At 57.9% G+C, this 54,671-nt stretch carries 57 protein-coding genes, 1 tRNA gene and 1 riboswitch (1 of these 59 only partly in view); of the genes, 31 read left to right on the top strand and 27 right to left on the bottom strand.

Annotated features, from left to right (window positions below; translation table 11 throughout):
- Positions 1-78 precede the first annotated feature (78 nt).
- The 9 genes from AC27FC_RS18310 (at position 79) to AC27FC_RS18270 (ending at position 7,132) form a co-directional block, all read left to right on the top strand.
- The gene (locus AC27FC_RS18310; protein WP_094934438.1) at positions 79-672 is read left to right on the top strand and encodes a recombinase family protein; all 594 of its coding nucleotides are present in this window, start codon (positions 79-81) and stop codon (positions 670-672) included.
- A gap of 58 nt (positions 673-730) precedes the next feature.
- Positions 731-1,918 carry a phage tail sheath protein gene (locus AC27FC_RS18305; RefSeq protein ID WP_033146683.1) on the top strand — a complete coding sequence of 396 codons (1,188 nt, stop codon included), beginning with the start codon at positions 731-733 and terminating at the stop codon, positions 1,916-1,918.
- A gap of 11 nt (positions 1,919-1,929) precedes the next feature.
- Positions 1,930-2,448, top strand: coding sequence for a phage major tail tube protein (locus tag AC27FC_RS18300; protein WP_023309235.1), 519 nt, complete (start codon positions 1,930-1,932; stop codon positions 2,446-2,448).
- A 56-nt stretch (positions 2,449-2,504) separates the two neighbouring features.
- On the top strand, positions 2,505-2,813 hold the full coding sequence (locus tag AC27FC_RS18295; protein WP_033146681.1) for a phage tail assembly protein: 309 nt from the start codon (positions 2,505-2,507) through the stop codon (positions 2,811-2,813).
- A 32-nt stretch (positions 2,814-2,845) separates the two neighbouring features.
- Positions 2,846-2,965: a GpE family phage tail protein gene (locus AC27FC_RS18290; protein WP_023616176.1), complete on the top strand. Its 120-nt coding sequence runs from the start codon at positions 2,846-2,848 to the stop codon at positions 2,963-2,965.
- A complete protein-coding gene (locus AC27FC_RS18285; protein ID WP_487160255.1) occupies positions 2,958-5,237 on the top strand; it encodes a phage tail tape measure protein in 2,280 nt (759 codons plus the stop codon). The genes AC27FC_RS18290 and AC27FC_RS18285 overlap by 8 nt, the downstream gene beginning before the upstream one ends.
- An 11-nt stretch (positions 5,238-5,248) precedes the next feature.
- Positions 5,249-5,713, top strand: a complete 465-nt coding sequence (locus AC27FC_RS18280) for a phage tail protein (RefSeq protein ID WP_023309232.1) — start codon at positions 5,249-5,251, stop codon at positions 5,711-5,713.
- Complete coding sequence (locus AC27FC_RS18275) at positions 5,710-6,864, top strand: phage late control D family protein (protein ID WP_094934435.1); 1,155 nt, start codon at positions 5,710-5,712, stop codon at positions 6,862-6,864. The genes AC27FC_RS18280 and AC27FC_RS18275 overlap by 4 nt, the downstream gene beginning before the upstream one ends.
- 67 nt (positions 6,865-6,931) lie before the next feature.
- Positions 6,932-7,132 (top strand): ogr/Delta-like zinc finger family protein, encoded by a 201-nt coding sequence (locus AC27FC_RS18270; protein WP_029741756.1) that lies wholly within the window; start codon positions 6,932-6,934, stop codon positions 7,130-7,132.
- Positions 7,133-7,213: 81 nt separating this feature from the next.
- Here the strand turns inward: AC27FC_RS18270 and AC27FC_RS18265 are convergent.
- A tRNA-Ile gene (locus AC27FC_RS18265) sits at positions 7,214-7,289 on the bottom strand.
- 125 nt (positions 7,290-7,414) lie between these two features.
- On the opposite strand from AC27FC_RS18265, the gene mug reads away from it, so the two are divergent.
- Positions 7,415-7,921 (top strand): G/U mismatch-specific DNA glycosylase, encoded by a 507-nt coding sequence (mug, locus tag AC27FC_RS18260; RefSeq protein ID WP_029741755.1) that lies wholly within the window; start codon positions 7,415-7,417, stop codon positions 7,919-7,921.
- A 107-nt stretch (positions 7,922-8,028) separates the two neighbouring features.
- Here the strand turns inward: mug and rpoD are convergent, their stop codons facing one another.
- The 3 genes from rpoD to rpsU all read right to left on the bottom strand — a co-directional run bounded on the left by rpoD (position 8,029) and on the right by rpsU (position 12,106).
- Positions 8,029-9,876 carry an RNA polymerase sigma factor RpoD gene (gene rpoD / locus AC27FC_RS18255; RefSeq protein WP_023309228.1) on the bottom strand — a complete coding sequence of 616 codons (1,848 nt, stop codon included), beginning with the start codon at positions 9,874-9,876 and terminating at the stop codon, positions 8,029-8,031.
- A 153-nt stretch (positions 9,877-10,029) separates the two neighbouring features.
- Positions 10,030-11,775 carry a DNA primase gene (gene dnaG, locus AC27FC_RS18250; RefSeq protein ID WP_023333458.1) on the bottom strand — a complete coding sequence of 582 codons (1,746 nt, stop codon included), beginning with the start codon at positions 11,773-11,775 and terminating at the stop codon, positions 10,030-10,032.
- Positions 11,776-11,890: 115 nt separating this feature from the next.
- Positions 11,891-12,106 carry a 30S ribosomal protein S21 gene (gene rpsU / locus AC27FC_RS18245; RefSeq protein ID WP_487160254.1) on the bottom strand — a complete coding sequence of 72 codons (216 nt, stop codon included), beginning with the start codon at positions 12,104-12,106 and terminating at the stop codon, positions 11,891-11,893.
- A 236-nt stretch (positions 12,107-12,342) separates the two neighbouring features.
- Here rpsU and tsaD point away from each other — a divergent pair, with 236 nt between their 5' ends.
- Positions 12,343-13,356: a tRNA (adenosine(37)-N6)-threonylcarbamoyltransferase complex transferase subunit TsaD gene (gene tsaD / locus AC27FC_RS18240; RefSeq protein ID WP_029741753.1), complete on the top strand. Its 1,014-nt coding sequence runs from the start codon at positions 12,343-12,345 to the stop codon at positions 13,354-13,356.
- Between the two features lie 44 nt (positions 13,357-13,400).
- Here the strand turns inward: tsaD and ureG are convergent, their stop codons facing one another.
- From ureG to AC27FC_RS18195, 9 genes are all read right to left on the bottom strand, one after another.
- Positions 13,401-14,018 carry an urease accessory protein UreG gene (gene ureG / locus AC27FC_RS18235; protein WP_014071813.1) on the bottom strand — a complete coding sequence of 206 codons (618 nt, stop codon included), beginning with the start codon at positions 14,016-14,018 and terminating at the stop codon, positions 13,401-13,403.
- Positions 14,019-14,027: 9 nt separating this feature from the next.
- On the bottom strand, positions 14,028-14,702 hold the full coding sequence (locus AC27FC_RS18230) for an urease accessory protein UreF (RefSeq protein ID WP_196355086.1): 675 nt from the start codon (positions 14,700-14,702) through the stop codon (positions 14,028-14,030).
- Positions 14,702-15,241 carry a HupE/UreJ family protein gene (locus tag AC27FC_RS18225; protein ID WP_029741751.1) on the bottom strand — a complete coding sequence of 180 codons (540 nt, stop codon included), beginning with the start codon at positions 15,239-15,241 and terminating at the stop codon, positions 14,702-14,704. The genes AC27FC_RS18230 and AC27FC_RS18225 overlap by 1 nt, the downstream gene beginning before the upstream one ends.
- Positions 15,242-15,250: 9 nt before the next feature.
- Complete coding sequence (ureE, locus tag AC27FC_RS18220; RefSeq protein WP_196355099.1) at positions 15,251-15,715, bottom strand: urease accessory protein UreE; 465 nt, start codon at positions 15,713-15,715, stop codon at positions 15,251-15,253.
- Between the two features lie 9 nt (positions 15,716-15,724).
- On the bottom strand, positions 15,725-17,428 hold the full coding sequence (ureC, locus tag AC27FC_RS18215; protein ID WP_094935300.1) for an urease subunit alpha: 1,704 nt from the start codon (positions 17,426-17,428) through the stop codon (positions 15,725-15,727).
- A complete protein-coding gene (locus AC27FC_RS18210; RefSeq protein ID WP_143346475.1) occupies positions 17,421-17,735 on the bottom strand; it encodes an urease subunit beta in 315 nt (104 codons plus the stop codon). The genes ureC and AC27FC_RS18210 overlap by 8 nt, the downstream gene beginning before the upstream one ends.
- Before the next feature lie 10 nt (positions 17,736-17,745).
- A complete protein-coding gene (locus AC27FC_RS18205; RefSeq protein WP_006811999.1) occupies positions 17,746-18,048 on the bottom strand; it encodes an urease subunit gamma in 303 nt (100 codons plus the stop codon).
- Positions 18,049-18,058: 10 nt separating this feature from the next.
- Complete coding sequence (locus tag AC27FC_RS18200; protein ID WP_196355085.1) at positions 18,059-18,886, bottom strand: urease accessory protein UreD; 828 nt, start codon at positions 18,884-18,886, stop codon at positions 18,059-18,061.
- A gap of 144 nt (positions 18,887-19,030) precedes the next feature.
- Positions 19,031-20,044: an alpha/beta hydrolase gene (locus AC27FC_RS18195; RefSeq protein WP_033146672.1), complete on the bottom strand. Its 1,014-nt coding sequence runs from the start codon at positions 20,042-20,044 to the stop codon at positions 19,031-19,033.
- A gap of 147 nt (positions 20,045-20,191) precedes the next feature.
- Between AC27FC_RS18195 and AC27FC_RS18190 the strand changes: the two genes are divergently transcribed.
- Positions 20,192-20,614, top strand: coding sequence for a MarR family winged helix-turn-helix transcriptional regulator (locus tag AC27FC_RS18190; RefSeq protein WP_033146671.1), 423 nt, complete (start codon positions 20,192-20,194; stop codon positions 20,612-20,614).
- 40 nt (positions 20,615-20,654) lie between these two features.
- On the opposite strand, the gene AC27FC_RS18185 is transcribed toward AC27FC_RS18190, so the two are convergent.
- The gene (locus AC27FC_RS18185) at positions 20,655-22,121 is read right to left on the bottom strand and encodes an MFS transporter (RefSeq protein ID WP_048979127.1); all 1,467 of its coding nucleotides are present in this window, start codon (positions 22,119-22,121) and stop codon (positions 20,655-20,657) included.
- An 85-nt stretch (positions 22,122-22,206) separates the two neighbouring features.
- Complete coding sequence (gene plsY / locus AC27FC_RS18180; protein ID WP_048974922.1) at positions 22,207-22,827, bottom strand: glycerol-3-phosphate 1-O-acyltransferase PlsY; 621 nt, start codon at positions 22,825-22,827, stop codon at positions 22,207-22,209.
- A gap of 107 nt (positions 22,828-22,934) precedes the next feature.
- Between plsY and folB the strand changes: the two genes are divergently transcribed.
- Together folB and bacA are read left to right on the top strand one after the other, a co-directional pair.
- On the top strand, positions 22,935-23,303 hold the full coding sequence (gene folB, locus AC27FC_RS18175) for a bifunctional dihydroneopterin aldolase/7,8-dihydroneopterin epimerase (protein ID WP_094935302.1): 369 nt from the start codon (positions 22,935-22,937) through the stop codon (positions 23,301-23,303).
- 105 nt (positions 23,304-23,408) lie between these two features.
- Entirely contained in the window at positions 23,409-24,230 is an 822-nt protein-coding gene (gene bacA / locus AC27FC_RS18170) for an undecaprenyl-diphosphate phosphatase (RefSeq protein ID WP_033146670.1), read from the top strand.
- Between the two features lie 10 nt (positions 24,231-24,240).
- Here the strand turns inward: bacA and AC27FC_RS18165 are convergent, their stop codons facing one another.
- Together AC27FC_RS18165 and AC27FC_RS18160 are read right to left on the bottom strand one after the other, a co-directional pair.
- The gene (locus tag AC27FC_RS18165) at positions 24,241-25,482 is read right to left on the bottom strand and encodes a multifunctional CCA addition/repair protein (RefSeq protein WP_039263025.1); all 1,242 of its coding nucleotides are present in this window, start codon (positions 25,480-25,482) and stop codon (positions 24,241-24,243) included.
- Between the two features lie 60 nt (positions 25,483-25,542).
- Complete coding sequence (locus tag AC27FC_RS18160) at positions 25,543-26,163, bottom strand: TIGR04211 family SH3 domain-containing protein (RefSeq protein WP_024906484.1); 621 nt, start codon at positions 26,161-26,163, stop codon at positions 25,543-25,545.
- 229 nt (positions 26,164-26,392) lie between these two features.
- Between AC27FC_RS18160 and AC27FC_RS18155 the strand changes: the two genes are divergently transcribed.
- From AC27FC_RS18155 to hldE, 3 genes are read left to right on the top strand one after another with little or no spacing between them, the layout of a single operon-like run.
- Positions 26,393-27,694, top strand: a complete 1,302-nt coding sequence (locus AC27FC_RS18155) for a CYTH domain-containing protein (RefSeq protein WP_094935303.1) — start codon at positions 26,393-26,395, stop codon at positions 27,692-27,694.
- A 21-nt stretch (positions 27,695-27,715) separates the two neighbouring features.
- Complete coding sequence (gene glnE / locus AC27FC_RS18150) at positions 27,716-30,571, top strand: bifunctional [glutamate--ammonia ligase]-adenylyl-L-tyrosine phosphorylase/[glutamate--ammonia-ligase] adenylyltransferase (protein WP_094935304.1); 2,856 nt, start codon at positions 27,716-27,718, stop codon at positions 30,569-30,571.
- A gap of 40 nt (positions 30,572-30,611) precedes the next feature.
- On the top strand, positions 30,612-32,042 hold the full coding sequence (hldE, locus tag AC27FC_RS18145; protein WP_048979123.1) for a bifunctional D-glycero-beta-D-manno-heptose-7-phosphate kinase/D-glycero-beta-D-manno-heptose 1-phosphate adenylyltransferase HldE: 1,431 nt from the start codon (positions 30,612-30,614) through the stop codon (positions 32,040-32,042).
- Positions 32,043-32,117: 75 nt separating this feature from the next.
- Here hldE and ubiK read toward each other — a convergent pair whose 3' ends face one another.
- Positions 32,118-32,414: a ubiquinone biosynthesis accessory factor UbiK gene (ubiK, locus tag AC27FC_RS18140; RefSeq protein WP_064673321.1), complete on the bottom strand. Its 297-nt coding sequence runs from the start codon at positions 32,412-32,414 to the stop codon at positions 32,118-32,120.
- Positions 32,415-32,533: 119 nt separating this feature from the next.
- A riboswitch (FMN riboswitch) is annotated at positions 32,534-32,684 on the top strand.
- A 106-nt stretch (positions 32,685-32,790) separates the two neighbouring features.
- Here ubiK and ribB point away from each other — a divergent pair.
- Positions 32,791-33,444 carry a 3,4-dihydroxy-2-butanone-4-phosphate synthase gene (gene ribB, locus AC27FC_RS18135; RefSeq protein WP_023309208.1) on the top strand — a complete coding sequence of 218 codons (654 nt, stop codon included), beginning with the start codon at positions 32,791-32,793 and terminating at the stop codon, positions 33,442-33,444.
- A 32-nt stretch (positions 33,445-33,476) separates the two neighbouring features.
- Here the strand turns inward: ribB and zupT are convergent, their stop codons facing one another.
- Positions 33,477-34,250, bottom strand: a complete 774-nt coding sequence (zupT, locus tag AC27FC_RS18130) for a zinc transporter ZupT (RefSeq protein WP_033146665.1) — start codon at positions 34,248-34,250, stop codon at positions 33,477-33,479.
- A 196-nt stretch (positions 34,251-34,446) separates the two neighbouring features.
- On the opposite strand from zupT, the gene ygiD reads away from it, so the two are divergent.
- Positions 34,447-35,235 carry a 4,5-DOPA-extradiol-dioxygenase gene (gene ygiD, locus AC27FC_RS18125; protein WP_094935306.1) on the top strand — a complete coding sequence of 263 codons (789 nt, stop codon included), beginning with the start codon at positions 34,447-34,449 and terminating at the stop codon, positions 35,233-35,235.
- Positions 35,236-35,327: 92 nt separating this feature from the next.
- Here the strand turns inward: ygiD and AC27FC_RS18120 are convergent, their stop codons facing one another.
- The 3 genes from AC27FC_RS18120 to tolC form a co-directional block, all read right to left on the bottom strand.
- Positions 35,328-36,488 (bottom strand): glutathionylspermidine synthase family protein, encoded by a 1,161-nt coding sequence (locus tag AC27FC_RS18120; RefSeq protein WP_029740694.1) that lies wholly within the window; start codon positions 36,486-36,488, stop codon positions 35,328-35,330.
- Between the two features lie 2 nt (positions 36,489-36,490).
- Positions 36,491-37,159, bottom strand: a complete 669-nt coding sequence (locus tag AC27FC_RS18115; RefSeq protein ID WP_029740695.1) for a DUF1190 family protein — start codon at positions 37,157-37,159, stop codon at positions 36,491-36,493.
- 192 nt (positions 37,160-37,351) lie between these two features.
- On the bottom strand, positions 37,352-38,830 hold the full coding sequence (tolC, locus tag AC27FC_RS18110; RefSeq protein ID WP_033146662.1) for an outer membrane channel protein TolC: 1,479 nt from the start codon (positions 38,828-38,830) through the stop codon (positions 37,352-37,354).
- Positions 38,831-39,034: 204 nt separating this feature from the next.
- On the opposite strand from tolC, the gene nudF reads away from it, so the two are divergent.
- Genes nudF through parE form a run of 5 tightly spaced genes read left to right on the top strand, consistent with a single transcriptional unit; the run spans position 39,035 to position 43,443 of the window.
- A complete protein-coding gene (nudF, locus tag AC27FC_RS18105; protein ID WP_023333429.1) occupies positions 39,035-39,667 on the top strand; it encodes an ADP-ribose diphosphatase in 633 nt (210 codons plus the stop codon).
- Positions 39,664-40,086: a DUF1249 family protein gene (locus AC27FC_RS18100; RefSeq protein ID WP_003862516.1), complete on the top strand. Its 423-nt coding sequence runs from the start codon at positions 39,664-39,666 to the stop codon at positions 40,084-40,086. The genes nudF and AC27FC_RS18100 overlap by 4 nt, the downstream gene beginning before the upstream one ends.
- Positions 40,087-40,113: 27 nt before the next feature.
- Positions 40,114-40,941: a 3',5'-cyclic-AMP phosphodiesterase gene (gene cpdA, locus AC27FC_RS18095; protein WP_024906493.1), complete on the top strand. Its 828-nt coding sequence runs from the start codon at positions 40,114-40,116 to the stop codon at positions 40,939-40,941.
- Positions 40,941-41,522 carry an esterase YqiA gene (gene yqiA, locus AC27FC_RS18090; RefSeq protein WP_008502976.1) on the top strand — a complete coding sequence of 194 codons (582 nt, stop codon included), beginning with the start codon at positions 40,941-40,943 and terminating at the stop codon, positions 41,520-41,522. The genes cpdA and yqiA overlap by 1 nt, the downstream gene beginning before the upstream one ends.
- A gap of 28 nt (positions 41,523-41,550) precedes the next feature.
- Entirely contained in the window at positions 41,551-43,443 is a 1,893-nt protein-coding gene (parE, locus tag AC27FC_RS18085) for a DNA topoisomerase IV subunit B (protein WP_029740698.1), read from the top strand.
- 83 nt (positions 43,444-43,526) lie between these two features.
- On the opposite strand, the gene AC27FC_RS18080 is transcribed toward parE, so the two are convergent.
- Positions 43,527-45,668: a TonB-dependent siderophore receptor gene (locus AC27FC_RS18080; protein WP_094935307.1), complete on the bottom strand. Its 2,142-nt coding sequence runs from the start codon at positions 45,666-45,668 to the stop codon at positions 43,527-43,529.
- Between the two features lie 386 nt (positions 45,669-46,054).
- Here AC27FC_RS18080 and AC27FC_RS18075 point away from each other — a divergent pair, with 386 nt between their 5' ends.
- Genes AC27FC_RS18075 through AC27FC_RS18055 form a run of 5 tightly spaced genes read left to right on the top strand, consistent with a single transcriptional unit; the run spans position 46,055 to position 50,728 of the window.
- The gene (locus AC27FC_RS18075) at positions 46,055-46,867 is read left to right on the top strand and encodes an ABC transporter ATP-binding protein (RefSeq protein WP_094935308.1); all 813 of its coding nucleotides are present in this window, start codon (positions 46,055-46,057) and stop codon (positions 46,865-46,867) included.
- Entirely contained in the window at positions 46,864-47,847 is a 984-nt protein-coding gene (locus AC27FC_RS18070; RefSeq protein ID WP_196355084.1) for a FecCD family ABC transporter permease, read from the top strand. Before AC27FC_RS18075 ends, AC27FC_RS18070 begins: the two co-directional genes overlap by 4 nt.
- Positions 47,844-48,884 carry a FecCD family ABC transporter permease gene (locus AC27FC_RS18065; protein WP_094935309.1) on the top strand — a complete coding sequence of 347 codons (1,041 nt, stop codon included), beginning with the start codon at positions 47,844-47,846 and terminating at the stop codon, positions 48,882-48,884. The genes AC27FC_RS18070 and AC27FC_RS18065 overlap by 4 nt, the downstream gene beginning before the upstream one ends.
- A 9-nt stretch (positions 48,885-48,893) precedes the next feature.
- Entirely contained in the window at positions 48,894-49,844 is a 951-nt protein-coding gene (locus tag AC27FC_RS18060; RefSeq protein ID WP_094935310.1) for an iron-siderophore ABC transporter substrate-binding protein, read from the top strand.
- Positions 49,841-50,728, top strand: coding sequence for a MurR/RpiR family transcriptional regulator (locus AC27FC_RS18055; protein ID WP_033146656.1), 888 nt, complete (start codon positions 49,841-49,843; stop codon positions 50,726-50,728). Before AC27FC_RS18060 ends, AC27FC_RS18055 begins: the two co-directional genes overlap by 4 nt.
- A gap of 83 nt (positions 50,729-50,811) precedes the next feature.
- On the opposite strand, the gene AC27FC_RS18050 is transcribed toward AC27FC_RS18055, so the two are convergent.
- The 4 genes from AC27FC_RS18050 to qseB all read right to left on the bottom strand — a co-directional run bounded on the left by AC27FC_RS18050 (position 50,812) and on the right by qseB (position 53,838).
- Positions 50,812-51,126: a putative quinol monooxygenase gene (locus tag AC27FC_RS18050; protein WP_008502984.1), complete on the bottom strand. Its 315-nt coding sequence runs from the start codon at positions 51,124-51,126 to the stop codon at positions 50,812-50,814.
- 31 nt (positions 51,127-51,157) lie between these two features.
- The gene (locus tag AC27FC_RS18045; protein WP_094935311.1) at positions 51,158-51,739 is read right to left on the bottom strand and encodes an NAD(P)H-dependent oxidoreductase; all 582 of its coding nucleotides are present in this window, start codon (positions 51,737-51,739) and stop codon (positions 51,158-51,160) included.
- Positions 51,740-51,844: 105 nt separating this feature from the next.
- Entirely contained in the window at positions 51,845-53,182 is a 1,338-nt protein-coding gene (qseC, locus tag AC27FC_RS18040; protein WP_487160253.1) for a quorum sensing histidine kinase QseC, read from the bottom strand.
- Positions 53,179-53,838 (bottom strand): quorum sensing response regulator transcription factor QseB, encoded by a 660-nt coding sequence (qseB, locus tag AC27FC_RS18035; protein ID WP_094935313.1) that lies wholly within the window; start codon positions 53,836-53,838, stop codon positions 53,179-53,181. Before qseB ends, qseC begins: the two co-directional genes overlap by 4 nt.
- Before the next feature lie 139 nt (positions 53,839-53,977).
- Between qseB and AC27FC_RS18030 the strand changes: the two genes are divergently transcribed.
- Both AC27FC_RS18030 and parC read left to right on the top strand, forming a co-directional pair.
- On the top strand, positions 53,978-54,379 hold the full coding sequence (locus AC27FC_RS18030; RefSeq protein ID WP_023309189.1) for a YgiW/YdeI family stress tolerance OB fold protein: 402 nt from the start codon (positions 53,978-53,980) through the stop codon (positions 54,377-54,379).
- A gap of 118 nt (positions 54,380-54,497) precedes the next feature.
- Positions 54,498-54,671, top strand: the 5' portion of a protein-coding gene (parC, locus tag AC27FC_RS18025; protein WP_047650119.1) for a DNA topoisomerase IV subunit A. It continues 2,085 nt past the right edge of the window; the window shows 174 of its 2,259 coding nt (coding positions 1-174); its start codon is at positions 54,498-54,500; its stop codon lies beyond the right edge, outside the window.

The following is a 54,671-nucleotide window of genomic DNA, read 5'->3' as shown; positions in this document are numbered from 1 at the left end:
CTCCCAAACCAAGGTTTTAGAAAATGCGTGTTTATCCATTAAATGGCATGATTTCCGGTTTTGACGGAGAGAAATACCATGCTTATTGGATACGTACGCGTGTCAACAAATGAACAAAACACCGCCTTACAGCGTGACGCACTACAGCGTTCAGGATGTGAGCTCATTTTTGAAGATAAAATCAGCGGTAAATCGACAAACAGACCGGGACTCAATCGAGCCCTCAGACAACTTAATGCGGGCGATACTCTCGTTGTATGGAAACTTGATCGGCTCGGGCGCAGTATGCGCCACCTCGTTTCAATGACCGAGGAACTACGCCATCGAAGCATTAACTTCCGCAGTTTGACTGATAGCATTGATACCTCAACGCCAATGGGTCGTTTCTTCTTCCATATCATGGGGGCGCTTGCTGAAATGGAGCGTGAACTCATTGTTGAGAGGACGTGCGCCGGGCTAGCCGCAGCGCGGGAACAGGGACGAATTGGTGGCAGACGCCCTAAATTGACGCAGGATGAATGGGCTCAGGCTGGCAGGCTGATTGCTGCCGGGGAATCCCGACAGCGCGTTGCGTTAATTTTTGATGTGGGTATTTCCACGCTTTATAAAAAATTCCCCGCCACGATAGTCGGACAATCGTTGTGCCAGCGGCCGCTGGACAGGGATGGTTAGCTCATAGCAAGCCCAGCCGCGACAATATCACTCACCAACTAACCAAGGAGTTAAACGGATGAGTGATTTTCACCACGGCGTGGAAGTTATCGAAATCAACGATGGCACCCGCACCATTTCCACCGTCTCGACGGCAATCATCGGCATGGTCTGTACGGCCAGCGATGCTGACGACAAGACATTTCCTTTAAACGAGCCCGTGCTCATTACCAACGTGCAAAACGCGATTGCGAAAGCCGGCAAGGCGGGGACGCTGTCCGCTTCTCTGCAAGCGATCGCCGACCAGTGCAAACCGGTTGTCGTTGTTGTTCGCGTGGCCGAAGGTACCGCTGAAACCCCGGAAGAGGCGCGCAAGCAGACCGTTTCCAACATCATCGGTACTACCGATGAAAACGGTAAATATACCGGTCTGAAGGCGCTTCTCACAGCGAAAACGGTAACCGGCGTTAAGCCACGTATTCTCGGCGTGCCGGGGCTGGACTCTCAGGAAGTGGCGACCGCACTGGCCGCCATGTGCCAGAGCCTGCGCGCGTTCGGCTATGTCAGCGCATGGGGATGTAAAACCATTTCTGAAGCGATTAATTATCGCAAAAACTTCAGCCAGCGCGAGCTGATGGTTATCCATCCTGATTTTCTGGCATGGGATACCACCACGAACGCAACGACGACGGCCTGGGCGACCGCCCGCGCGCTTGGCCTGCGCGCCAAAATCGACCAGACCATGGGCTGGCATAAAACCCTGTCAAACGTTGGCGTCAACGGCGTTACTGGCGTAAGCGCCTCTGTCTCCTGGGATCTGCAGGAACAGGCTACCGATGCGAACCTGCTTAACCAGGCTGGCGTCACCACGCTGATTCGCAACGACGGCTTTAAATTCTGGGGTAACCGTACCTGCTCAGACGACCCGTTATTCGTCTTTGAAAACTACACCCGTACCGCGCAGGTGCTGGCCGATACCATGGCGGAAGCGCACGCGTGGGCGATGGATAAACCCATCACGCCAACGCTTATTCGCGACATCGTTTCCGGTATTAACGCCAAGTTCCGCGAGCTGAAAACCAACGGCTATATCGTCGACGGCTCCTGCTGGTATGACCCTGAGTCGAACGATGCATCCACCCTGAAAGCGGGGAAACTGTATATCGATTACGACTACACCCCCGTCCCGCCGCTGGAAAATCTGACCCTGCGCCAGCGCATCACCGATACCTATCTGGCAGACCTGTCAGATTCGGTTAACAGCTAAGGAGCTGAAGCATGGCGTTACCACGCAAACTTAAGTACCTGAATATGTTCAATGATGGCCTGAGCTACATGGGCGTTGTCGAGTCTGTCACCTTACCGAAGCTGACCCGCAAGCTGGAAAAGTATCGCGGCGGCGGTATGCCGGGCTCGGTTTCTGTCGACCTCGGCCTGGACGATGATGCCCTGGCGCTGGAGTGGACCGTTGGCGGCCTGCCGGACGCCGCGCTGTGGGCGCAGTATGCCTCTCCGGGCGCGGACAGCGTGCCGCTGCGCTTTACCGGCTCTTATCAGCGCGATGATACCGGCGAAATCTCCGCCGTCGAAATCGTCATGCGCGGCCGTCATAAAGAGTTTGATGGCGGTGAAAACAAGCAGGGCGAGAGCGGCACCACCAAGATGTCCACCGAGTGCGCTTACTACCAGCTGACCATTGATGGCAAAGAGATCATCGAAATCGACATCATCAACATGGTGCTCAAAGTCGACGGGGTCGATCGCCTGGCAGAACACCGTAAGGCCATCGGCCTGTAACCCTTTAACCGGCCGGGATTACCGGCCGGTGAGTTAACTTTCTGAAGAGTAACGAAATGGAACATATCAACGAGACCGCCATGAACGAAAGTGAAAACCCACACATCGTCACGCTTGATAGCCCCGTTCAGCGCGGCGAGCAAAAAATCGAAAAGGTGACCGTCGCAAAACCCAATGCGGGGACCCTGCGCGGCGTATCGCTGGCGTCGCTGGCGCAATCTGACGTGGATGCGCTGATTAAGGTGCTGCCGCGAATGACCTCGCCGGCGCTGACCGAGCATGAGGTTGCACGCCTGGATGCCTGCGATCTGCTCTCTTTTGCAGGTAAGGTGATCGGTTTTTTGTCACCGGCTTCGGCTCGCTAAAATTTCCCGAAAATGTGTCGGTCGACGATCTGATGGCGGATATCGCGGTGATTTTTCACTGGCCGCCGTCAGAACTGTACTCCCTTAGCGTGACCGAACTCCTCTTATGGCGCGAAAAAGCGCTGCAGCGAAGCGGAAACCACCATGAGTAATAATGTCAGTCTTCAGGAGCTGCTTAAGGCAGTCGACCGGGCAACCCGACCGCTTAACGCTCTCCAGAACGCCAGCCTCACTCTCGCGAGCGATATCCGCGATGCGCAGACGGCGCTGGGGGCGCTCGATGAGCAGGCGGGGCGCATTAACGGCTTCAGAAAAGCAAATGCCCGGCTCGCCACGACGGAGCAGTCGCTTGCTCAGGCGAAACAGCAGGCCGCGGCGCTGGCGGTACAGTTTAAAAACACGCAAAACCCCACCCAGGCGCAGGCTGATGCGCTGACTGCAGCCCGAAAATCGGCAGTCGACCTGAAGCATGAGTACAACAGCTTACGCTACTCGGTACAGCGTCAGCGTACTGAACTCGCTCAGGCGGGAGTGAACACGCGCACGCTCTCGTCGGATGAACGTCGTTTAAAAAGTCACATCAGCGAAAAAACGCAGCAGCTTAACCGACAGCGGGATGCGCTGGCCCGCGTCAATCAGCAGCAGGAGCGGCTGAGTGTCGTTCAGAATCGCTACGAGTCAGGCAAACGCGTTACCGCGCGGGTGCGTCAGCTTGCGAATACGGGCGTGGGCATCGCAAAAGCGGGCTTTGACCAGACGTCCCGGTTTATCGCCCCTGGCATCAGCTTTGAAAAGCAGATGTCGGCCATTCAGGCAAACCTTGGCCTGGCGAAGGGGGATTCCCGGCTTGAGGCCATTCGCCAGCAGGCGCGGGAGGTCAGCGCCAGGACCGGAGTACCTGCAGATACGGTCCTCCGGGCACAAACCGAACTGGCTCGTTCAGGCTATGACGCCGATGGGCTACTTGCGGCCACCGCGCCAACGGTCAACCTCAGCCTGGCGGGGAGTGTCGACGCGGCTAAAGCGGCCGATATGATCGCCAGCACGCAGGCCGCGTATAGCCTGGCCGATGCGGACGCGGGACGCATCGCAGATGTGCTTACGCGCGGTTCTGCCTCTTCGAATACCAGCCTCGCTGCGATGGTGGCGGCCGTCACCTCTGCTGCGCCCGCTGCGGGTGCCGCCGGTATGGGGCTTGAAGAGACCACCGCGCTGCTTGGCGTTCTGGCAGAAAAAGGAATGAAAGGCGCTGCCGCGGGGGACGCGCTCAGCGCGATGTTGCGCCATGTTCAGACTCCGGATGCCATAAAAGCCGCGGGGGCGCTGGCTTCCGCTGCGGGTGATGGATCGCTTGATGAAAAACGCCAGCAGTTGCAGGGGGCAAAGGGCAGTACCGCGCTCGCGGCTTCCGTGCAGACCGATAATCTTGACGGCGATATCAACCGATTCCAGGCCGCGTGGAACGGGTTGAAGATTGATGTATTTGATAAAGCGGATGGCGCTCTGCGCAACCTGATAACAACCGCAACCGGCTGGCTTGGCACGGCCTCCCTTTGGGTGAATGCCAACCCTGAGCTGACGCAGACCCTCGCCAGCATCGTTGTCGGCGCGCAGGCGTTTGCTGGCGTACTGGGCGGCGTAGGCACGGTTCTCGGCCCGGTTCTGACGGGCGTCAATATGGTTATTACCGCGGCCGGGATGTTGGGAACGGTATTCAGCGTGGTGGGCGGCGCCATCATGACGGTGCTGGGGGCCCTTAGCTGGCCGGTGATTGCCCTTGGCGCGGCGATTGCTGCCGGTGCCTTACTGATTTTTAAATACTGGGAGCCCATCAGCGCCTTCTTTGGCGGGGTGATGGAAGGACTTTCGACGGCTTTCGCACCGCTGGGTGCGCTGTTCTCACCGGTAATGGCGGTGTTTGACGCTATCTCGGAGAAGCTGGGCGGTATCTGGCAATGGTTCACCGACTTGATTACGCCGATCAAGGCGACGCAGGAAACGCTGGATGGCTGTAAAAACGCTGGCGTGATTTTTGGTCAGGCGCTGGGCGATGCGTTAATGGCACCGCTCGATCTCTTTAATAGCCTGAGCGGCAAGGCCAGCTGGCTGCTGGAGAAGCTCGGTATTATCAAAAACGAGTCGGGCGATCTCGACGCCGCTGCGGCAAAAGCAGAAGCGGCATCCTCACCGGCGGGCAGCGCTTATATTCCGGGCGCGGGGATCTCTGGCGGCAGCCTGGGGTATCAGCCGACCATCGCTACTGGAGGACGCTCTTACGTCGATCAGAGTAAAAGCGAATATAACATCACGCTGCAGGGGAGCACGGCCTCCGGAACGGATCTGACGCGTCAAATCCGGGAGACGATAGATAGCATTGAACAGGATAAAGCGAGACGGCAGCAATCCAGCTTTATGTATGGTTGAGGAGAGAAAAAATGTTAATGGTGCTGGGTCTGTTTGTCTTTGAACGACGAACCTTACCGTATCAGTCAATGATATTCACAAAAGACTACCGCTGGGCATCCAGCGCTCGCATCGGGAAACCCAAAGCCTGGCAGTACCTTGGCGAAGGTGAGACATCCTTTAGCCTCTCCGGCTTACTTTACCCGGAACTCACGGGAGGGCGGCTTTCCCTCAAGGCGGTTGAGCTGATGGCAAATGAGGGGCGGGCATGGCCGTTGATAGACGGTACCGGCATCATTCACGGCATGTTTGTCATTGAGAAAGTCACGCACACGCATTCGGATTTTTACAGTGACGGTACCGCCCGAAAAATTGAGTTTACCCTGTCGCTAAAACGCGTGGACGAATCGCTGATGACGACGTTTGGCGACCTGCGAACGCAGGCCTCAGAGCTGGTGGAAAGCGCACGGAATAGCATTGGAGGGCTGGTGGGATGATCACCGAAATGAATATCCGGGCGGGTGGAAAAATCGCCCCTGATTTTATGCTTAAGCTTGACGATCGTGATATCACGCAAAATTTCAGCCATCGTCTTATCAGCCTGACCATGACCGACAAACGGGGGCTGGAAGCCGATCAGCTGGATATTCTGCTGGATGATTCCGACGGGCTGCTGGACTTGCCTGCCCGGGGGGCAAGGCTGTCCTTATGGCTGGGATGGGAGGGAACCCCGCTCGAGGAGAAAGGGGACTTTACGATTGATGCGATTCATTTCCGGGGCGCGCCGGACACGCTGACCATCCAGGGATTCAGCGCAGATTTTCGTGGAAAGCTAAACGTGCGGCGCGAACAGTCGTGGCATGACACGACGATTGGCGCGATAGTCGATACCATCGCTCAGCGTAACCAGTTGACCGCCAGCGTCGCGTCGGGGCTTGCATCCATCGCCATCTCTCATATTGACCAGTCTCAGGAGACAGACGCGGCCTTCCTCTCCCGCCTTGCTGAACGTAATGGAGCATTTGTTTCAATCAAAGCCGGGAAGATTATCTTTATGAAAGCGGGCCAGGCCGTGACGGCCAGCGGCACTCCGCTTTCCTTAATGATGATTGAACGTGGGGATGGAGATAAGCACCTTTTTTCCATAGCTGACCGTGAAAATTATTCCGGCGTAACGGCCAAATGGCTGCAAACGCGTGACCCCAAACAACAAAATCCTCAATTGAGTATTGCTCGTCAGTCCGGAGGGCAGCAGACAGAAGCACTGCAGCACCCGGATGCCGCCGCACCGGTAGCGGGAGCAGCAGGCAAGGAGCAGAAACCGCAAGAGAGGCTGGTGGGATCGGCGGAAAACGTATTTGAGCTCACCACGGTTTATGCCTCTGAAGAGCAGGCGCTCAGGGCCGCAGAGGCTAAGTGGCGCGCGCTTCAGCGGGGAACCGTAGAGTTTTCCATCCAGCTTGCCCTGGGACGCGCCGATCTGTTCCCCGAAACGCCGGTGCTGGTAAACGGTTTTAAACGCGTCATCGACGAGCAGGCGTGGATCATCAGCGAGGTGGTGCATACCCTCAACGATAGCGGATTTACCACGCAGCTTAAGCTTGAGCTGAACGTCAGCGACGAAAAATTTACTGTTGATAGTGAGTAATGTAGTTGCTATTGGTTTTATTTTGGGTATTATTGATTCACAAAATGTGAATCAAGTGGAGGGGTACATGTTTCATTGTCCTAAGTGCAAGCACTCTGCGCATGCGCGTACCAGTCGCTATCTAAGTGAAAATACCAAAGAGCGCTATCACCAGTGCACCAATGTAGACTGCAGCTGTACGTTCGTGACGATGGAGTCCGTGGAGCGCCTGATTGCGACCCCGGGCGCCTCTGAGCGTGTCCGAACGGCTTCGCTAAACCACGGTTAGCGGCTGCGTTGCCGGCTCAAAAAATCAATAAAAAAGCCACTCAATTGAGTGGCTTAATCATATGATTCTAAAACTAAAATTTGGTGGCCCCTGCTGGACTTGAACCAGCGACCAAGCGATTATGAGTCGCCTGCTCTAACCACTGAGCTAAGGGGCCGTGGCGGTGAATTATAAAGTAACTCCCCGCAGCAATCCAGCCATTCACACCTGCCTGCTGTTTTTATAAACAACGCATAATCAATCCTTTATACTTCCCTGACGATGTATCGATCGGGAGTAAAGATGATCAACGATATTCTGGCCCCTGGCCTGCGGGTGGTGTTCTGCGGAATCAACCCGGGTAAGTCCTCGGCGCACACCGGTTTTCACTTTGCCCATCCGGGTAATCGCTTCTGGAAGGTGATCTACCAGGCCGGGTTTACCGACAGGCTACTCAAGCCCGAAGAGGAGCAGCATCTGCTGGATACGCGCTGCGGGATCACCATGCTGGTCGAGCGGCCTACGGTGCAGGCAAGCGAGGTCAACCTGCATGAGCTGCGCAGCGGCGGGCGGGAGCTGATCAAGAAGATAGAGGATTATCAGCCCGCCGCGCTGGCGATCCTCGGCAAGCAGGCCTACGAGCAGGCGTTTAGCCAGCGTGGAACGCAGTGGGGCAAGCAGAGCATCATGATTGGCGTGACGCAGGTGTGGGTGCTGCCGAACCCGAGCGGGCTCAACAGGGCGACGCTGGATAAGCTGGTGGAGGCGTATCGGGAGCTGGATGAGGCGCTGATGGTGCGGGGGCTGTAATCCTTTGAGGCCTGATGCCCTCACCCTCACCCTTACTCTTTCCCACAGGGAGAGGGAATAAACAAAAAAAAGCTCCCCGAAGGGAGCTTTTTCACTGTCAGGACCGATTAGTCGTCCAGGAAGCTACGCAGCACTTCAGAGCGGCTTGGATGACGCAGCTTACGCAGCGCCTTCGCTTCGATCTGACGGATACGTTCACGGGTAACGTCGAACTGTTTACCCACTTCTTCCAGCGTGTGGTCGGTGTTCATATCAATACCGAAACGCATACGCAGGACTTTTGCTTCACGGGCGGTCAGGCCAGCCAGAACGTCGTGCGTCGCAGCGCGCAGGCTCTCGGTGGTGGCAGAATCCAGCGGCAGCTCGAGGGTGGTATCCTCGATGAAATCACCCAGATGCGAATCTTCATCATCACCGATTGGTGTTTCCATGGAGATTGGCTCTTTGGCGATCTTCAGCACTTTACGGATCTTGTCTTCCGGCATCAGCATGCGCTCGGCCAACTCTTCCGGCGTCGGCTCGCGGCCCATCTCCTGCAGCATCTGGCGAGAGATACGGTTGAGCTTGTTGATGGTCTCAATCATATGCACCGGGATACGGATGGTGCGCGCCTGATCCGCGATAGAGCGGGTGATAGCCTGACGGATCCACCAGGTTGCGTAGGTGGAGAACTTGTAACCACGACGGTATTCAAACTTATCTACCGCTTTCATCAGACCGATGTTACCTTCCTGAATCAGATCCAGGAACTGCAGACCACGGTTGGTGTATTTCTTGGCGATAGAGATAACCAGACGCAAGTTCGCTTCAACCATCTCTTTCTTCGCTCGGCGGGCTTTCGCTTCACCGATGGACATACGACGGTTGATGTCTTTAACCTGCTCGATGGTCAGGCCGGTCTCTTCTTCAATCTGATGCAGTTTCTGCAGGCCGCGATGCACATCGTCCTTCACGTCGTGCAGTTTTTCAGACCACGGCTTGTTCATCGCGATAGCCGCGTTGAACCAGGTTTCGCTGGTTTCGTTGCCGGTGAAGAGGGTGATGAAGTTCTTCTTCGGCATTTTGCACTGCTCAACGCACAGCTTCATGATGATGCGTTCCTGGGTACGTACGCGATCCATCATCACGCGCATGCTGTTCACCAGGTAGTCGAACTGTTTTGGCACCAGGCGGAACTGTTTGAAGACTTCAGACAGCTTCAGGATCTCTTCCTGAGCGGCGGCATGGCTGCGGCCTTTCGCTTTGATGGTGTCACGCGTCACTTCGTACTGGGTACGCAGCTCGGCAAATTTCTCACGCGCCAGCTCCGGGTCGATGCTGTTGTCATCGTCCGCGGTGTCGTCGTCGCTCTCTTCCTCATCTTCGTCTTCGTCATCATCCATCTCTTCCTGAGACAGTTCTGAACCGACGTGAGTGGCGGTTGGCGCCATATCTTCTTCAGCGTTCGGGTCGACAAAACCGGTGATCAGGTCAGACAGGCGCGCTTCTTCCGCTTCAACGCGATCGTACTGCTCCAGCAGATAGGTGATCGCTTCCGGGTACTCGGCAACAGAGCACTGAACCTGGTTGATCCCGTCTTCGATGCGTTTTGCGATGTCAATTTCGCCTTCGCGGGTCAACAGTTCAACGGTACCCATTTCGCGCATGTACATGCGGACCGGGTCAGTGGTACGCCCGATTTCAGATTCCACGCTGGACAGTACCTGTGCAGCAGCTTCTTCCGCATCTTCGTCAGTGTTGTTGGAGGTTTCAGCCAGCAACAGATCATCGGCATCCGGTGCTTCTTCCATCACCTGAATGCCCATGTCATTGATCATTTGGATGATATCTTCGATTTGATCTGAATCGACGATATCTTCCGGCAGATGGTCATTGACCTCGGCATAGGTCAGATAGCCTTGCTCCTTACCACGTTGGACAAGAAGTTTCAGCTGTGACTGCGGGTTTTGCTCCATAAGACGGTATCCACACTTAATTCGTTTGATTGGTGTCGGCGATGGGGCTGCCAACCTTTAAAGCGAGGGCGTACTTATATTTTTGCCGCTGCCTCTCAGTGCGGCTGCCGGGGGCTTCCCGATCGATATTCGGCACTTAAGCCGTTAAATTTTTTATTTCTTCGCCAGTTCCTGGTTAATCATCCAGAGCTCCCGGCGTTCTTCGCTGCTTAAACCGTGTGTGCGCTCGCGAGCAATCAACTCTTCCTGGCGCAGCTCAAGCATCGAATCAAACATATGGTTGAGTGAGTCGGTGAACGTTTTTTCTGCAATGTCCTTATCTGCTATATCGTCCCACATCGACAATTTTTCAAGGGTAGCGGCCTCTTTTGTGCCGCGATAGTGCTCTAAAAGTTGTCCGGTGGTCAGACCTGGCTGAGACAAACACGTATTGACCAGTTCTGAAAATAAGCCAAGTCCGGGCAATTTTTCGTGGTTTAAACCCGCCAGAGATGGCACCTGCGGCGCAAGCTCGGGGTTTTGGACCAGCAACCCTATCAGTATACGCATGGTTGTGCGTTTTAGCTGAGGCGCGGGGCGAACCGCACCGTTTTCAGCCTGTTTTGGCATTAAACGTTCAAGCTGGCTGTCATCCAGAATGCCGAGCTTGTTGCCTAACTCCTGACGCAGATAGATGCGAAGCGTTTCGCCGGGCACCTGGCTGATTAACGGCAACGCCAGCGTACTGAGCTGCGCGCGCCCGTCAGGGGTACTCAAATCGACCTGCGGCATCAGGCTGTTAAACAAAAACGTGGAGAGCGGCTGAGCCTGCTCCATCCGCGCTTCAAACGCCGCTTTGCCCTCTTTACGCACCAGCGTATCCGGGTCTTCACCGTCGGGCAGAAACATAAAGCGTAGCTGACGCCCGTCGGTCATATAGGGTAGCGCGGTTTCCAGCGCGCGCCAGGCGGCGTCGCGCCCTGCGCGGTCACCGTCGTAACAGCAGATGACGTTGTTGGTCACCCTGAACAGCAGTTGAATATGATCGGCGGTGGTGGACGTTCCTAACGACGCAACCGCGTAGTTGATGTCGTACTGCGCCAGGGCCACGACGTCCATATAGCCTTCGACGACCAGAAGACGCGGAGGTTCCGCATTATTCTGCTGCGCCTCATAAAGGCCGTACAGCTGGCGGCCCTTATGGAAAATATCGGTTTCCGGGGAGTTGAGGTATTTCGGCAGGGCATCACCCAGCACGCGACCACCAAAACCAATTACCCGGCCACGCTTGTCGCGGATCGGGAACATCACCCGTTCGCGGAAGCGGTCGTAGCTTCGTCCCTGGTCGTTGGTGACCAGCATGCCTGCATCGATGAGAGACTTACGATCTTCGCTATTGCCGCCAAAACGCTTTAACACGTTGTCCCAGCCGGGCGGGGCGTAACCAATAGCGAAACGCGCAATGACATCGTCGCTCAGTCCGCGCTTGTTCAGATACTGACGCGCAGGCTCAGCCGCAGAGTGCTTAAGAGACTGTTGGTAAAACGAATTCAGGCCATCCATCAGTTGATACAGCGTTTGCCGTTGATGGCGCTCGATCTGACTTGGCCCACTGCCTGCTTCATACGGCACTTCAAGGTTATGCATCGCCGCCAGCTCTTCGACGGTTTCAACGAACTCGAGCTTGTCGTAGTTCATCAAAAAATCGACGGCATTACCGTGTGCGCCACAGCCGAAGCAATGGTAGAACTGCTTTTCACCGTTTACGGTGAAGGAGGGGGTTTTTTCGTTATGGAACGGACAGCACGCATGGTAGTTCTTGCCCTGCTTTTTTAGCTTTACCCGCGCGTCGATGAGATCGACGATGTCGGTTCTGGCAAGCAGGTCATTGATGAAAACGCGTGGGATTCTTCCGGCCATATGCCCCGTTATTTTTAGTGACTCATAAACGAAAACAAGCCGCGCATTCCTTCCGGAAGCACGGCCTTACGACTATTACTCTGTCTGTCAATTGAGGGCTGAGGCCCTCAACCAATTAGTACAGACGAGTACGGCGTGCGTTTTCGCGAGCCAGTTTCTTCGCGTGACGTTTCACAGCGGAAGCTTTAGCGCGCTTACGTTCGGTCGTTGGTTTTTCATAAAACTCACGACGACGAACTTCAGCCAGAACACCTGCTTTCTCGCATGAACGTTTGAAGCGACGCAGTGCTACGTCGAACGACTCGTTTTCACGTACTTTAATTACCGGCATGTAACTCTCACCTTTAATAAATTCGGTTTGCCGCTGGCATCAACGCCAGCTTATTTCAAAATGGTGCGGAATTTTACTGCAAATGCTGCTGCTTTGTAAAGCACCGATGCGATTTTGAAAGGGACTTTAATAAGGGTGAGGAGTATACACGAGCCTTCTTCCTGGGGCGAACAAAGTTTTACATCAACCCGCCCAGGCTCTACACTGCGCGGTATTGAAACGAGGTAAAACAAGTCATGCGTGTACTGGGTATTGAAACATCCTGCGATGAAACCGGCATCGCCATTTACGACGACGAAAAAGGGCTTCTGGCCAACCAGCTGTATAGTCAGGTGAAATTGCACGCTGACTACGGCGGCGTCGTACCTGAACTGGCCTCTCGTGACCACGTGCGTAAAACGGTTCCCCTGATTCAGGCGGCGCTGAAAGAGGCCGGGTTGAGTTCAAACGATATCGACGCTGTGGCCTATACCGCAGGCCCGGGCCTGGTCGGCGCGCTGCTGGTCGGCGCGACGGTTGGCCGTTCGCTGGCGTTTGCGTGGGATGTGCCGGCGATCCCGGTTCACCATATGGAAGGGCATCTTCTGGCGCCGATGCTGGAAGAGAATCCACCTGAGTTCCCGTTTGTGGCGCTGCTGGTCTCCGGCGGTCATACGCAGCTGATTAGCGTAACGGGGATTGGCAAGTACGAGCTGCTGGGCGAGTCGATCGACGACGCCGCCGGTGAAGCGTTCGATAAAACCGCCAAGCTGCTGGGTCTGGATTATCCGGGCGGCCCGATGCTGTCGAAAATGGCGTCGCAGGGAACGGAAGGGCGCTTTGTCTTCCCGCGTCCGATGACCGACCGTCCAGGGCTGGATTTCAGCTTCTCCGGGCTGAAAACCTTCGCGGCGAATACGATTCGCAATAACGATGACAGCGAGCAGACCCGCGCCGATATCGCCCGCGCGTTCGAAGATGCGGTGGTGGACACGCTGATGATCAAGTGCAAGCGCGCGCTGGATCAGACCGGCTTTAAGCGTCTGGTGATGGCTGGTGGCGTGAGCGCTAACCGCACGCTGCGCGCGAAGCTCGCCGAGATGATGCAAAAGCGTCGCGGGGAAGTGTTCTATGCCCGTCCGGAATTCTGCACCGACAACGGCGCGATGATCGCTTACGCCGGAATGGTGCGCCTGAACGCGGGCGCAACGTCCGACCTGAGCGTGTCCGTGCGTCCGCGCTGGCCGCTGGCGGAACTGCCGGAGGCGTAATCCCTCACCCTAACCCTCTCCCACAGGGAGAGGGTATTATGGCCCTACACCCGCAACATCCCTTTCTCTTCCAGAAACGCAATAATCGTCGCCAGACCGTCGCCCGCTTTCAGGTTGGTAAAGGTCCACGGGCGCTCGCCGCGCATGCGGTTGGTGTCGCGCTCCATCACCTCCAGCGACGCACCGACGTACGGCGCGAGGTCGGTTTTATTGATCACCAGAAAATCGGATTTGGTGATCCCCGGCCCGCCCTTGCGCGGGATTTTTTCCCCTTCGGCCACGTCGATCACGTAGATGGTCAGATCCGCCAGCTCCGGGCTGAACGTCGCGCTCAGGTTGTCTCCGCCGCTTTCCACGAAGATCAGATCCAGATTGCCGAACTTCTCGCTTAACGCCTCCACCGCCGCCAGGTTCATCGACGCATCTTCACGAATGGCGGTATGCGGGCAGCCGCCCGTTTCCACGCCCACGATGCGCTCCGGCTCCAGCGCGCCTGCCTCGGTGAGGATGCGCTGATCCTCTTTGGTGTAGATATCGTTCGTGACCACCGCCAGGTGATACGTGTCGCGCATCGCCTTGCAGAGCGCTTCCAGCAGCGCGGTTTTGCCCGATCCTACCGGGCCGCCCACGCCTACGCGCAGGGGATGTTTGTAATCAGCCATGTTGACTCCTCAGGAACGGAATAGTCGTGAATATTGGGTTTCGTGGCGCGCGGAGGCGATGGCGGACAGCGGCGTTGCTGCCCCCAGCGCGTCGTCGCTGCGTAAAAATGCCTGTTCAAGCCCGGCGGCGTAATGGTCGCCCAGTTCGATAATCAGCTGCTGCGCGGCCTGTTGCCCAAACGGCACCAGCTTGACGCCCGCCATCACCGCGCTCTCCATCCAGCTGTAGCCGAGGCTCAGCGCCAGCTCGTGCGCGCTAATGCCCCAGCGCACGCCGAGCCAGGCCATGCCGCAGAGCTGGCTTTGCATAAACAGCGGCAGCCATTCGGGCGGACAGTCAGGTTCCCAGCTTTTAATCAGCCGCGTAAACGCCGCCCCACGGTTGCGCTCCTCTTCGCGCAGCTCGCGCGTTTCCCGGCAGGCGAGAAGGTATGCCGTCCAGCGTTTTGCTTTTGTAAGAGAGCGTTGCTCACAGGCCTGATAAAGACGGATAAACAGCGGCAGATCGACGCAGAAAAAGCTCTGCTCCATCTGGTGGATTTGCCAGCGTTTGAACGCGTCGGCGTCGGTGACCCAGCCTGCCTCAACGGCCCACTCCAGCCCCTGCGACCAGGTAAACGACCCGACCGGCAGGCTGCTGCTTGAGAGCTGCATCAGGCGTAGCCTCTGGCGGGCGTGTTCCATCAGCTCATCAGCGCCAGCAGGGCGGAGACAATCAGCCCGCCGCCGAAGGTTTTACGCAGGCCGTCGTGACGGCGCAGCAGCAGCCCCGCAGCAAAGCTGGCGCACAGCACCGTGGCGCTGGCGAGCATAAAGCCGCTGGTGAAGAGCCAGAAGCTGTGGCCAGACATCTCCACGCCGTGCGCCCAGCCGTGGAACATCGCCAGGGCAGGTACCGCCAGCAGCAGACGGTTTTCAGTTTTAAACATCATCACGCCGGATACCGCCAGCGAGGCGATAATCAGCATCTCCATGCCGCTGAAGCCGCCGAGCAGGCTGCCCGCAATGGCGCCGACAAGCATCATCCCGAGGGTGGCAAACGGCAGCAGGAGTTTGCGGCCGCTCAGGGCCGAGAGCACGCCAGCACCGGTGAGCATCAGCAGGTGATCGAGCCCTGTCAGCGGGTGGAGAAAACCGGCCTGAAAGCTGTCGGTACCGTGGCCGGGATGCGCGAGCGCGGGAACGGAAAAAGCCAGCAGTAACAGCGGTAAATACTTGCGCATGATGGATCCTTAATGTGAATGAGCGTGAGAATGGCTGTGGCTGTGGGCATCGCTGGCGTAAGCGCCCGCTTCCGGTTCAAACGGCAGGCTGGCGTAGGTCACGTCCAGCCCGAACTGGCGCAGCATGTCGTCGAGAACGTGGTCGTGGTGATAGCGCAGCTCGCCGGGCATGATCTGCAGCGGCACGTGGCGGTTGCCCAGGTGGTAGCAGGCGCGGGCGAGCAGGAACGGATCGGCGCAGCGCACCACGGATACGGACTCCGGGGCGGCGATCACCTCGACAACCTCGCTGCCGTCGTCGGTAGTCAGCAGGTCGCCCCCGCGCAGCAGCAGGCCGCGCGGCAGCATCAGCCCGGCTTCGCGTCCGTCGTTCAGCGCTACGCGGGCGCGGCTTTTCACCCGCACGTCAATCGGCAGCGTGACGCTGGCGGTAATCGGGTGCGCATGGTCCAGGCGTTGGGTTAAATAGATCATCATCACTCCTCAAAACAGGAAATAGCGTTGCGCCATCGGCAGAACGTCAGCCGGTTCGCTGGTTATCAGTTCATCGTCGACGCGCACCTCGTAGGTTTGCGAGTCCACGGTGATATTCGGCTGCAGGCCGTTGTGGATCATGTCCGCCTTTTTCACCGTCCGGCAGCCTTTCACCACCGCGGTGGCGCTCTGCAGGTTGAGCTGCTGCGGAATGCCGTTCGCACTGGCGGCCTGCGAGATAAACGTCAGTCGGGTAGCGTGGCGCGCGGCGCCCAGCGCGCCAAACATCGGGCGGTAATGCACCGGCTGCGGCGTGGGGATCGAGGCGTTGATATCGCCCATCGGCGCGCAGGCGATCATCCCGCCCTTGACGATGGTGGCGGGTTTGACGCCGAAGAACGCCGGAGACCAGACCACGAGATCCGCCAGCTTGCCCGCCTCAATCGAACCGACTTCATGGGCGATGCCGTGGGTGAGCGCCGGGTTAATGGTGTATTTGGCGACATAGCGCTTCACGCGGAAGTTGTCGTTATCGCCGGTCTCTTCCGGCAGGGCGCCGCGCTGGACCTTCATGCGGTGCGCCACCTGCCAGGTGCGGATAATCACTTCCCCGACGCGGCCCATGGCCTGCGAATCTGACGAGGTGAGCGAGAACGCGCCGATGTCGTGCAGCACGTCTTCAGCGGCGATGGTTTCACGACGAATGCGGGATTCGGCAAACGCTACGTCCTCGGCGATATCCGGATCGAGGTGATGGCAAACCATCAGCATGTCGAGATGCTCGTCGATGGTGTTCACCGTGTAGGGCAAGGTCGGGTTGGTGGAAGAGGGCAGAATATTCGGATGCGCGCAGGCGGTGATGATATCCGGCGCGTGGCCGCCGCCCGCGCCTTCGGTGTGGAAAGTGTGGATTGTGCGTCCGGCGATGGCTGCCAGCGTGTCTTCGACAAACCCGGACTCGTTCAGCGTGTCGCTGTGCAGCGCCACCTGAATATCCATCTCGTCAGCCACCTCCAGCGAGCAGTTAATTGCCGCGGGCGTCGCGCCCCAGTCTTCGTGGATCTTCAGCCCGATGGCGCCCGCGGCAATCTGCTCGCGCAGGGCGTCCGGGCTGGAGCCGTTACCCTTGCCGAGCAGGCCAATATTCACCGGCAGCGTATCGGCAGCCTGCAGCATGCGGGCGATATACCATGGCCCCGGCGTGCAGGTGGTGGCGTTGGTGCCCGCCGCCGGTCCGGTGCCGCCGCCGATCATGGTGGTGACGCCGGAAACCAGCGCCTCTTCCGCCTGCTGCGGGCAGATCCAGTGGATGTGGGTGTCGATCCCGCCGGCGGTGACGATCTTCCCCTCGGCGGCAATGACTTCCGTTGCCGCGCCAATGGGGATCGTCACGCCGGGCTGAATGTCCGGGTTCCCGGCTTTGCCGACGGCGAAGATCCGTCCGTCCTTGACGCCGATATCGGCTTTTACGATCCCCCAGTGATCGACGATCAGCGCGTTGGTAAGAACCAGATCCACGCAGCCGTCAGCGGTCATCTGCCCCTGACCCATGCCGTCGCGGATCACCTTTCCGCCGCCGAACTTGACCTCTTCGCCGTAGACCGTGAGATCGTCTTCCACTTCGATCCACAGCTCGCTGTCGGCCAGCCGCACTTTATCTCCGGTGGTGGGGCCGAACATATCGGCATACGCCCGGCGCGAAATCTCAGCCATGTTTCACCTCGCCCATCACCTCGCCGCGAAAGCCGAAAATGCGCTGCGCCCCCGTGACCTGAACCAGCGTCACTTCCCGCTTCTGGCCGGGCTCGAAGCGTACGGCGGTGCCCGCCGGGATGTTCAGTCGGTAGCCTTTGGAGGCTTCCCGATCGAACTTCAGCGCCGGGTTGACCTCGTAAAAGTGGTAGTGCGATCCGACCTGGATCGGCCTGTCGCCGTGATTTTCGACAACCACGCGTTGGGTTTCACGCCCGACGTTGAGGGCAATCGTTCCGGGCTGGATCTGGTATTCACCTGGGATCATCACGCGCTCCTTAGACGATCGGGTTGTGGACGGTGACGAGCTTCGATCCGTCCGGGAAGGTGGCTTCGACCTGAATATCCGGGATCATCTCCGGGACGCCCTCCATGACCTGGTCGCGCCTCAGGACGTGGCGGCCCGCTTCCATCAGCGAGGCGACGGTTTCGCCATCGCGCGCGCCTTCCATAATGAAGGCGCTGATCAGCGCGACCGATTCCGGGTAATTGAGCTTTACCCCGCGCGCGAGGCGGCGTTCGGCAACCAGCGCGGCGGTGAACAGCAACAGCTTGTCTTTTTCTCTGGGGGTCAGTTCCATAATGTTTCTCTTATGTCTGCCAGATACGCGGCGAACAGGCGGTTTTGGTGGTGAGAAGCGGGCGAAGCGACTGCCAGATGTCGCGCATCACCCGCTGGCAAATCAGGTTGTCGTTGGAGAGAAAACGCACCGACAGCAGGTCATCGGTGAGCGTTGCACCTGCATAATTTTCCAGCGGTGCGAGCCGTTCGCGCACCGCGTCGAGATGTTCTTCTTTGGCCGGATAGAACAGCAGCGTGCCGAGCCACGGATGTCCGGCGACGGGCGTGAGATCGCCGTCGCTAAGATGCTGACGCTCGATCAGGCGCGGTTCGTCTTCAACCCAGATTTCAAGGCGGCTTTCCAGCGTGCCGTGGCTAAAGGTCTCACCGATCACCGGACGCCCCAGGCAGTACAGCTCCCACGCCAGCAGCGTGCTGGAGGCCTTCAGGTGGAAGACGGAGCGCAGCGCGGCATTCGCGCCGGGGAAGATAATGGTGTCCTGCGGGAGCCACTCCAGCGTGGAATCTTCATCGAGGTAAAAATGCTGGTTCAGACGCGCCTGCGGGCCGCTGCTGCGATAGAACTTGCTCGCCCCGGGCATGGTGATGAGCGCGTGGCTTTTGGCGTCCAGCCGAACGGAAATGTCCAGCGTATCGCCGCCCACGATCCCGCCGGGCGGGTGCAGAAGGTAAAGGTGGCAGGTTTCCCCTTCGGGGTAAAACGGACGTTGAACGGTGAGCGGCCCGACGTGGTGGGCGGAGTGCAGGAGGGTTTTCTCAGGGGTGTGACAAAACTGCAGGGCAAGCGACGCCTGCCAGCCTTTATACGTATTATCAGTGACCTGAGCTGCTAACATGCTGCATCCATTTCCACACCATCGGGATACGTTTCAGTATGCCCTGGCGGAAATGAAGGCTGTCATACGAGTCGCTTATGGATGGCCAGGCAGGAGAAATACAAAAGCACGGCCGGGGCCGTGCTCTGTAGATGAATGACGATCCTACTTCAGGTGTTCATGCAATGCTGCACCTGCCTGCTCAAGGGCAACTTTCACCGTTGGCTCCTGGCTCAGCGGGTTAAGCAGGCCGTAGTCGTGGATCATGCCGTTATAGCGCGTGACGGTCACCGGGACGCCAGCCGCATCCAGTTTACGCCCGAATGCTTCACCTTCATCCCGCAGAACGTCCAGCTCCGCTGTCTGGATCAGCGTCTCGGGGAAGCCTTTCAGCTGCGCGGTGCTGGCGCGAAGCGGAGAGGCAAGGATATTGTTGCGATCGGCAGCGCTGGTGGTGTAGTTATCCCAGAACCATTTCATCATGTTTTTCGACAGGAAATAGCCATTTTCGAACTGGTTATACGAGGCAGTATCAAAGTTCGCATCGGTAACCGGCCAGAGCATGACGTTGTAGCGAATCTTTGGCCCATTGAACTGTTTGGCCTGCAGCGCCACCGAAGCCACCATGTTGCCGCCCACGCTGTTACCCACCAGACCCAGACGGCTACCGTCCACGCCAATTTCCTGACCGTGCCCGGCGACCCATTTTGTCGCTTCATAGGCCTGATTAATTGCTACCGGGAAATGGGCCTCAGGTGACGGAGTGTAATCGACGTAAACCGCAGCGGCACCCGAAGCGCGAACGAGGTCGCGGATTAAGCGTTCGTGGGTAGGGAAGTCACCCAGCACCCAGCCGCCGCCGTGAAAGAACATAAAAGCGGGGAGCGTGCCGCTGGCGTTTTCAGGTTTCACTATTTTCAGTTTTATCGCCTGGCCATTTACCTGGATCGTTTTTTCAGAGACCTGAGCGGGCGGCAGTTTTGCGCCTTGCTGTGCGCCAATCAGTACCTGGCGGGCCTCCTGCGGGGTCATCTGTTCCATTGGCTTACCCTTGCCGGAATTCAAAACATTAAGAAATGCCTGTACGCCTGCGGTCGGGGTTGGGGTATTGGTGGTTTGAGCGGATGCCGCAGCTGACGCGAAGACTGAAGAAACCAGGATGGCGGTTAGTGTTTTCATGGTAGTACCTCTTTAAGCGTATTTGATCGGATGAGATAACTATGTAGTGCGCTATTTAGTTGTTGGTATAATACTTTCGCGCAAGATACTTTTAGTCAAACATTATTTATAATTTTTTCAGGAAACCGATTCGGAGTTGATAGAAAAATGAAAGAAAACAAAACACTAGACGATTTACTTTGTTTCTCGCTGTACTCGGTCACCAACGCGTTCGTTCGCCAGTATCGCCCTTTACTGCAAGAGATGGATCTAACCTATCCGCAATTCGTTGTTTTGATGGCGCTTTATGAGAAAGACAACATCCCACTTCGCGATCTCAGCGATAAGACATTTTTTGATTCGGGCACATTGACCCCGCTTGTACAAAAGCTTGAGGCAAAAGGATTTCTCAACCGTATCGCGGTTGTGGGTGATGAAAGGATGAAAAATGTTGTACTGACCGACAAGGCCAAAGACCTGAAGAAACGGGTGATGGCATTGCCGGACCAGATTCGCTGCAACATGCGGATGAATGACGATGAGCTTGAGACGCTAAAAAAACTCTCCCGGACGCTGCTCGACGATTTGTAAGAACCCTTCGGCGGGGTGAACCCACCGAAGTGATGTGTCGTTACCGGTAGTCCTCCGCATCCACGTCATACCCGGACGGCTCCCAGCGGATCGCCAGCAGCGACGCCAGGCCGATAAACGGCGCCAGCGCAATCACCCAGAAGACGGCGGTATCCAGCGACGCCACCAGCAGCGGGAACAGAAACAGCGACAGCGTCGAGCTGCTGCGCATCAGCGTCTGGTTGAGGCCCACGCCCACGCCGCGCAGCGAGGTCGGGTAGCTCAGGGAGGCGAACGTCATGGTATGCGCGCCCGGGCCGAAGCCCTGACCGAACAGGAAAAGCGCCAGCATCGCCACAGCAAGCACGCCTTCAGAGGCACCTTCCGGTCGGCCAATCAGCGCCAGGCCAAGCAATGCGACAAGCTGGCAGGCATAACCCGCCAGCGACATCCGCCAGGCGCCGAAGCGCGGCACGTAGCGTACCGCCAGCAGTCCGCCGACAAACGCGAACAGCAGGTTAAGCGCCAGCGAGATCAGAATGGTGGTCAGCATCGACTGGACAAAGAAACTGGAGATGATCACCGGCAGGCCAAACGCCACGGCGTTATAGGCAAACGACGAGACGACGGAAAGCAGCGTGGCGAGCGTCGTGCGGCGTAAGTAGATGCCGCGGAACAGGTTCAGATAGTTTGACCATTTCGCTTTATTCACGACGGGTGCGGGCTGGCCGAGCGCGTCCTGCGGCACGTGGGCATTGATGTTATACGACTGGCGTAAAATTGACGCCGCCTCTTTCAGGTTGCCCTGATTCGCCGCCCAGACCGGAGATTCGCTCATATAGCGGCTGCGGATGGCGATAATCACCAGCGCGGGCACTGCGCCAAAGCCGAGAATCAAACGCCACAGCCAGTCGCTGTGGCTTTCCGGCAGCACGGCGTAGAAGAAAAGCACCAGCAGGTAGGAAATGCTGATGGCGGCATACCAGGTGGGGCACCACATCGCGACGCTGGAGGCCTTATTTCCGGGCCCTTTTAGCCTGGCGAACTCGCTTAAAAACGCCATCGCCACGGGAAGGTCGATCCCGACCCCTAGCCCCATCACAAAGCGGGCGCCCGCGAGCACATATTCGTTCGGGGCCAGCGCACAGGCGATCGCTGCCACCACGAAGAACACCATATCAGCCATAAAAACGCGGTAGCGCCCGATTTTATCCGTGAGATAGCCGCCAAGCAGCGCCCCGACAATGGCGCCAAAGGTAATCGCCGAGGCCACCATACCGGTCCCGGCGGGCGTCAGGTTAAATTCGCGGGTGATGTCTTTAATGCCGAACGCCAGCGCGCCCAGATCGTAGGCATCGAGGAAAATACCGCCCAGCGCGATACTGACCACGATACGGGCGTTTGCCCGGCCCTGAGAGCCGTCATTAACGAGGCGTGATACGTCCGACGCGCTGCGCACCCACTGGATGTCGCCATCCGGGGTGCTTCCTGCCGTTGAAAGGGGAGTTGGTTCTGTGATTTCTGCCATTTTTCTTTTTGTGTGGTTGTGTTGTGTCTCTAACAGTTACCACAGGCAGAAGGTGACCAAAATCACATTTGGCTATAAGGCATAACTAACCCTTCGGAGCGTCTTTTTTCTTTCTCTTGAGCTTCGTCCAGATTTTGGTCTCCTGACGACGCCACAGGCGCTGGATATTGTCGTGATGACGCAGCAGGATAAGACACGAGAGCATCGACACCGGGAAGGTGAACTGGGGTTTGAACCACCAGACGTAGAACGGGGCGATCAGCGCGCTGACGATGGCGCCCAGCGACGAGTAGCCGCTCAGAAGAATGGTCAGAAGCCAGGTTCCGGCCATGACGCCGGTGAGATCCCAGCCGATAGGTGCAATCGCACCGAAGGCCGTCGCAACGCCTTTTCCGCCTTTAAAACCAAAGAAAATGGGCCAGATATGGCCAACGCAGGCAGCAATAGCAATGAGCCCCAGCCAGAACGGCGTAACGCCCAACGCATAGGCGCCCCAGACGGGCAGCATCCCTTTCAGAACATCAAAAATCAAAACCGCTACGGCTGCTCCCTTGCCGCCAATTCGTAGTACGTTGGTCGCCCCCGGATTCCCGGAACCATTTTCACGCGGGTCAGGTAACCCGGCAATGCGGCAGACCAGAATGGCGCTGGAGATTGAGCCGCAAAGATAGGCGAGGAGGATCATTCCAGGCGCGATTGCACTCATAACGCTGTTCCGTTTTGAAAATGTATCTGTATTCTCAGCATCTGTGGATAATACGCATAATTCGCCGGAAGTGGTATCCGGTTTAGCCAAAAAGCAGGCAGGTCGTGATGGATATTGTATTTATAGAGCAACTTTCGGTAATCACCACAATTGGTGTTTACGACTGGGAACAGACCATCGAGCAGAAGCTGGTGTTCGATATCGAAATGGGATGGGATAACCGCAAATCGGCAAAAAGCGATGACGTGAACGACTGTCTGAGCTATGCCGATATCAGTGAAGCGGTCATCGCCCACGTTGAAGGTCAACGTTTTGCGCTGGTCGAACGGGTGGCGGAAGAAGTCGCAGAATTGCTGTTGAAAAAATTCAATTCACCGTGGGTGCGCATCAAGCTGAGCAAGCCGGGAGCGGTGGTGCGCGCCGCCAACGTTGGCGTCATTATTGAGCGTGGCACAAATCTGAAAGGCAAGAATTAACGTCATAATTGCTAAACCATTTTAGGTTATACCGGTCTTAAAGCTGTATCTTTCACGGTAGCCGTTGGGGCGACCGTTTTTTTATATCTTTTTAGGGGTTTATAGATGAGCGATATGCACTCGCTGCTGGTGGCGGCAATACTGGGTGTGGTCGAAGGATTGACGGAGTTTTTGCCGGTCTCCAGTACGGGCCATATGATTATCGTTGGCCATCTGCTGGGCTTTGAAGGCGATACCGCAAAAACGTTTGAAGTGGTGATCCAGCTGGGGTCTATTCTGGCGGTGGTCGTAATGTTCTGGCGTCGCCTGTTTGGCCTGATCGGCATCCATTTTGGCCGTCCGCCTCAGCACGAGGGGGCCAGTAAAGGTCGTCTGTCACTGATCCATATTCTGCTTGGGATGATCCCTGCGGTGGTGCTGGGCCTGGTGTTCCACGACGCCATCAAATCGCTGTTTAACCCGATTAACGTAATGTACGCGCTGGTGGTGGGGGGCTTCCTGCTGATCGCCGCGGAAGTGCTGAAGCCAAAAACGCCGCGCGCGGAAGGTCTGGACGATATGACGTATCGTCAGGCGTTTATCATTGGTTGCTTCCAGTGTCTGGCGCTGTGGCCGGGCTTCTCTCGTTCAGGCGCAACCATCTCCGGCGGGATGCTGATGGGCGTAAGCCGTTACGCCGCCTCAGAGTTCTCGTTCCTGCTGGCGGTGCCGATGATGATGGGCGCCACCGTACTCGACGTCTATAAGAGCTATCACTTCCTGACGGCTGGCGACATTCCGATGTTCGCCGTCGGCTTCATCACCGCGTTTATCGTGGCGCTGATTGCCATTAAAACCTTCCTGCAGCTGATTAAGCGTATCTCGTTTATTCCGTTCGCGATCTATCGCTTTATCGTGGCGGCTGCGGTGTACGTGGTCTTCTTCTGACCGATGGCCCTCAGTCTTTCGGCTGAGGGCAATGCTTTTCCTTCCAGTCCGACACCGCCTGAATTCGCCGTTTCGTGAGCTCTTCGCGAATTTCCGGCCCTTTGAATCCCGCTTCGACAACGTCCTTCGTGGGCACCGCTTTCGCTACGTCCCAGGCTTTACGCAATAAACGTCCCTGCGGGTAATCGCACGCTTCAAACCCGGTACGACCGCGCACGTCAGCTTCGCTGGTGAGCGCGATTTGCTCGACGCGCTGGGGTTTGCGCCAGGCGTCGATGTTATCGAAAAGCTTAACGATGGTGGCCGGTTTCAGAATAGGGAAGGTGTGGATCAGATCGTGGAACTCGGCCACCAGTTTCGCCAGATCGCGGATCTCGTTCGGCACGCGCAGACGCTGGCACAGCCCCTCGACCAGCTTCACCCCCGCCGGGCCGTGCCCGTGGTGGCGAGGCCAGAATTCTTTTGGCGTTAGGCCTTTGCCGAGATCGTGGCACAGGGTGGAAAAGCGCACGTCCACCTCAGGGCTGAGCATGGCCGCCATGCTCAGGGTCATCAGCGTGTGTACGCCGGTATCAATTTCCGGGTGCCATTTTGCCGGGGCAGGTACGCCAAACAGCGCGTCTATTTCCGGGAACAGCACCTTCAGCGCGCCGCAGTCGCGCAGGACCTGGAAAAAGACCTGCGGGTTGCGCGTGGTGAGGGCATTTTCCGTCTCTTTCCAGACGCGCTCTGGCGTCAGGTGTTCAAGCTCGCCCGCCTCTGTCATGGCGGTCATCAGCGCCATTGTCTCATCGGCAATACGGAAACTGAGATGGGCGTAACGCGCGGCAAAGCGCGCCACGCGCAGCACGCGGAGCGGATCTTCAGAAAACGCCGGGGAAACGTGACGTAAAAGACGGTTGCGCAGATCGTCCTGACCGCCATAGGCGTCAACGATCTGCCCGTCCTCGTCCTGCGCCAGCGCGTTGATGGTGAGATCGCGGCGCAGAAGATCTTGCTCCAGCGTCACGTCCGGCGCGGCATAGCAGGTGAAGCCCGTATAGCCCGAGCCCGATTTCCGCTCGGTACGCGCCAGGGCATACTCTTCACGGCTTTTCGGGTGCAGGAACACGGGAAAATCGCGGCCTACCTGCTGGTAGCCCGCGTCGAGCATCTCTTCAGGGGTAGCGCCAACCACCACCCAGTCTTTATCTTTGACCGGCAGACCTAACAACGCATCACGTACCGCACCACCGACCAGATAACTCTTCACGCCCAACTCTCCCGTTTTCTCTTTTCCAGAATGATACGTAAGTCTGGCAGAGAAGACGAATTAGTTCATCCAGCGGTCTTTACGCTTGCGGCTTGGGATCAGATGCGGCAGGACCAGACCCAGCACCAGACCCACGCCCAGCACGCCGCCGCCATACATAAACCACTGCATGATGATGGTGCGCTGTTTGTCGTCGAGCTGCAGATTAGCGGCATTCACTTTCTTCTGTGCGACAATCAGCTCGTTTTTCAGTTTCTGGTTCTCTTCTTTCAGACCGTTAATCACCCCGTCGCTTTGCGCCACTTTCTGCTGCATTTCAGCGGTGCGCTGGTTCCAGGTGCCGTCGATGTTGTTCAGCTTATCGGTCAGAGTCTTCACCTGGTTTTCCAGATCGGGAACGCGCGTGCGCAGGCTTGGCACGGTGCTCAGCTCTTTCAGCGGGATCCAGGACGTACGGCCGGTACTGTCGCGAACCTGACCATAGTTGGTGTCCGCGTTGGTTTGTAACAGGGTGACTTCCTCGCCGGCATTCACCGTGCCCACGAGGCGATAATTATCTCCAGGGCCACTGCGTACCCAGGTGTTCAGTTCGTCAGAAACGTAACGCTTCTCTTCAGCGTGCACTGCGGTTGCGGCGCTAAAAGCGAGTAAAGTAAGTCCAATCAGGCGTAATTTAAGCATCATTAGTCGTTATTTTCATAAATAGTGGAACGATAGTAGTGGCAACAGTGTCTCTAGGCAAAGCATTCGTCAGCAATCAGAATCATCTGTGTCACGACTCTATACATTTACGCCCGACAAATTGCTCATTGCATGGCAATTTGGCGCAAAATACTATGTACTGACAAACAAATGGCGAGGAAGTTCGCCCTCATTGACGCGTCTGTGACGCCCGCAAAAGTACAAGGCTATGGCACAAGAAATCGAATTAAAGTTTATCGTCGAAAAAGACAGCGTTGACGCACTCCGCCAGCATCTGCATACGCTTTCCGGCGAACACCATGCACCGGTACAACTGCTTAATATCTATTACGAAACGCCAGACAACTGGCTGCGCCGCCACGATATGGGGCTGCGCATCCGCGGCGCGAGCGGGCGCTACGAGATGACGATGAAAATTGCCGGCCGCGTGGTCGGCGGTTTACATCAGCGCCCGGAATACAATATCGACATCAGCAAGCCAGAACTTGAGCTGGAACGTTTCCCGACGGAAGTCTGGCCGGATGGCGAACTGCCTTCCACGCTGGCGGAACAGGTGCAGCCGCTGTTCAGCACTGATTTCTGGCGCGAAAAATGGCTGGTGACGGAAGGCAAAAGCCGCATCGAAATCGCCCTCGATCTGGGCGACGTGAAGGCGGGTGAGTGCCAGGAACCGATTTGCGAACTCGAGCTTGAGCTGCTGGAAGGGGACGCGAATGACGTGCTGAAGCTGGCGCGCAGGCTGGTGAACCAGTCCGGACTGCGTCAGGGAAGCCTGAGTAAAGCCGCGCGGGGTTACCATCTGGCCGCCGGAAATGCGCCGCGCGTGCTGAAAGAGACGACCATCCTGCACGTTGCGCCGAAAGCCAGCGTTGAACAGGGCCTGGAAGCCGCGCTGGAGCTGGCGCTTTCTCAGTGGCAATACCATGAAGAGCTGTGGGTGCGAAATGTGAAAAACGCGAAATCCCACGTGCTGGCGGCGATTGCCCTGGTGCGCCATACCCTGACGCTCTTCGGCGGTATTGTTCCTCGCAAAGCGAGCGCTCACTTACGTGACCTGCTGACGCAAACCGAAACGCTGATGCTCTCCGACGTATCGGCGCAAACGGTGATCTACAGCCCGCAAGCCGCGACGGCAAAACTGGCGCTGACCGAGTTTCTGGTGACGCGCGGCTGGCGCGCCTTCCTGGATGCGAAAGCGGAAGCCAAAATCGCGGAAAACTTTAAGCGTTTCGCGGATATTCATCTTTCCCGTCATGCCGCCGAGCTGAAGAGTACCTTCGCGTATCCGCTCGGCGATCAGTATGGCGATCAGCTTCCCCGTCTGTCGCGCAACATCGACAGCATGCTGCTGCTTTCCGGCGCTTATGACGGCGTTAAAACCCAGGCCTGGCTGGAAAACTGGCAGGGGCTGAAGCATGCCATTGAAACCCGCCAGCATATTGAGATTGAGCATTTCCGTAACGAGGCCATTTCGCAGGAGCCGTTCTGGCTGCACAGCGGAAAACGTTAACTCTGGCAAGGAACCCCTATAATGCCGCTTTCTTCACCGTTACAGCAGCAGTGGCAGACCGTTTGCGAACGTCTGCCTGAGTCATTACCGGCGTCATCGTTAAGCGAGCAGGCGAAGAGCGTGCTCGCCTTCAGTGATTTTGTGCAGGAAAGCATCACCGCCAACCCGGACTGGCTGGCAGAGCTTGAGAACGCACCGCCGCAGGCGGACGAGTGGCGACAGTATGCCGGCTGGCTGCAAACCGCGCTCGAAGACGTTGCGGATGAAGCCACGCTGATGCGCGTCCTGCGCCAGTTCCGCCGTCGGGTGATGGTGCGCATTGCCTGGGCTCAGGCGCTGGAGCTGGTGAGCGAAGAGAGTACGCTGCAGCAGCTAAGCGAGCTGGCGCAAACGCTGATTGTCGCCGCGCGCGACTGGCTGTACGCCGCCTGCTGTAAAGAGTGGGGCACGCCGTGCAGCGAGGAAGGGGTTCCTCAGCCGCTGTTGATTCTGGGGATGGGCAAGCTGGGCGGCTGCGAGCTGAACTTCTCCTCCGACATCGACCTGATTTTTGCCTGGCCCGAGAACGGCTCCACGCGCGGCGGCCGTCGCGAGCTGGACAACGCCCAGTTCTTTACCCGTCTCGGTCAGCGTCTGATTAAGGCGCTGGATCAGCCGACGCAGGACGGTTTTGTTTACCGCGTGGACATGCGCCTGCGTCCGTTTGGCGACAGCGGACCGCTGGTGCTGAGCTTTGCCGCGCTGGAGGATTACTACCAGGAGCAGGGGCGCGACTGGGAGCGCTATGCGATGGTTAAAGCGCGGATTATGGGCGACAGCGACGACGCTTACGCCAACGAGCTGCGCGCCATGCTGCGCCCGTTTGTATTCCGTCGCTATATCGACTTCAGCGTGATCCAGTCCCTGCGTAATATGAAAGGGATGATCGCCCGTGAGGTGCGCCGTCGTGGTCTGAAGGACAACATCAAGCTCGGCGCGGGCGGCATCCGTGAAATCGAATTTATCGTTCAGGTCTTCCAGCTTATTCGCGGTGGTCGTGAGCCGTCCCTGCAGTCCCGCTCGCTTTTGCCGACGCTGAGCGCCATCGAGCAGCTGCACCTGCTGCCGGACGGCGACGCGCAAACCCTGCGCGAGGCCTATCTGTTCCTGCGTCGTCTGGAAAACCTGCTGCAAAGCATCAACGACGAACAGACCCAGACCCTGCCGGGCGATGACCTTAACCGGGCGCGCCTGGCCTGGGGCATGCGTGTGGACGACTGGGCGGCGTTAACCGAACGGCTGGATGCCCATATGGCAGGCGTGCGCCGCATCTTTAACGAGCTGATCGGTGATGACGAAAGTGAATCACCGGACGATGCCCTTTCCGAGCACTGGCGCGAGCTGTGGCAGGACGCGCTCCAGGAAGATGACACCACGCCGGTGCTGACGCACTTAACCGACGACGCCCGCCATCGCGTGGTGGCGCTGATCGCGGATTTCCGTCTTGAGCTGAACAAACGCGCCATCGGCCCGCGAGGTCGTCAGGTGCTGGATCACCTGATGCCGCACCTGCTGAGCGAGGTCTGCTCGCGGGCGGACGCGCCGGTGCCGCTGTCGCGCATGATGCCGCTGCTGAGCGGGATCATCACGCGTACCACGTATCTGGAACTCCTGAGCGAGTTTCCGGGGGCACTGAAGCACCTGATTACGCTCTGCGCCGCGTCGCCGATGGTGGCCAACAAGCTGGCGCGTTACCCGCTGCTGCTGGATGAGCTGCTCGACCCGAACACGCTGTATCAGCCAACGGCGACGGATGCCTACCGGGACGAGCTGCGTCAGTATCTGCTGCGCGTGCCGGAAGAGGACGAAGAGCAACAGCTGGAGGCGCTGCGCCAGTTTAAGCAGGCGCAGATGCTGCGCGTGGCGGCGGCTGACATCGCCGGAACGCTGCCGGTGATGAAAGTGAGCGATCACTTAACCTGGCTGGCAGAGGCGATCATCGACGCGGTGGTCCATCAGGCGTGGGTGCAGATGGTGGCGCGCTACGGCCAGCCGAAACATCTGGCCGAACGTGAAGGACGCGGCTTTGCGGTCGTGGGGTACGGCAAGCTTGGCGGCTGGGAGCTGGGCTATAGCTCCGATCTGGATTTAATCTTCCTGCACGACTGTCCGGTTGACGTAATGACCGACGGCGAGCGTGAAATTGACGGGCGCCAGTTCTACCTTCGCCTGGCGCAGCGCATTATGCATCTTTTCAGCACCCGCACCTCGTCGGGCATTTTGTATGAAGTGGATGCGCGCCTGCGTCCGTCCGGCGCGGCGGGCATGCTGGTGACCTCGACGGAGTCCTTCGCCGATTACCAGAAGAGTGAAGCCTGGACGTGGGAGCATCAGGCGCTGGTGCGCGCTCGCGTGGTGTACGGCGATCCGCAGCTCAAAACGCAGTTTGACGTCATCCGTAAGGACGTTCTGACGACGGTGCGAGAGGGCGCCACATTACAAACTGAAGTGCGCGAAATGCGCGAGAAAATGCGCGCGCATCTCGGCAATAAACACCGCGATCGCTTTGATATTAAAGCCGACGAGGGCGGGATTACCGATATTGAGTTCATTACCCAGTATCTGGTGCTGCTGCACGCCCACGACAAGCCGAAGCTGACGCGCTGGTCCGATAACGTGCGCATTCTGGAGCTGCTGGCGCAAAACGACATCATGGACGAGCAGGAGGCGCAGGCTTTAACCCGCGCCTACACGACGCTTCGCGATGAGCTTCATCACCTGGCGCTGCAGGAGCAACCGGGGCACGTGGCGCTGGACTGTTTTGCTCATGAACGTGCTCAGGTTACGGCCAGCTGGCAGAAGTGGCTGGTGGAACCGTGCGTAACAAATCAAGTGTGATATTATCGCGCGCAAATTGTGAATCTTTCTGGAGTCAGGAATGAAAGTAACACTGCCAGAGTTTGAACGTGCTGGGGTAATGGTTGTTGGGGATGTGATGCTGGATCGCTACTGGTATGGGCCTACCAGCCGCATCTCTCCGGAAGCACCGGTACCGGTGGTTAAGGTCGACACCATTGAAGAGCGTCCCGGCGGCGCGGCAAACGTGGCGATGAACATTGCCTCTCTGGGCGCGCAGTCGCGTCTGGTGGGCTTGACCGGCATCGACGATGCGGCGCGCGCGCTGAGCAAGTCGCTGGCGGACGTGAACGTGAAGTGCGACTTCGTCTCTGTTCCGACCCACCCAACGATTACGAAACTGCGCGTGCTGTCGCGCAACCAGCAGCTGATCCGCCTCGACTTTGAAGAAGGGTTCGAAGGCGTTGATCCTGAGCCGCTGCACGAGCGTATCAACCAGGCGCTGGGCAATATCGGCGCGCTGGTGCTGTCCGACTACGCCAAAGGCGCGCTGGCGAGCGTGCAAACGATGATTCAGCTGGCGCGTAAAGCCAACGTGCCGGTGCTGATCGACCCGAAAGGGACCGATTTTGAGCGCTATCGCGGCGCGACGCTGCTGACGCCAAACCTCTCCGAGTTTGAAGCGGTGGCGGGCAAATGCAAAACCGAGGACGAACTGGTTGAGCGCGGCATGAAGATCATTGCCGATTTCGAGCTGTCCGCGCTGCTGGTGACCCGCTCCGAGCAGGGGATGACGCTGCTGCAGCCGGGCAAAGCGCCGCTGCATATGCCAACCCAGGCGCAGGAAGTGTACGACGTGACCGGTGCCGGTGATACGGTGATCGGCGTGCTGGCGGCGACGCTGGCAGCAGGAAACTCGCTGGAAGAGGCGTGCTACTTCGCTAACGCCGCGGCGGGCGTGGTCGTCGGTAAACTCGGGACCTCAACCGTTTCGCCAATCGAGCTGGAAAACGCGGTGCGCGGTCGTGCGGATACCGGTTTTGGCGTCATGACCGAAGACGAGCTGAAGGTGGCCGTCGCCGCCGCGCGCAAGCGTGGTGAAAAAGTGGTGATGACCAACGGCGTGTTCGACATTCTGCACGCGGGCCACGTTTCGTATCTGGCGAACGCGCGCAAGCTGGGCGATCGCCTGATTGTGGCGGTTAACAGCGATGCATCGACGAAACGCCTGAAGGGCGAAACGCGTCCGGTGAACCCGCTCGAGCAGCGCATGATTGTGCTCGGCGCGCTGGAAGCGGTGGACTGGGTGGTGTCGTTTGAAGAAGATACCCCGCAGCGCCTGATTGCCGGCATTCTGCCGGACCTGCTGGTAAAAGGTGGGGATTACAAGCCGGAGCAAATCGCGGGTAGCGAAGAGGTCTGGGCCAACGGCGGCGAGGTGATGGTGCTCAACTTTGAGGACGGGTGCTCAACCACCAACATCATCAAGAAGATCCAGAAAGACAGTCAGTAAAAAACGGGCCAGCTGGCCCGTTTTTTTCTCCCTCTCCCTGTGGGAGAGGGCTGGGGTGAGGGCATCAGGCCGCACTTACTCCTGGTCATCCACCGGTGGAATGGCCGGTGCCGGCTTCACTTCTTCCGGCGCATGGCGGTTTTCCAGCTCGCTCAGACGCTGTTCCAGCAGCGCCAGCTTCTCGCGGGTGCGCAGCAGAACCTGGGTCTGCACGTCAAACTCTTCGCGGCTGACTAAATCAAGGCGAACCAACTGCGCCTGGAGCGTCTGGCGGATTTTCTTTTCTACGTCATCACCAAATTCACGAATGCCTTTTGGCATAGATTCATGAACCTGACGCGCGATCTGCTCAATTTTTTTCGGGTCAATCATTGGCGTTTCCCTTGATGGAAAAGTGTTAGTGTCCATTGTAGCGCGTCATGCCCGGGGTAAACAAAATTGTTTGATGCTTATGCATTGCCCAGGATAATCAATAGCGTTATAGTTATCTCGCTTATTCTCAGGGCGGGGCGAAATTCCCCACCGGCGGTAAATCAGCGTGACGCTGAAAGCCCGCGAGCGCTTTGGGTGAATACTCAAAGGTCAGCAGATCCGGTGTAATTCCGGGGCCGACGGTTAGAGTCCGGATGGGAGAGAGTAACGATCAAGTCGGGCATGGGCCCGCTCACGTTATCTTTTTGCCGCTTATACGGCGCTCCTAAGACTGCCCTGATTCTGGTAACCATAATGTTAATGAGGTTTTTTTACCATGAATCAGACGCTACTTTCCTCTTTTGGCACTTCAACTCAACGTGTTGAACATGCACTGGATGCACTGCGCGAAGGCCGCGGTGTGATGGTGCTTGACGATGAAAACCGTGAAAACGAAGGCGACATGATTTTCGCCGCCGAAAACATGACCGTTGAACAGATGGCGCTGACCATCCGTCACGGCAGCGGCATCGTATGCCTGTGTATTAATGAAGATCGTCGTAAGCAGCTCGATCTGCCGATGATGGTCGAAAACAACACCAGCGCCTTTGGTACCGGTTTTACCGTGACCATTGAAGCGGCGCATGGCGTGACCACAGGTGTGTCTGCGGCTGACCGTCTGACCACCGTACGTGCAGCGATTGCTGATGGTGCGAAGCCATCCGATCTGCACCGTCCAGGCCACGTCTTCCCACTGCGTGCGCAGGCGGGCGGCGTGTTGACCCGCGGTGGTCACACCGAAGCGACGATCGACCTGGTGACGCTGGCTGGCTTCAAACCTGCTGGCGTGCTGTGCGAACTGACCAACGATGACGGCACCATGGCGCGCGCGCCGGAATGCATTACCTTTGCCCGCCTGCACAACATGCCGGTGGTCACGATTGAAGATCTGGTTGAGTATCGCCAGGCGCACGAGCGCAAAGCCAGCTGAAAATAAAAACGCCGGGATATCCCGGCGTTTTTTTACCCGATTCCTGCGGTCTGCAGCAGAACCAGACTTAATCCCATCACCGACATTCCGCACAGCACGCCATAGCTGGGGTTGTTGTTAGGATCGATCTCCTTCGCCAGCGGCATCAGTTCATCCACCGAAAGCGCAACCATGATCCCGGCTACCGCGGCCATAATCGCCGCCATCACTACCGGAGAGACCAGGCTACCAAGGATCAGCCAGGCCAGTACGCCGCCAAGGATTTCGGCCATCCCGGAAATGCCCGCCCAGAACACCGCGGTGCGTTTCGATCCCGTTGCGGCATACACGGGTCCGGCGACGGCCAGTCCTTCAGGAATATTGTGTAAGGCGACCGCCAGTGCGATGCCAAAGCCCATCTCAAGATTGCTGCTGGCCGTCACGTAGGTAGCGACCCCTTCCGGGAAGTTGTGCAGGCTGATGCCAAGCGTTAACAGCACGGCGGTACGCTTGATATTGCGCGGCATGGGCGTCACGTTTTTCTGCATTAAATCCTGCGGATGCGCGTGCGGTAGCATCCGATCGAGGGCAAAGTATCCCAGCAGGCCAAAGACAAACATGCCGTAGCCCAGCAGCGGAGACATGCCTTCCGTGCCCAGCGCGGCAGGCAGCATCTCCATCAGGGAGATGAGCAGCATGATCCCGGCAGCAAAGCCCAGTGAAAAGGCCAGTACGCGGTTAGAGGGCTTTTGGCCGAGCACGCCGAGGAGCGCACCGATGAAGGTCGCGGCGCCCGCCAGTATGGTCAGGATCAGGGGGACTGACATGCATTGCTCCTTATGATAATCATTCTCATTAATATAAATGATTCATTTCTGGCAAAGCGAGGGTGAAAACCCGGCTTTACACATTCCTTACATTCAAATTTCCTGATGATGATCTTCACGCTTATCTGCGTTCATCTTTGCCGGATTGCGCGTAATGTAGCACCATTAAATTGACACCTTCTGTAAGGATATCACCATGACTTCTTCCCGTATGCCAGCCCTGTTTTTAGGCCACGGTAGCCCAATGAACGTTCTGGAAGACAACGTCTATACCCGCGCCTGGCGTCATCTTGGCGAGACGTTGCCGCGTCCGAAAGCGATCGTGGTGGTGTCTGCACACTGGTTTACCCGTGGGACGGGCGTGACCGCCATGGAAGCGCCAAAAACCATTCATGATTTTGGCGGCTTCCCGCAGGCACTGTACAACACGCATTATCCGGCCCCCGGCTCGCCTGAGCTGGCGCAAAAGCTGGTAGAGTTGCTGGCACCTGTCCCTGTGACGCTGGATAAAGAAGCCTGGGGCTTTGACCATGGCTCCTGGGGAGTGCTGATTAAAATGTATCCTGACGCGGATATCCCGATGGTGCAGTTGAGCATCGACAGCACTAAACCGGCGGCCTGGCATCTGGAGATGGGGCGTAAGCTGGCAACCCTGCGTGATGAAGGCATCATGCTGGTGGCGAGCGGCAACGTGGTGCATAACCTGCGTACCGCACGCTGGCACGGTGAGAACACGCCGTACCCGTGGGCAACCTCTTTTAACGACTACGTCAAAGCGAACCTGACCTGGCAAGGCCCGCTTGAGGAGCATCCGCTGGTGAACTATCTGGATCATGATGGCGGTTCGCTCTCTAACCCGACGCCGGAACACTTCCTGCCGCTGCTGTACGTTCTTGGCGCGTGGGATGGTCAGGAACCGGTGACGATCCCGGTCGACGGTATTGAGATGGGCAGTCTGAGTATGCTGTCGGTGCAGGTGGGATAATAAAAGCAAAACGGCAACCTCAGGTTGCCGTTTTTAGTGTTTGCACCCTCTCCCTGTGGGAGAGGGGCGGGGTGAGGGCATCAGGCTGCGGCCTATTCGACAAAAATGTGCGGATAAAACCGTGACAGATCCTGCGTGATCAGCGCGCGATCTTCGCGAATGCCAATCCCGGCCGGTTGATCGTTGATGAGCCAGCTGCCAATCAGGGTATAACTGTCGCCAAATTTCGGGAGTTGATAGAACTCCTGGACGATCATCCCTTCTTCGCCGTATGGCCCTTCAACCGCTTCCAGCGTCTTGCCGTTTTCGATAATCGAGACGTTTGCGCCTTCGCGGGAGAAGATCGGCTTAACAACGTATTTTTCCATTTGCGGGTAATCATCTTCCGCAAAATAGGCTGGCAGCAGGTTCGGGTGGTTCGGGAACATCTCCCAGAGCATCGGCAGCAGGGCTTTGTTAGAGATGATGCTCTTCCAGGCCGGCTCCAGCCAGCGTACGCCAGCATCTTCCAGCTTGGTGGAGAACATCTCGCGCAGCATGTATTCCCACGGGTAGAGCTTGAACAGGTTGCTTATCACCTGGTCCTGCATATCCGTAAACTGACCTTTTTCACCCAAGCCGATATCCTCGATATAGAGGAACTCGGTCGCCACTTCCGCTTCGGCGGCGCAGTCCTGCAGATATTGAACCGTGCCACGGTCTTCTTCCGTGTCGCGGCAGCAGGCGAGATGGAGCAGGTTAAAGCCATGCTGTTCACGCAGCTCGGCAAAACGCTCAATCAGCTTTTCCTGCAGGCTGTTAAACTGGTCGCTGCCTTCCGGCAGGTTTCCGGCATTGGCCTGGTCTTCCAGCCAGATCCACTGGAAGAACGCCGCTTCATACAGAGAGGTTGGCGTATCGGCGTTGTTTTCCAGAAGCTTCGGTTCACCTTTGCCGTCCCACGCCAGATCCAGGCGAGAGTAAAGCGAAGGCTGATTCGTTTTCCACGACTGGCGCACAAAGCCCCATGTGTGCTTCGGAATGCGGAACTTTGCCATCAGCTCGTCGCTGTCGATGACCTTTTCCACGACCTTCAGGCACATCTGGTGCAGCTCGGCCGTCACCTCTTCCAGTTTTTCCACCTGAGCCAGCGTGAGCTTGTAATAGGCGTCTTCACACCAGTACGGCTCGCCGTACATGGTGTGGAAGTTAAAACCGTACTCGGTGGCTTTTTCGCGCCAGTCCGGGCGCTCGGTGATACTGACTCGTTCCATGATCAGCCGCCCATTGAGCGAGTAGAGGAGGTGCCTGTCGCACTACGCTGCATGCTGGTCTGCTTCGCCACAGATTCACCAAACCCGCCGCGGGTGATGGTGCTGGTGGTCGCAGGCTTCGGCGCCATCGCCGTTTTCGGAACGTTCACGGTGCGGCCAGGGGTCGCTGCGCCGTAGCCTTTGCCGCTGGCATCGGTATATTGACCGTAAGCCGGGCTGGCCGGGTTTTTCGAGCTAAACAGCGGCTGCTGCTGGTAGCCCGCACCGCCGCCCATCAGACGACCCATCATGTAGCCTGCCATCAGCGGCATCCAGAAGCTGCCGCTGGACTGAGCCTGCGCCTGATTTTCAGGTGCGGTGCCTGCCTGAGCCGGTGCCTGCTGGCACTGACCTTCACCAAACTCCGCCACGCAGTCTTCGCGTGAGGCATATTTCGGCGCAGTACGTTCCGCTTCTTTCAGAGCGCTGGTGTAAGCCGTTTTACATTCGGCGGCTTTGCCGGTTGCGGCGGAGCAGTCGTCTGCGTTTTGATACAGCGAAACCGTTTCGTCATTTTTCTCACAGCCTGCCAGCATAAAGACAGCCGTGACCGCCAGCGCAACAGGGGTGAGGTGACGCGCGTTCCAGCTCTTGCGGAACGAAGCGTGATTTATGGATTTTGTCCGTTTCATGTTTGTCTTCCAGGACCCAGTGGTAATAACGCTCAGGATAGAGGATGAGTGGTTGAAAATGAAGCGAAGAGGGGCGGAATCAGGGGGATCTTTACGTTGGCTTACGTTCGGATGTGATTCAGATGCGCCCCTTTCCCTGTGGGAGAGGGGCGGGGTGGAGGGCATCAGGCCGCAGTGGGCCTGATAACACTCTTAGTTACGGAACGGATTATTGCCTTTGCTGGCGGATGTAGTGGTACGCGCAGCGGCCGGCTGTGCCGCAGGGGTGCTACTGTTAGCGTTGAAGTTATCAACCGCGGCAACCTGCTCCGGGTTCTCCGGCGCAACGCTGTCCGGAGAGGTGGAGACCGGTTTGCCCAGCGCGCTGTTCAGCATCTGCAGGTCTTGCTCGTTCAGCGTACCCAAAGCCTGTTTGATGTTCAGCTGGTTAATCAGGTACTGGTAACGCGCGCTTGAGAGCTGCTGTTTCGCGTTGTACAGCGTGGTGGTCGCGTCGAGCACGTCCACGATAGTACGTGTACCGACCGAGTAGCCCGCTTCCATCGCATCCAGAGAGCTCTGCGCAGACACAACGGCCTGTTTATAGGCGTTGATGCTGCTGATCGAGGCGTTCACGTTGTTGAAGGAGGAACGTACGGTCTGCACCACGTTGCGGTGGGCGCTTTCCAGCTGCTCGCTCGCGCCAACAAAGTTGTACTGCGCCTGTTTCACCTGAGAGTTGACCTGACCGCCCTGATACAGTGGCAGGGAGAAGCTCAGACCCACTTTATTCTGACCCATATTGCTGTCGTCATACTGGGACGTATTGGTTTTAGAGCCGCTATAGGACGTATCAGAGACACCGGTAGACGCGCTCAGGCTCAGGGTTGGCAGATGGCCGTCCTGCGCCTGACGAATTTGCTCGCGGGCCAGGTCCTGGCTCAGACGCGCCTGCAGCAAACTCAGGTTGCGGTTTTCCGCCTCTTTCAGCAGGGCGTTAACGGCCTGCGGTTTATCCGTTTTAAAGCTGTCCACGTTCAGCGACGCCAGCTCAGGATAGTAATTCCCGGTGACCTGACGCAGGGATTCCAGCGCGTTGTCGAGGTTGTTACGCGCGGTCACTTCGTTAGCCAGCACGGTGTCGTACTGTGAACGGGCGTTCTGCACGTCGGTGATCGCGACCAGGCCCACGTTGAAACGCTGGGTAGTTTGATCTAACTGGCGGTAAATCGCCTGTTTCTGCGCTTCGGTGTAGGAGAGTGCGTCAATCGCGCTCAGCACGTTGAAGTACGCCGTGGCGGTGTTTAGGATCAGCGTCTGCTGGTCGGTCTGATAGGTCACATCCTGGATACCCGCGCTCTTTTCCTGCAGGGTCAGGGCGCGCCATTTGGACATATCAAACAGCGTCTGTGTCAATTGCAGTGAGGCGCTGGTAGCATTGGAGTTTACGCCGTTAGCGTCGCGGAAACCGTTGCTGTAGGTATAATCTGCACCTAAACCTAACTGTGGCAGCAAGGGGCTACGCGCTTCGTTAATCTTTTCAAACGCAGCATCACGATCGGCCGCTGATTTACGTAAATCAGGGTTGCCCAGACGTGCCTGCTGGTAGACCTGTAACAGGTTTTCCGCCTGGCTCATTGCACTGAAGCCCGTCAGGCTCAGGCCGATAAGGATGGGGAGCAATTTCTTCATTTGCATTCCTTGTTGTGAAGCAGTATTAGCGCTGATCTAATTAAAAAATAATTGCCGATTCTAACAGAATCTTCCATACCAAAAGGTTGGCGTAACGTGCCATCTGGCGGTAATTTGCACCAATCTACCATATAGCCTTACAAACGGCAGCCAAACAGCCTTGAAATTCACAATTTCATCACCATTGCTACCAGGACTCGACTCATGCAAAAACCAGAAAAGTTGCCCGTGACATTCGCCAAAAACGATGTAGAAATTATTGCACGAGAAACGCTTTATAGCGGTTTTTTTTCAATGGATCTTTACCGTTTCAGGCATCGCCTGTTTAACGGGGAAATGAGCGGCGAAATCAGACGCGAAATTTTTGAGCGCGGGCATGCGGCAGTCTTGCTACCCTTTGACCCAGTGCGTGACGAAGTTGTGCTGGTGGAGCAGATCCGCATCGCCGCTTATGACGTCAGTGAGAGCCCGTGGCTGCTGGAGATGGTGGCCGGGATGATCGAAGAAGGTGAGTCTGTTGAAGACGTCGCCCGTCGCGAGGCGCTGGAAGAGGCCGGACTGGTGGTGGGCCGTACAAAACCGGTGCTGAGCTATCTGGCAAGCCCGGGCGGTACCAGCGAGCGCTTGTCCATAATGGTGGGCGAAGTGGACGCCACGACGGCGGAAGGGATCCACGGTCTGGCAGATGAAAACGAAGATATTCGGGTTCATGTGGTGAGCCGGGAACAGGCTTATCAGTGGGTAGAAGAGGGGAAAATCGACAACGCAGCGTCTGTCATCGCCCTGCAATGGCTGCAGCTGCATTATCAGACATTACGAAACGAGTGGAAAAAATGAAGCGCTATACGCCTGACTTCCCAGAAATGATGCGCCTGTGCGAAACCAATTTCGCACAATTGCGCCGCCTGCTGCCGCGAAACGACGCACCCGGCGAAACGGTAAGCTATCAGGTGAGCAACGCGCAGTATCGGTTAACGATAACAGAATCAACGCGCTACACTACGCTGGTGGAGATTGAGCAAACGGCACCCAGCATTAGCTACTGGAGCCTGCCGTCGATGACGGTGCGCCTCTATCACGACGCGATGGTCGCTGAAGTGTGTTCAAGCCAGCAGATCTTTCGCTTCAAGGCGCGGTATGATTACCCGAATAAAAAGTTGCATCAACGCGACGAAAAGCATCAAATTAACCAGTTTTTAGCCGACTGGCTAAGATATTGTTTAGCACATGGAGCAATGGCGATTCCGGTTTGTTAGCGTCATAAACCTACCTAAGGACACCATTTGGAAAGCCTGTTGAACCTGACTGTTGCTGGTGGGGCGCCAGTCAGGATATTACAAATCACCGATACCCACCTTTTTGCCGAAAAGCATGAAACGCTACTGGGGGTCAACACCTGGGAGAGTTATCAGGCGGTACTTAGCGCCATTCACGCTGAAAACCGTGCATGCGATCTGATTGTCGCAACGGGCGATCTGGCGCAGGATCAGTCCTCCGCGGCCTACCAGCATTTTGCTGAAGGCATCGCGAGCTTTAGCGTGCCTTGCGTCTGGCTGCCGGGAAACCATGACTTCCAGCCCGCCATGTACAGTTCTCTCCAGGATGCGGGGATTTCTCCGGCGAAATGTGTTTTTGCGGGTGAACAGTGGCAGATCCTGCTGCTCGATAGCCAGGTGTTTGGCGTCCCGCACGGTGAGTTAAGCGAGTTTCAGCTCGACTGGCTTGAGACCAAACTGGCTGCTGAACCTGAACGTCACACGCTGCTGTTGCTTCATCATCATCCTCTGCCGGCGGGCTGCAGCTGGCTCGATCAGCACAGCCTGCGCAACTCCGCAGCGCTGGATCGCGTGCTGGCGAAATTCCCACGGGTGAAAAATCTGCTGTGTGGACATATTCATCAGGAACAGGATCTCGACTGGAACGGACGCCGCATGCTGGCGACGCCGTCGACCTGCGTTCAGTTTAAGCCGCACTGCGCCAACTTTACGCTGGATACCATCGCGCCAGGCTGGCGCTGGCTGGAACTGCATGCCGACGGCACGCTGACCACGGAAGTCTGCCGTTTGACCGGTGCAAAATTCCGCCCGGATACCGCTTCAGAAGGCTATTGATGTCTACGCTCCTTTATCTGCACGGATTCAACAGCTCGCCGCGCTCTGCAAAAGCGACACAGTTTCGCCAGTGGCTGAGCGAGCATCACCCCGACGTTGAGATGATTATCCCGCAGCTGCCGCCTTACCCGGCAGAGGCCGCGGAGATGCTGGAATCTATTGTGCTTGCGCACGGCGGCGAAACCTTCGGTGTGGTCGGTTCATCCCTGGGCGGGTACTACGCCACCTGGCTCTCACAATGCTTCATGCTGCCCGCCGTTGTGGTTAATCCGGCGGTACGGCCATTTGAGCTGCTGAGGGACTTTCTTGGCGAAAACGAGAACCCCTACACCGGGCAGCAATATGTGCTAGAGTCACGCCATATTTACGATCTCAAAGTTATGCAGGTCGACCCGCTTGAGGCACCGGATCTCATCTGGCTGCTGCAACAGACGGGTGATGAAGTGCTGGATTACCGCCAGGCAGTGGCGTATTACGCCTCCTGCCGCCAGACTATAGAAGAGGGCGGAAACCATGCTTTCACGGGCTTTGAGAATCATTTCACCCAGATTGTCGATTTTCTTGGACTGCACAGCCACTGACAATCAATGCGAATTGCTAGTTTAAATCATGACGCAAACCTATAACGCTGATGCCATTGAGGTCCTCACCGGGCTTGAGCCGGTTCGCCGCCGCCCGGGGATGTACACCGATACGACGCGCCCAAACCATCTGGGCCAGGAAGTTATTGATAACAGTGTGGACGAAGCGCTGGCGGGCCATGCCAAACGCGTTGACGTCATTCTGCACGCCGATCAGTCGCTGGAAGTCATCGACGACGGGCGCGGCATGCCGGTGGATATCCATCCGGAAGAGGGCGTGCCTGCCGTTGAGCTGATCCTCTGTCGTCTGCACGCGGGCGGTAAGTTCTCCAACAAGAACTACCAGTTCTCCGGTGGTCTGCACGGCGTGGGCATTTCCGTGGTGAACGCCCTGTCCAAACGCGTGGAAGTGAACGTCCGTCGCGACGGTCAGGTGTACAACATCGCGTTTGAAAACGGCGATAAGGTGCAGGATCTGCAGGTTGTCGGCACGTGCGGCAAACGCAACACCGGTACCAGCGTCCACTTCTGGCCTGACGAAAGCTTCTTCGACAGCCCGCGTTTTTCCGTTTCTCGCCTGACGCACCTGCTGAAAGCCAAAGCGGTGCTGTGTCCGGGCGTGGAAATCACCTTTACCGATCACGTTAACAATACCGCACAAACCTGGTGCTACGCCGACGGTCTGAACGATTACCTGTGCGAAGCGGTAAACGGCCTGCCGACGCTGCCGGAAAAACCGTTTGTCGGTAACTTTAGCGGCGATACCGAAGCCGTGGACTGGGCGCTGCTGTGGCTGCCGGAAGGCGGCGAGCTGCTGACCGAAAGCTACGTCAACCTGATCCCAACCATGCTCGGCGGTACCCACGTCAACGGCCTGCGTCAGGGGCTGCTGGACGCGATGCGTGAGTTCTGCGAATACCGCAATATTCTGCCGCGCGGCGTGAAGCTGTCGGCGGAAGATATCTGGGATCGCTGCGCCTACGTGCTCTCCGTGAAGATGCAGGATCCGCAGTTTGCCGGTCAGACCAAAGAGCGCCTGTCGTCACGTCAGTGCGCGGCGTTCGTTTCCGGCGTGGTGAAAGATGCGTTTACCCTGTGGCTGAACCAGAACGTGCAGGCAGCAGAGATGCTGGCCGAAATGGCCATTTCCAGCGCCCAGCGTCGTCTGCGCGCCGCAAAGAAAGTGGTGCGTAAAAAGCTGACCAGCGGCCCTGCGCTGCCGGGCAAGCTGGCGGACTGTACCGCGCAGGATCTCAACCGTACCGAGCTGTTCCTCGTGGAAGGGGACTCGGCGGGCGGATCGGCCAAGCAGGCGCGCGATCGTGAATATCAGGCGATCATGCCGCTCAAGGGTAAGATCCTGAACACCTGGGAGGTCTCTTCTGATGAAGTGCTGGCCTCGCAGGAAGTGCACGATATTTCGGTGGCGATCGGCATCGATCCGGACAGCGACGATCTGAGCCAGCTGCGCTATGGCAAGATCTGTATCCTCGCGGATGCGGACTCCGATGGTCTGCACATCGCCACGCTGCTGTGCGCGCTGTTCGTGAAGCACTTCAAAACGCTGGTGAAAAATGGTCACGTCCACGTGGCGCTGCCGCCGCTCTACCGTATCGACCTCGGCAAAGAGGTTTACTACGCGCTGACGGAAGAAGAGAAAGCGGGCGTCCTGGAACAGCTGAAGCGCAAGAAGGGCAAACCGAACGTGCAGCGCTTTAAAGGGCTGGGCGAGATGAACCCGATGCAGCTTCGCGAAACGACGCTGGATCCGAACACGCGCCGTCTGGTGCAGCTGACGATCAGCGATGAAGACGAGCAGCAAACCAACGCCATGATGGATATGCTCCTTGCCAAGAAACGTTCGGAAGACCGACGTAACTGGCTGCAGGAGAAAGGCGATATGGCGGATATTGAGGCCTGATGCCCTCACCCTAACCCTCTCCCGCCGGGAGAGGGAATGGATCGTAGGCCCGGTAAGCGTTAGCGCCACCGGGCTTTTTTACATCAAAACTCCATCTTCACCGTAAACTGCACTTCGCGCGGATCGCCAATCTGGTTGCCCAGGTTGTTGGTCGCAATCGACGACGTGTAGTAGGTCTTATCAAACAGATTTTTCACGTTCACCTGCAGCGTCACCGGATACTGTAGCTTCATCTTGTACGCCGCAAACGCGTCCGCCACGAAATAGCCCGGCAGATAATAATCCGCACCGTTGGTTGCTGAGCGACGGCTTACGCCGTGCCCGCCGCCGCCCAGCGTCAGGGTATTCCCGGCAAACGCATTGTGAATATCGTAGGTCAGGAACAGGGAGCCGGTATGGCGCGGCACGTTCGGCAGCGGTTTGCCCGCATAGTCCGGATCTTCCAGAACCTTCGCGTCGGTATAGCCGTAGCTGGCGATAATGTTGGTGTTCTCGGTCAGCGACCCGGCGAGATCCACCTCCACGCCCTGCGAGCGCACGCGGCCCGCTGTTTTGGCGACGGTTTCATCACCCACGCTTTCTGTGTACAGCACGTTGCGCTTGTGGATATCAAACAGCGCAATATTGGCGGTAATGCCGTCGAACAGGTCAAACTTAGCGCCTATTTCATACGCGTTTGACGTTTCCGGCGGCAGGTCACCAATGTAGCTCGCAATGGACGACTGCGGCATAAACGTCTGGGAATAGTTGGCAAACAGCGAGACCGCCGGGGTGAGCTTATAAACAAGACCCAGCTTCGGCGTCCACTGGTCGTCGCGGCTGTCGGTGTTCACGTTAAACGGACGGCCTTTCCCCGCGTACTGGGTGTAATACTGATAGCGCATTCCGGCGACGGCGATCCACTTATCGGTCAGGTACAGCGCGTCCTGCGCGTAGGCGGAGTAGCTTTCCTGCTTAATGGTTTGATCGCTGTCGGATGCCGAGACGGTGGTGCACTTGCCGAGGCTGCCGTAGCTCGGGTGGTAAATATTGAAGTCCTTAACGTTCTTACAGCGGATCATATCCGTACGCAGCAGATCGTAATTCTCATACGACACGCCGGTCAGGATCTCATTGTAAAAGCCCGCGATGTCCACGTTCCCCTGCAGATCCGCTCGCGTCGTGTGCATACGCTGGGTCGAGCCCTGGGTCGCATCCACGCGGCGGGTCAGGTTGCCGGTTTTTGAATCGTAGGCCATCACGCGGGCCTGGTTATCGCTGTATTTATCCTGGCTGTAGCTGTAGTCGAACTTCGCGGTCCACTGGCTGTTAAGGCGATACTCCGCGTTGAGCTGAGCGAGATCGGACTGTCCGTCGGTCACGTTAAACGGTTCGTCGAAGCGGGTTTTGCGATCGACGTTGACGGCTTTTTTAGTGTTGAGATCGAAGATCGTTCCGCGATCGAACGGCGTTTTATAGTCGCGATGCGAATAGAGCACGGTCACGGTGGCATCGTCGCCGAACCAGGTCAGCGACGGGGCAATAAAGGTGCTGCGTTCGTTGCCGAAATTACGCCAGTAATCCTCGTCCTGATATTCGCCCGTCAGGCGATACGCCAGGCGCGTGCCGTCAATCGGGCCGGTAACATCAACCTGTCCGGTGCCGCCGCCAAAGCTGGACGAGGTAGCGGAAAGGGAACCGCCGAAGGTCTTCTCCGGGCGTTTGGTGACGACGTTAATCAGGCCGCCCGGATCGAGAATGCCGTAGAGCGTCGAGGCCGGGCCTTTCAGCACCTCCACGCGCTCGGTTGCAGCATTAAAGCTGCGCGGCAGCACGGTGCGCAGGCCGTTGGTCATGATCGAGCCGTCGCGGTTCGCGCCAAATCCGCGGCGCACAAAGGCATCCTGCGTGCCGCCCAGGGTGTTGGTCTGCACCACGTTGCTGACGTTATAGAGCGCTTCATCCAGCGTGGTGGCATGCTGATCCGCCAGCACTTTGTCGCTGACGGTATTGACCACCTGCGGGATGTCCAGCATCGGCATGTTGGTTAACGTCGCGGTGGAGGTATTCAACGGCTGATAGCCATTCGTGGCCTCCGCCGTCGTATTTGGATCGGCGGTGACGGTAAGCGTTTCGCCGTCTTTAGTCGCGGTGTTATCTGCTGCCTGCACCAGCGGCGCCATAAACAGCAGTGAAAAGAGCGCGCGCCCTTTTACCCCAGAGAGTGAAGGTGTGAACGTAGCCATTACATCTGTTATCCCGAAATATCCCGCGAATGACGTTTCGCGGAAAAATGTGTGAGTCATTGCCCTTTACGGTCTGTCCGTTAGCCACGGTGGGCATCGGACATGTAATTGAGAATCATTCAATCATGCGCGAATGTAGTAGTAAATGGAAAAAAGAAAAAATCGACTACAACGTTTAGCCGGGCGTATAAGCGCAGCGGGATGATTATTAATTTATTGAATTAAATGCTTTTTAAAGTCATTCCTTGTTCATTTTTCCTCAGGCTTACCCCTGGTTTTATCAGGGTGTTTCTTCTCTTGACTACTACATGGCGCAGCGTCAAACTCTCAAAAGAGAATGATTTTTATTTATATTTGTTGCGCTTTTTTATTACGTTGGCATTCACGTGGCTCACAACACAAAAAAACCGGGACTGGTTCTGAAGAACCTCTCTGCGGGCTATCAGAAAAAAATCATCGTTGATGATATCTCCCTTGCGATCCCTCAGCAGAAAATGACCGTGCTGGTAGGGGCGAACGGCTGCGGAAAATCCACGCTGCTGAGCACCATTGCGCGTTTGCTTCAGCCGCTTGGCGGCGCGGCAGTTCTCGACGGCAAGGCGATCCACGAGCAGCCGACCAAAGCCGTCGCCCGCCAGCTGGGTATCCTGCCGCAGTCTCCGCTGCTCCCGGAAGGGTTGACCGTCTTTGAGCTGGTCTCGCGCGGGCGTTTTCCCTGGCAGAACTTTATGCGCCAGTGGAGCGACGAGGACGAGCTGGCGGTGGAAGAGGCCCTGCGCCTGACCGGCACGGCGGAGTTTGCCCATATGCCGGTGGAAAGCTTATCCGGCGGCCAGCGTCAGCGCTGCTGGATCGCCATGGCGCTGGCGCAGCAAACGCCGTATATCCTGCTTGACGAGCCCACGACGTTTCTCGATCTCCGCTATCAGGTGGAGATCCTGGAACTGCTGCACACCCTGACCCGCCGGCACGGGCGTACCGTCGTGGTGGTGCTGCACGATCTCAACTTCGCCGTAAACTACGGCGATTCGCTGGTCTTTTTACGCCAGGGGAAAGTTGAAGGCGTATTGCATGAGGGCGATGCCTGTACGCCGGAGCTGATTAAAGCGGTGTTTGATGTGGACGTGCATATGTCCATAAACCCGTTGACCGGCAAGCCGTTCTTTATGCCGTTTCGCCAGGGCCCTGTTCAGCCATGATGCGCTCCTCTCTGGCCTTCCCGATCTTCGCTTTGCTGCTGGCGCTGGGCGCGATTATGCATTTGGGCATCGGCGCACGCTTCATCGCCCCGCAGACGGTGGTGGAGGCATTCTTCCATTTCGATCCGCGCAATTTCGACCATAACGTCATTATCAAATTAAGACTGCTGCGCCTCTGCGCCGCGATGGTGACGGGCGCCGCGCTCGGCGTGGCGGGCGTGCTGCTGCAGTCCGTGATCCGCAACCCGCTCGGCGAGCCGCATATTCTGGGGCTCAACGCCGGGGCCGCGCTGGCGGTCGTGATTACCAGCGCGCTTGGGCTGTCGCTGCCGTTTGGGCGCCCGCTCGTTGCCGCCGCCGGTGCCGCCGCGCTGTTTTTGCTGGTGCTGATGTTCTCCTCGTCCGGTCGCACCGGGCTTACGCCGATGAAGGTCACGCTGTGCGGCGTGGCGATGTCGGCGTTTGCCTCGTCGATTACCGCCGCGGTGTTAATTCTCGATGAACAGACGCTGCTCGCCATGCGCACATGGCTGGCAGGGGGCCTGGCCGGGATCAACGTGCAGACGCTCCGGAGCGCCCTTTGGGCTGCAACAGCCGGTTTTGTTCTCGCCATCGGGCTGTCGCCCTCGCTCAACATGCTGGCGCTGGGAGACCGAATGGCGCAGGGGCTTGGCGTGTCGCTGCTGAAAACCCGCCTGCTTGCCCTGCTGGCCATCGCGCTGCTCTGCGGCGCGGCCGTCTCAATTGCCGGGCCGATTGGCTTTATCGGGCTGGTCGTGCCGCAGCTCATTCGCCGTCTGGTGTCGGTGGATTTACGCGTTATGGTGCCGCTGTCTGCCCTGTGTGGCGCGCTGGTTCTGCTGCTGGCGGATATCGCCGCCCGCACGCTGTTTACGCCCTGGGAGCTGGCAACCGGCATCATGACGGCCCTGGTCGGCGCACCCGTATTCATCTTTATGGCATCGAGGATGTTCAAATGAACCGGGCCGGATTCCGCGCGATCCGTATTGGCCGTTTATCGGCGCTGGTTCGCCCGAGGGCGCTGGCCTGCCTGACGCTTTTAGCGCTGGTGGCGTTAAGCCTGCTGGGCTTTGGCCTGACGCACGGTTCTCTGCCTGTTCCCATCTCCGCCATCGGGCGCGCGCTGTTTTCTCCTGAGAGCCTGACGGCGGAGACGCGCTACATCGTGATGGATATCCGCCTGCCGCGCCTGCTGATGGCGGTGCTGTGCGGCGCGATGCTCGGCATGGCGGGGGCGGCAATGCAGTCCATCACCCGCAATGGTCTGGCCGATCCCGGGCTTATTGGCGTGAAGGAGGGCTGTAGCGCGGCGGTACTGCTGCTGATTTTTCAGTTCCCGGCGCTGGGCCTGGCCTGGCGTCCGCTGGTCGGCATGGCCGGCGGGCTGCTTACCGCGCTGCTGGTTATCGGCCTGGCGCGCGATATCTCGCGCCCGCGGTTCATCCTGATCGGCATCGGCGTGTCGTGGGCGTTTGCCGCCGCAATGGGCGTCTTTATCACCACCGCCGACGTGCGGGACGTGCAGACGGCGATGCTGTGGCTGGCGGGAAGCCTGCATGCGGCAAACTGGACGCTGGTGGGGTTAGCCGCGCTCTGGGCTGCCCCCGCGTTTGCGCTGCTGCTGTTTACCGCACGGGCTGCGGACGTGGCGTTGCTTGGCAATCAGGCCGCCGCGGGCCTTGGCGTACGCACAACCCGGCTGGCGCTGCTGCGGGTTCTCGCCCCGGTGGTGCTGACGGCGGCCTGCGTCTCGTGCGTGGGCAGTATTGGTTTCGTGGGGCTTATTGCCCCGCATATGGCGCGCCTGCTGCTGCGCGGTGGGCAAACCGCGCTCCTGACGGGAAGCGCCGTGCTGGGCGCGCTGCTGGTGCTGCTGGCGGATAACGTCGGACGTCTGGCGTTCCTCCCGCTGCAGCTGCCGGCGGGAATTGTGATTTCATTGATTGGCGGACCGTTTTTCCTGCTGCTGCTCTGGCAGCGTCGGGACAGATTTTAGGAGACTAGGATGCGCGTAGTGTTTTCGATGCTGTTGCTGGTGGGGTTCGCGGTGGGTGCGGCGGAGCCGACGCAGACGTTTACTGACGATCTGAACCGAAAAGTGGTGGTGCCGGTTCATCCGAAACGGATTGTCTCTTTACACGATCTGGATATCACCATTCCGCTGATTGAGCTTGGCGTGCCGCCGGTGGCAAGCCATGGCCGCACGCGGCCGGACGGCAGCCACTTTCTGCGCTCCAGCGGCATGTTGACCGGCGTCGACTTCGATAATTCCGACATTACATTTATCGGCACGGCCGATATCGACATTGAAGCCATCGCCGCCGCAAAGCCTGACCTGATCGTTACCGAGCCGACCCGTAACACCCCGGTGGAACAGCTGGCGAAAATTGCCCCGACGGTGAGCATCGATCATCTCGACGGCGGCGCGCCGGAGATCTACCGCAAGCTGGCTCAGCTGACGGGAACGCAGGCGCGGCTCAAGGTTCTGGAGCGGCGCTATCAGGAGCAGATTAAGGCCCTGAAGGCGACAATTGATACCAGCAAGGTGACCGTGTCCGTGATTCAGGCGAATCAGGGAAAGATTAATGCCATGCACAGCTACCACTCGCTGGGCCGCGTGTTGCGCGACGCCGGATTCACCTTCCCGCCGCTGATTGAGTCCATCCCGGACGGAGGGCGCATCGACGTCAGCGCCGAGCGCCTGCCGGAGCTGGATGCCGATTTCGTCTTCGCCACCTGGCGCGGGGATACGGGCGGTAAACCGCAGGACGAGCTGGCGGCGATGGATGCGGTCATGCCGGGCTGGTGTCAGTTCCTGAATGCCTGCAGAACCGGGCATTACGTGCTGATCTCGCGTGAAGAGGCCATCTCGAATTCGTACGCCTCGTTAGGGCTGATGGCCGCGCAGGTGCAGTCGCAGATTGCCGGGCGTCCGCTGCCGGAGGCGTCACGGTGATCCGCAAAGAGAAAGGGCGCGTGGATGTCTATGGCGACCGCTTTCGCGCGCGTGCGCATCAGCTGACGCCGCGTCTGCTGCAGGTTGCACGCTATATCCATGACAACCGCGAAGCGGTGATGGAACAGACCGCAATGGAGATCGCGACGCTGTTGAAAACCTCGGATGCCACGGTGGTCCGCGCCATTCAGGCGCTGGGTTTCGCCGGGCTGCGCGATCTCAAGCAGACGCTGGAGCAGTGGTTTGGTCCGGTGGTCACCTCCAGCGAAAAGATGTCCACCACGGTGAATACGCTCGCCAGCGACGTCAACGCGAGCATTGATTTCGTGCTGGAGGGGCATCAGCATACCTGCGAGGTGTTATCCGAGCCCCACAACCGCTACGCGATGGCCCAGGCGGTCTCTCTGCTGGCGCAGGCGAGGCAGGTTGCCATATTTGGCATTGGCGCCTCCGGCATTCTGGCCGAGTACACCGCCAGGCTGTTCAGTCGCATGGGGTTACCCGCCACGCCGCTTAACCGTACCGGGATAGGGCTTGCCGAGCAGCTGATTGCGCTTCAGCGCGGCGACGTGCTGGTGATGATGGCGCAGAAATCCGCGCACCGGGAGGGGCAAACCACGCTGCGTGAAGCAAAACGTCTGGGCATTCCAACTATATTGCTGACCAACGCCCTCGATTCGCGTTTCAGCAAGGAGGCCAGCGTGGTGATCCACGTTCCGCGCGGCGGCGAAAAAGGCAAAATCCCGCTCCACGGCACGGTGCTGCTGTGTCTGGAGATGATCATCTTATCCGTCGCCTCCACCGAGCCGCAGCGCACCATCAAGTCGATGAAGCGCATCAACGAGCTACACCGTGGGTTAAAGCCGGGGAAGAAAAGCACCTAAAAACAAAGCCCGGTAGCGCTGACGCTCACCGGGCCTGGATCTGTTCTCCCTCTCCTTTCGGGAGAGGGCGGGGGAGGGGAAACTTAAACCCCTTGCTCCAGAATGCGGATGTGGGTTTCCAGCACGTCACCCTTAACCGCGTCGCTCCACGCTTTCATGTGCGCGGTCTGCAGGTGCGCTTCAAGATGCGCGACGGTTTCCCACTGCTCAACCATGATGATCGAGTCTGGCGCGGTCGCCTGGAAGCTGGCGTCAGTGGCGGCATCCACCATCGGCGCGTAGCCGTGGCAGCCTTCTTCTTTCAGTACGGTCGGGATAATTTTCGCGAACTGATCCAGCACCGCCTGGCGGTGATGTTGACCTGGACGAGTACGGATTTCTGCGATTACGGTAAGCATGTTTACTACTCCTTTAATTCCAGGCTACCAGTTAAGCAAAAATTTCCGCGAGATGCTTGCGATATTCTGCGATATAGCTCGGGACGTCAGGCATTTTAATCACGTCGTTGACGATAAAGGTCGGCAGCGGATCCATGCCCAGGAACTGGTTAGCCTTGTGGAACGGCAGGTACGCGCCGTCGACGCCCACGCCTTCGAAGAACTGTTCTTTATCGGTGAAGGCTTCCAGCGGGGCGTTCCAGGTCAGCGAGAGCATATATTTTTTGCCCTGAATCAGGCCGCCCGAGCCGTATTTTTTGGAGGCGTCAGAGCGGGTGCGGCCATCGCTGGCATACAGCGAGCCGTGACCTTCGGTGAACACGTCGTCCATGTATTTTTTCACGGTCCACGGCGCGCCCATCCACCAGCCTGGCATCTGCCAGATCACCACGTCAGCCCACAGGAAGTTCTGCACTTCGGCCTTCACGTCATAACTGCTGTCTGCACGCACGACCTTAATATCATGCCCGGCGTCGCGCAGGAAACCGTCCGCGACCTCGGTCAGGGTGTCATTCAGCTGGCCTTTAGAGTGCGCAAATTCTTTTGCACCGTTGATAATCAGGATGTTGCTCATTATTTGTCCTCGATGATGAGAGTATGGCCAGTATTCTACGCGCGAGGACGGTGCGGTAAAATGAGCAAAATGTGCAAAGTCTTTTGCGTTAAACGCAATAATCCCTTACCAGCTGACCTTCACTTCAAAACCGCCTTCAGGGGCATTGCCCAGCGAAACGCGCATCCCGTGCAGGGCGGCGATGCGTTTTACAATGGATAACCCCAGCCCGCTGCCCGTGGCATCCTGACCCGGCGGGCGATAAAAGCGCTCGCCGATGCGCGCCAGCGCGTCCGGTGAAATGCCTGGGCCGTTGTCGCGCACGGTAAAGCCACGCGCGTCCAGCGTTACGTCCACCACGCTGCCGCGCGGGCTGTAGCGAATCGCGTTATCCAGCAGGTTGCGCACCAGCAGGCTCAGGAGCAGCTGCTGGCCCGTGCGTGTCACCTCTGGTGCATGGATGTTCAGGCGAATATCAATGCCCGCCTGCTGCGCCGGATACCAGATATCCAGCACGGCCGACTGCAGCAAGTCGGCCAGGGGAATCGGTTCGACATCGTCAAGGTTATCCAGCGAGTCCAGACGCGACAGCGTGAGGAGCTGATCCACCAGCCGGGAAGCGCGGTCGATGCCCGCATGCAGCTGCGTCAGCGCCTTTTCCCGCGCCTGCGGATCGTCATGAGAGAGCTGGGCCACGTCAGTTTGCACCTTCAGGGCCGCCAGCGGGCTGCGCAGCTCGTGGGCGGCATCGGACGTAAAGCGGCGCTCGCGGGTCATCATCTCCTGGGTGCGCGCGAAGAGATGATTCAGCGAGTCGAGCAGGGGGCGTACTTCCGTAGGAAGGCCCTCGGTCGGCAGTTTATCGGTGGCATCCGGCGAGCGGGAGCGCAGGGTCTGCGCCAGCTTTTTCAGCGGCTTCAGCTCCCGACTCAGGAGGACGATCAGCAGCAGCAACATCACGGGCAGCGCCACCAGCCAGGGGGTCAGCTGCGAGCTGACCACGTCCAGCGCCATCTCCTGGCGGTACTCCCATTCCTGGCCGACCACTACGCGGTACTTCCCGTCGGATGAGGTTAGCCATAAAAAACGCCACTCGTCGTTGTCGCCCTGCAGCTGCCCGTTATCGAACCCGTCGCGGCGATAGTGGTACGGAATATCGCGTCCGTTTTCACCGTCGTTGAGGAGCATTTTGCCGTCGACGGCGTAAATGGCGAAAGCCAGCGCGTCGTCGTCCAGACGACCGTGCTTCACTTTTTTCGGGATCTCGCGCATGCGTTCGGGGGCGCGGATCTCGTCCAGATCCATCGTCAGCAGCCGTTTAGCAAACAGCATCTGCTGGGTATCGAACAGCTTGTCGAGCTTGTGGGTCGTCTGCTGCCAGGCAACCAGGCTGGCGGCAAACCAGGCCGTCAGAGACAGAAGTAAAAAGAGAAGCGTCAGGCGCAGCTTCAGGCTCAGTTTCATGCGTCACCCAGGGTATAGCCGATGCCGTGCACGGTGCGGATAAACTCGCTCCCAAGCTTGCGGCGCAAATGATGGACGTGAACCTCGATGGCGTTGCTGGAGACGTCGTCGTCCCAGGTATAGAGTTTTTCCTCGATCAGCTTTCGCGGCAGCACCCGACCGGTGTTACGCATTAACAGCTCCAGCAGCGCGAACTCTTTCGGCTTGAGCGTCAGCGGCTCACCGTCCAGCGTGGCGATGAGACGGCTCGGATCGAGCGTGACCTTCCCGTGACGCAGCTCGCTACGCGCCTGGCCGTGGCTGCGGCGGACCAGCGCTTCGAGGCGGGCACCCACTTCGATCAGCGCGAACGGCTTACAGAGATAATCATCCGCGCCAAGACGTAGCCCTTCGACGCGCTGGTTAAGCGCATCCCGCGCCGTCAGAATCAGTACCGGCTCGCTGCGCCCGCTCTCGCGCCACGCGCGCAGGATGTCCAGACCGTCAATTTCCGGCAGCGTCAGATCCAGCACCACGGCATCATAGGGTGCAGAAGACAGCGCGGCCTGGCCGGTTTTACCGTCGGTAAACCAGTCCACGCTAAAACCCATTTTGCTCAACCCCGCCTTGATACCGTCGCCGATTAACCTGTCGTCTTCTACCAGTAAAATGCGCATGTTCCCTCCTTGATGTCGTCAGTAAACCCTCTGTAAGCGCCTGCTGTACAGCAATAATAAATAAATTTTTCCCTTAAGAAGTTGTTAAGGATTACCCTGTTAAATGGACTGCGAAACGACATTAAAGGGAGAGATGAAGATGAAAAAATTCGCTGCAATTGCTGCCATCATGATGATGACCACCGCGCCGGTCTTTGCTGCTCAGGGCGGTTTTACTGGCCCATCGGCCACACAGACCCAGACGCAAACTCAGCAGGGCGGTTTTGTCGATAACAACGCCAACCTCACCACTGCGGCAAAAGTGAAAGACCTGAAGGACGATGCCTGGGTGAAGCTGCGCGGGAACATCACCGAGCGCCTGTCCGATGACCGCTACACCTTCCGCGATGAGTCCGGCACGGTCGTAGTTGAGATTGACCACAAGCGCTGGAACGGCGTGACCGTCACTCCGCAGGATAAAGTTGAACTGCAGGGTAAAGTCGATAAAGACTGGAACGAGTTTGAAATCGACGTGAAGCAGGTTATTAAGCTGAACAAATAACCCGAAATGGGCCGCCTGTGCGGCCCTTTTTCTTTGTGACTCAATTCATCAGATGAGGTAGTATCTGCGGCAATATTGCCTGAAACCCTTCGGTTTCTGAGTTGAGGAATCACACGTAATGAGCGATATGGCAGAGCGCCTCGCGCTACATGAATTCACGGAAAACGCCTACCTGAACTACTCCATGTACGTCATCATGGACAGGGCGTTGCCGTTTATCGGGGATGGCCTGAAGCCCGTTCAGCGCCGCATCGTGTATGCGATGTCCGAACTGGGGCTGAACGCCACCGCC

The organism is Enterobacter sp. C3_dUdeg, assembly GCF_057536195.1.
This window is presented reverse-complemented; position numbering and strand designations above follow the sequence as displayed.

What these genes read in the sequence shown, in the direction of transcription:
- AC27FC_RS18200 (WP_196355085.1), bottom strand. Translation starts at nt 18,886, where the DNA reads ATGTTAGCAGCTCAGGTCACTGATAATACGTATAAAGGCTGGCAGGCG.
- AC27FC_RS18050 (WP_008502984.1), bottom strand. Translation starts at nt 51,126, where the DNA reads ATGCTTACCGTAATCGCAGAAATCCGTACTCGTCCAGGTCAACATCAC.
- AC27FC_RS18030 (WP_023309189.1), top strand. Translation starts at nt 53,978, where the DNA reads ATGAAAAAATTCGCTGCAATTGCTGCCATCATGATGATGACCACCGCG.
- AC27FC_RS18115 (WP_029740695.1), bottom strand. Translation starts at nt 37,159, where the DNA reads ATGAAACGGACAAAATCCATAAATCACGCTTCGTTCCGCAAGAGCTGG.
- AC27FC_RS18295 (WP_033146681.1), top strand. Translation starts at nt 2,505, where the DNA reads ATGGAACATATCAACGAGACCGCCATGAACGAAAGTGAAAACCCACAC.
- zupT (WP_033146665.1), bottom strand. Translation starts at nt 34,250, where the DNA reads ATGTCAGTCCCCCTGATCCTGACCATACTGGCGGGCGCCGCGACCTTC.
- ureG (WP_014071813.1), bottom strand. Translation starts at nt 14,018, where the DNA reads ATGGCTGATTACAAACATCCCCTGCGCGTAGGCGTGGGCGGCCCGGTA.
- AC27FC_RS18060 (WP_094935310.1), top strand. Translation starts at nt 48,894, where the DNA reads ATGCGCGTAGTGTTTTCGATGCTGTTGCTGGTGGGGTTCGCGGTGGGT.
- folB (WP_094935302.1), top strand. Translation starts at nt 22,935, where the DNA reads ATGGATATTGTATTTATAGAGCAACTTTCGGTAATCACCACAATTGGT.
- tolC (WP_033146662.1), bottom strand. Translation starts at nt 38,830, where the DNA reads ATGAAGAAATTGCTCCCCATCCTTATCGGCCTGAGCCTGACGGGCTTC.
- AC27FC_RS18190 (WP_033146671.1), top strand. Translation starts at nt 20,192, where the DNA reads ATGAAAGAAAACAAAACACTAGACGATTTACTTTGTTTCTCGCTGTAC.
- AC27FC_RS18160 (WP_024906484.1), bottom strand. Translation starts at nt 26,163, where the DNA reads ATGCTTAAATTACGCCTGATTGGACTTACTTTACTCGCTTTTAGCGCC.
- AC27FC_RS18120 (WP_029740694.1), bottom strand. Translation starts at nt 36,488, where the DNA reads ATGGAACGAGTCAGTATCACCGAGCGCCCGGACTGGCGCGAAAAAGCC.
- AC27FC_RS18185 (WP_048979127.1), bottom strand. Translation starts at nt 22,121, where the DNA reads ATGGCAGAAATCACAGAACCAACTCCCCTTTCAACGGCAGGAAGCACC.
- AC27FC_RS18195 (WP_033146672.1), bottom strand. Translation starts at nt 20,044, where the DNA reads ATGAAAACACTAACCGCCATCCTGGTTTCTTCAGTCTTCGCGTCAGCT.
- AC27FC_RS18100 (WP_003862516.1), top strand. Translation starts at nt 39,664, where the DNA reads ATGAAGCGCTATACGCCTGACTTCCCAGAAATGATGCGCCTGTGCGAA.
- AC27FC_RS18070 (WP_196355084.1), top strand. Translation starts at nt 46,864, where the DNA reads ATGATGCGCTCCTCTCTGGCCTTCCCGATCTTCGCTTTGCTGCTGGCG.
- AC27FC_RS18270 (WP_029741756.1), top strand. Translation starts at nt 6,932, where the DNA reads ATGTTTCATTGTCCTAAGTGCAAGCACTCTGCGCATGCGCGTACCAGT.
- AC27FC_RS18290 (WP_023616176.1), top strand. Translation starts at nt 2,846, where the DNA reads ATGGCGGATATCGCGGTGATTTTTCACTGGCCGCCGTCAGAACTGTAC.
- tsaD (WP_029741753.1), top strand. Translation starts at nt 12,343, where the DNA reads ATGCGTGTACTGGGTATTGAAACATCCTGCGATGAAACCGGCATCGCC.
- hldE (WP_048979123.1), top strand. Translation starts at nt 30,612, where the DNA reads ATGAAAGTAACACTGCCAGAGTTTGAACGTGCTGGGGTAATGGTTGTT.
- rpsU (WP_487160254.1), bottom strand. Translation starts at nt 12,106, where the DNA reads ATGCCGGTAATTAAAGTACGTGAAAACGAGTCGTTCGACGTAGCACTG.
- dnaG (WP_023333458.1), bottom strand. Translation starts at nt 11,775, where the DNA reads ATGGCCGGAAGAATCCCACGCGTTTTCATCAATGACCTGCTTGCCAGA.
- parE (WP_029740698.1), top strand. Translation starts at nt 41,551, where the DNA reads ATGACGCAAACCTATAACGCTGATGCCATTGAGGTCCTCACCGGGCTT.
- ribB (WP_023309208.1), top strand. Translation starts at nt 32,791, where the DNA reads ATGAATCAGACGCTACTTTCCTCTTTTGGCACTTCAACTCAACGTGTT.
- AC27FC_RS18305 (WP_033146683.1), top strand. Translation starts at nt 731, where the DNA reads ATGAGTGATTTTCACCACGGCGTGGAAGTTATCGAAATCAACGATGGC.
- AC27FC_RS18285 (WP_487160255.1), top strand. Translation starts at nt 2,958, where the DNA reads ATGAGTAATAATGTCAGTCTTCAGGAGCTGCTTAAGGCAGTCGACCGG.
- qseB (WP_094935313.1), bottom strand. Translation starts at nt 53,838, where the DNA reads ATGCGCATTTTACTGGTAGAAGACGACAGGTTAATCGGCGACGGTATC.
- yqiA (WP_008502976.1), top strand. Translation starts at nt 40,941, where the DNA reads ATGTCTACGCTCCTTTATCTGCACGGATTCAACAGCTCGCCGCGCTCT.
- AC27FC_RS18210 (WP_143346475.1), bottom strand. Translation starts at nt 17,735, where the DNA reads ATGATCCCAGGTGAATACCAGATCCAGCCCGGAACGATTGCCCTCAAC.
- AC27FC_RS18225 (WP_029741751.1), bottom strand. Translation starts at nt 15,241, where the DNA reads ATGCGCAAGTATTTACCGCTGTTACTGCTGGCTTTTTCCGTTCCCGCG.
- AC27FC_RS18065 (WP_094935309.1), top strand. Translation starts at nt 47,844, where the DNA reads ATGAACCGGGCCGGATTCCGCGCGATCCGTATTGGCCGTTTATCGGCG.
- bacA (WP_033146670.1), top strand. Translation starts at nt 23,409, where the DNA reads ATGAGCGATATGCACTCGCTGCTGGTGGCGGCAATACTGGGTGTGGTC.
- AC27FC_RS18155 (WP_094935303.1), top strand. Translation starts at nt 26,393, where the DNA reads ATGGCACAAGAAATCGAATTAAAGTTTATCGTCGAAAAAGACAGCGTT.
- nudF (WP_023333429.1), top strand. Translation starts at nt 39,035, where the DNA reads ATGCAAAAACCAGAAAAGTTGCCCGTGACATTCGCCAAAAACGATGTA.
- ureC (WP_094935300.1), bottom strand. Translation starts at nt 17,428, where the DNA reads ATGGCTGAGATTTCGCGCCGGGCGTATGCCGATATGTTCGGCCCCACC.
- plsY (WP_048974922.1), bottom strand. Translation starts at nt 22,827, where the DNA reads ATGAGTGCAATCGCGCCTGGAATGATCCTCCTCGCCTATCTTTGCGGC.
- AC27FC_RS18310 (WP_094934438.1), top strand. Translation starts at nt 79, where the DNA reads ATGCTTATTGGATACGTACGCGTGTCAACAAATGAACAAAACACCGCC.
- ygiD (WP_094935306.1), top strand. Translation starts at nt 34,447, where the DNA reads ATGACTTCTTCCCGTATGCCAGCCCTGTTTTTAGGCCACGGTAGCCCA.
- AC27FC_RS18275 (WP_094934435.1), top strand. Translation starts at nt 5,710, where the DNA reads ATGATCACCGAAATGAATATCCGGGCGGGTGGAAAAATCGCCCCTGAT.
- AC27FC_RS18230 (WP_196355086.1), bottom strand. Translation starts at nt 14,702, where the DNA reads ATGGAACACGCCCGCCAGAGGCTACGCCTGATGCAGCTCTCAAGCAGC.
- ubiK (WP_064673321.1), bottom strand. Translation starts at nt 32,414, where the DNA reads ATGATTGACCCGAAAAAAATTGAGCAGATCGCGCGTCAGGTTCATGAA.
- AC27FC_RS18205 (WP_006811999.1), bottom strand. Translation starts at nt 18,048, where the DNA reads ATGGAACTGACCCCCAGAGAAAAAGACAAGCTGTTGCTGTTCACCGCC.
- AC27FC_RS18080 (WP_094935307.1), bottom strand. Translation starts at nt 45,668, where the DNA reads ATGGCTACGTTCACACCTTCACTCTCTGGGGTAAAAGGGCGCGCGCTC.
- qseC (WP_487160253.1), bottom strand. Translation starts at nt 53,182, where the DNA reads ATGAAACTGAGCCTGAAGCTGCGCCTGACGCTTCTCTTTTTACTTCTG.
- AC27FC_RS18045 (WP_094935311.1), bottom strand. Translation starts at nt 51,739, where the DNA reads ATGAGCAACATCCTGATTATCAACGGTGCAAAAGAATTTGCGCACTCT.
- glnE (WP_094935304.1), top strand. Translation starts at nt 27,716, where the DNA reads ATGCCGCTTTCTTCACCGTTACAGCAGCAGTGGCAGACCGTTTGCGAA.
- AC27FC_RS18280 (WP_023309232.1), top strand. Translation starts at nt 5,249, where the DNA reads ATGTTAATGGTGCTGGGTCTGTTTGTCTTTGAACGACGAACCTTACCG.
- mug (WP_029741755.1), top strand. Translation starts at nt 7,415, where the DNA reads ATGATCAACGATATTCTGGCCCCTGGCCTGCGGGTGGTGTTCTGCGGA.
- ureE (WP_196355099.1), bottom strand. Translation starts at nt 15,715, where the DNA reads ATGATCTATTTAACCCAACGCCTGGACCATGCGCACCCGATTACCGCC.
- rpoD (WP_023309228.1), bottom strand. Translation starts at nt 9,876, where the DNA reads ATGGAGCAAAACCCGCAGTCACAGCTGAAACTTCTTGTCCAACGTGGT.
- AC27FC_RS18300 (WP_023309235.1), top strand. Translation starts at nt 1,930, where the DNA reads ATGGCGTTACCACGCAAACTTAAGTACCTGAATATGTTCAATGATGGC.